Here is a 57671-nt window from a genome sequence, read left to right on the forward strand (position 1 = left end):
TTGCCGCCTTCGCCGACGGTGGTGGTGGCAGTCAGCACCACATCGACCTTGTCGATGGTGTCGTTGATCGTAGTGGTGGCGCCGTTGCCTGCAACTTCCAGTTTTTCGAAGTTGCCGCCAGTGGTCTCAGTGATCTGGACGGTCTGGGTGCTCTTGTCGATGAACACGTCATCGGTCGGTGCAGGGACGGTCACGGTGCCGACGGTATCTCCCGCCTTGATGGTGATCGACGAGCCGTTATCCAACTTCAACGTAACGTCAGTGCCCGCTTTGTTGGAAAGCGTAGCGGTGTACGTAATCTGTCCACCTTCGTTAACTGCGCTTGGTGCAGTCAGCGTGACGGTGGTGGTGTTATCGGTGCCCGGGGTGTCAGTCACCGTCGTGGTGACTTTATCGGTCCCTGGAACCAGGTTCTCAAAGTGTTCGCCGCCGGTGACGCCTTTGATCGCAGTGGTGACAGTTTGATCGCCTTTGTAGACGTCATCTGGCGCCAAGACCGAAACAGTGCCGCTCGACTGATTCACACCGATAGTGATGGACTGGCCGTTATCCAGGGTGACAGTCAATGGATTGGTGATGTTAGTCACCGGCACGCCGTTTTTATCCACAAGGCTGGCGGTGTAGACGATGTTGCCGCCTTCGCCGACAGTGGTGGTGGCGGTCAGCACCACATCGACCTTGTCGATGGTGTCGTTGATCGTGGTGGTCGCACCGTTGCCTGCCACTTCCAGTTTTTCGAAGTTGCCGCCAGTGGTCTCAGTGATCTGGACGGTCTGGGTGCTCTTGTCGATGAACACGTCATCGGTAGGGGCCGGTACGGTCACGGTGCCGACAGTGTCGCCAGCTTTGATGGTGATCGACGAGCCGTTATCCAACTTCAAGGTGACGTCGGTGCCCGCCTTGTTGGAAAGCGTAGCGGTGTAAGTGATCTGGCCACCTTCGTTAACGGCGCTTGGTGCAGTCAGCGTGACGGTGGTGGTGTTGTCGGTGCCCGGAGTATCGGTGACGGTGGTGTTCACCGCAGCAGTACCCGGTACCAGATTTTCGAAATGCTCGCCGCCAGTCACGCCTTTGATCGCCGTGGTGACGGTCTGGTCGCCCTTGTAGACGTCATCAGGTGCAACAACCGAAACGCTGGCGCTCGATTCGTTAACACCGATGGTGATGGTTTTGCCGTTATCCAGGGTGACGGTAAGCGGATTGGTGATGTTAGTCACCGGCGCACCGTTTTTATCCACAAGGCTGGCGGTGTAGACGATGTTGCCGCCTTCGCCCACGGTGGTGGTGGCGGTCAGAACCACATCGACCTTATCGATGGTGTCGTTGATCGTGGTGGTGGCGCCGTTGCCTGCAACTTCTAACTTCTCAAAGTTGCCGCCAGCGGTCTCAGTGATCTTGACCGTCTGGGTGCTCTTGTCGATGAACACGTCATCGGTAGGCGCAGGGACGGTCACGGTGCCGACGGTGTCGCCAGCTTTGATGGTGATGCTCGAACCGTTGTCGAGTTTCAGCGTTACATCAGTGCCCGCTTTATTGGAGAGCGTAGCGGTATAGGTGATCTGGCCACCTTCGTTAACTGCGCTTGGTGCAGTCAGCGTGACGGTGGTGATGTTATCGGTGCCCGGGGTGTCAGTCACCGTCGTGATGACTTTATCGGTCCCTGGAACCAGATTCTCAAAGTGTTCGCCGCCGGTGACGCCTTTGATCGCAGTGGTGACAGTTTGATCGCCTTTGTAGACGTCATCCGGCGCCAAGACCGAAACAGTGCCGCTCGACTGATTCACACCGATAGTGATGGACTGGCCGTTATCCAGGGTGACAGTCAATGGATTGGTGATGTTAGTCACCGGCGCGCCGTTTTTATCCACAAGACTGGCGGTGTAAACGATATTGCCGCCTTCGCCCACGGTGGTGGTTGCACTCAGGACCACATCGACCTTGTCGATGGTGTCGTTGATCGTGGTGGTGGCGCCGTTGCCTGCAACTTCCAACTTCTCGAAGTTGCCGCCAGAAGCGTCAGTGATCTTGACGGTCTGCGTGCTCTTGTCGATGAACACGTCATCGGTAGGGGCCGGTACGGTCACGGTGCCGACAGTGTCGCCAGCTTTGATGGTGATCGACGAGCCGTTATCCAACTTCAAAGTGACGTCAGTACCGGCCTTGTTGCTCAAGGTGGCGGTGTAGGTGATCTGGCCGCCTTCGTTGACGGCGCTTGGTGCAGTCAGCGTGACCGTCGTGATGTTGTCGGTGCCCGGAGTATCCGTAACGGTGGTGTTCACCGCGGCAGTACCCGGTACCAGATTTTCGAAGTGCTCGCCGCCAGTCACGCCTTTGATAGCGGTGGTGACGGTTTGATCGCCTTTGTACACATCATCCGGAGCAATAACCGAAACGCTAGCACTCGATTCGTTAACCCCGATGGTGATGGTTTTGCCGTTATCCAAGGTGACGGTGAGCGGGTTGGTGATGTTGGTTACCGGCGTACCGTTTTTATCCACAAGGCTGGCGGTGTAGACGATATTGCCGCCTTCGCCCACGGTGGTGGTGGCGGTCAGCACCACATCGACCTTGTCGATGGTGTCGTTGATCGTGGTGGTAGCGCCGTTGCCTGCAACTTCTAACTTCTCGAAGTTGCCGCCAGTGGTCTCAGTGATCTTGACCGTCTGGGTGCTCTTATCGATGAACACATCATCGGTCGGTGCAGGGACAGTTACCGTACCGACAGTGTCACCGGCTTTGATGGTGATGCTCGAACCGTTGTCGAGTTTGAGGGTTACGTCAGTGCCTGCTTTGTTGGAAAGCGTAGCGGTATAGGTGATCTGGCCGCCTTCGTTAACGGCACTCGGAGCAGTCAACGTGACAGTCGTGGTGTTATCGGTGCCCAGGGTGTCAGTCACCGTCGTGGTGACTTTATCGGTCCCTGGAACCAGGTTCTCAAAGTGCTCGCCGCCTGTGACACCTTTGATAGCGGTGGTGACGGTTTGATCGCCCTTGTACACATCATCTGGAGCTACAACCGAGATAGAGCTGCTGGACTGGTTCACCCCGATGGTAATGGTCTGGCCGTTATCCAGGGTGACAGTCAATGGATTGGTGATGTTGGTTACCGGCGCACCATTCTTATCCACAAGGCTGGCGGTGTAGACGATGTTGCCGCCTTCGCCCACGGTGGTGGTGGCAGTCAGCACCACATCGACCTTGTCGATGGTGTCGTTGATCGTGGTGGGGGCGCCATTGCCGGCAACTTCCAGTTTTTCGAAGTTGCCGCCAGTAGTCTCGGTGATCTGGACGGTCTGGGTGCTCTTGTCGATGAACACGTCATCGGTTGGGGCCGGTACGGTCACGGTGCCGACGGTGTCCCCAGCCTTGATGGTGATGCTCGAACCGTTGTCCAGCTTCAAGGTGACGTCGGTGCCCGCCTTGTTGGAAAGCGTAGCGGTGTAAGTGATCTGGCCACCTTCGTTAACTGCGCTTGGTGCAGTCAGCGTGACCGTCGTGGTGTTGTCGGTGCCCGGAGTATCCGTAACGGTGGTGTTCACCGCAGCAGTACCCGGCACCAGATTCTCGAAGTGCTCGCCGCCAGCCACGCCTTTGATAGCAGTGGTGACGGTTTGATCGCCTTTGTACACATCATCCGGTGCCACAACCGAGATAGAACCGCTGGATTGGTTCACGCCAATGGTAATGGTCTGGCCGTTATCCAAAGTGACCGTTAACGGATTGGTGATGTTAGTCACCGGCGCACCATTCTTATCCACAAGGCTGGCGGTGTAGACGATATTGCCGCCTTCGCCCACGGTGGTGGTTGCACTCAGAACCACATCGACCTTATCGATGGTGTCGTTGATCGTGGTGGTAGCGCCGTTGCCTACAACTTCTAACTTCTCAAAGTTGCCGCCAGTGGTCTCAGTGATCTTGACCGTCTGGGTGCTCTTGTCGATGAACACGTCATCGGTCGGCGCCGGAACAGTCACAGTGCCGACGGTATCGCCAGCCTTGATGGTGATCGACGAGCCATTATCCAACTTCAACGTAACGTCAGTGCCCGCTTTATTGGAAAGCGTAGCGGTATACGTAACCTGTCCACCCTCGTTCGCCTCGGTCGGTGCCGTCAGCGTCACAGTGGTGGTGTCGATCGAATCAGTAACCGTAGTGACCGCCGGTGTGGTACTCGGCACCAGGCTTTCAAAATTGCCGCCGGTCGCGCCGGTGATGGTCGTGCTGATGGTGCTGCCATTGACGTAGACGTCATTGGGCGGCGTGTCCACGACCACGCTGCCGACGGACTCGCCCGCCTTGATAGTGATCACCGAGCCATTGCTCAAGGTGACAGTTACAGGCGTCTGCGCCGGGTTGGTCAAGGTCGCGGTGTAGGTGATCTGCCCGCCTTCGGTCACGGTTTCGCCAGCGGTCAGCGTGACGGTAGTGGCGTCGACCGAATCGGTGATGGTGGTGACCGCCGGCGTGGTGCTCGGCACCAGGTTTTCGAAATTGCCGCCGGTTGCACCGGTAATGGTGGTGCTGACAGTCGAACCATTGTTGTAGGCGTCGTTCGCTGCAGTATCGACAACAACGTTGCCCGCCGACTCGCCGGCCTTGATGGTAATCACCGAGCCATTGCTCAAGGTGACGGTCACAGGCGTCTGCGCCGGGTTGGTCAGGGTGGCGGTGTAGGTGATCTGGCCGCCTTCAGTGACGTTGCCGTCGGCTGTCAGGGTAACGGTGGTGGTATCGACCGAATCGGTAATGGTGGTGACCGCCGGCGTGGTGCTCGGCACCAGGTTCTCAAAGTTGCCGCCTGTTGCGCCCGTGATGGTGGTGCTGACGGTAGAACCATTGTTGTAGACGTCGTTCGCCGCAGTATCGACCACCACGGTGCCCGTTGACTCGCCCGCCTTGATGGTAATCACCGAGCCATTGCTCAAGGTCACGGTGACAGGCGTTTGTGCCGGATTGGTCAGGGTGGCGGTGTAGGTGATCTGCCCACCTTCGGTCACGGTTTCGCCAGCGGTCAGCGTGACGGTGGTGGTATCGACCGAATCGGTAATGGTGGTGATCGCAGGCGTGGTGCTCGGCACCAGGTTTTCGAAATTACCGCCAGTTGCCCCGGTGATGGTGGTGCTGACAGTCGAACCGTTGTTGTAGACGTCGTTCGCCGGGGTGTCGACCACCACGGTGCCCGTAGACTCGCCCGCCTTGATGGTAATCACCGAGCCATTGCTCAAGGTCACGGTGACAGGCGTCTGCGCCGGGTTGGTCAAGGTTGCGGTGTAGGTGATCTGCCCACCTTCGGTCACCGTATCGCCTGCGGTCAGCGTCACGGTGGTGGTGTCGATGGTGTCGGTGATCTGTGTCACGGCCGGGTTAGGGTCGAGGGTCAACACCAGGTTGCCGCCGCCGGTGGTACCGGTAACGCTGACGCTGATCTGGCTTGGATCGATGTAGGGGCTGTCGTTAGGGGCCAGGGGCACATTGACGGTGCCGGTCAGTTGGCCGGACGGAATGGTAATCACCGCGCCATTGGACAAGGTCACAGTCAGGTCGCTGGTGGAGGGCCGCGTAACGGTAGCGGTATAGGTCAGCACACCGCCGGCTTCGGTGATGGTGGGGGTTGCGCTCAGGGACAGGGTCGCGGGCTGCAGCGTCAAGCCGGAATCAGCAGTGCCTGGTGCGCCGGCCAACGCGTTGAGTGTCGAGGTGCCCTGGCCGAGAGGGCCGGTTGGGAAGCCAATGGTCGGGTCGACACGGCCGGCGGTAGCGTCCAGCACCACGAAGCTGTGGCCACCCCCCGCGGCGCCATTACCGGCAGCCGCTGCACCTGCGGCCGTGGCTTCCAGCTCGGTGGTCGGGTCGGCACCGGCGGCGATGGCTTGTTGCAGCTCGGCAACCGATGGCGCGGCCTGCTCAGCGGCAGCAGCCAGATTGGCGGTGGAGTCCGGCATATCGGCGCTCCACTGGGTGTCCCGGCCCAGGTCCAGGATGCGGCCGTTGGCCAGTTCCAGGCTCACCGCGCCCGATATGCCCGTGTCGATCTGGTCGCCTGCAAACAGGCGATCACCTTCTATGAGGACGCGACGTGTTCCTTCCGGAGAAATAACGAAAACTTGACCAACAATGCTTTTGACGATGGCAACAACACTGCTCATTAAAATTTTCTCCGGAGGTCCGTTTCGACAAATTCCATTTCGCAGCGCGCTATTAGCACTGCCAATTGGGGGGGCGTAGTCTACAAATGTATTGACGTCAAATATTTGGCTAGATTTTTTAACGATCTAGTTTGTGCCAAACTATTGACCTTATGGTCGCCATCCTAAACAATCGCTCCCGTAATGTCACATTGATATTTAAGCGGCGAACCGTCCTACATGTGTGAAGCAGTTCCGTTTTTTGAACTTTCCGACGTACGGTCATTACGGTAGCCATTATCCGACGCAGCGGTGCTAATCGCTGTGATTTGAGACAAGAAGTCCTGGGGAAATTTTTAAATGCGCCTGCACCTGTTCAAGGCAATTCCGTTCGTTCTCGCCGCCAGTTTCGTACAAGCCCAGACGCTGCCCCAAGCCATGCAACAGGCCTTGGATGTGCACCCGGAAATCCAGGCAGGTGTAAACAGCCGTATCGCCGCCGATTACCAATTGCGCGCCGCCCAAGGTGGCTACCTGCCGCGAGTCGACCTGAACGCCGGTTATGGCCGCCAAGGGACCGACAACGCCACTACCCGCGCCAACAATCCCAGCGGCAACCACTGGGACACGCTCAACCGCGGTGAATCCAGCCTGCGCCTGCAGCAAATGATTTTTGACGGTTTCGCCACCTCCAGCGAAGTCGGGCGTCAACAAGCCAACGTTAATTCCCGTGCCTATTCCTTGCTGGGTACTTCCGAGCGTACAGCGTTGACCGTTGCCCAGGTCTACCTCGAAGTGTTGACCCGCCGTGAGTTCGTGCGCCTGGCCGAAGACAACCTGCGCAATCACGAACGCATCTACGACCAGATCAAGCTGCGCACCGACCGCGGCGTCGGCAACGGTGCCGACCAGGACCAGGCCGAAGCGCGCCTGGCCCAGGCCCGCAACAACCTGATCACCGAGCAGACCAATCTGGCAGACGCGCAAACCAACTACCTCAGCGCCGTCGGCCAGATGCCCGACCAGCTCGAGCGCCCGGCGCCGTTCTTGGCCATGCTGCCGGCGGACCTGAATGAAGCCCGTCGCCAGATGCTCGACAACAGCCCGGTCCTGCGTTCGGCCGAGTCGGATATCTCCGCCGCCGAGAAACAGTACGAAGCCGCCAAATCCAGCTTCTACCCGCGCTTTGACGCTGAGCTTGGCACCAACGCCGACAACAACGTCTCCGGTGACCCGAACCACAGCAACGGCTGGGAAGCCATGGTGCGCATGCGCTTCAACCTGTTTGCCGGTGGCAGCAACAAAGCCGACCTGCAATCGAAGTCCTACCAGGCCAACCAGGCGCTGGACATTCGCAACAACGCCTTGCGCCAACTCAATGAAGAGCTAGGCTTGGCTTGGAACGCCCTGAACAACGCCAACGCGCAATTGCCGGTCGCCCAGCAGTACGTGGATCACAGCACCCGCGTACGCACGTCCTACCAGCAACAGTTCAGCCTTGGTCAACGTACCCTGCTGGATTTGCTCGACAGCGAAAATGAATTGTTCACCGCTTCCCGCCGCCTGGAAGAAATCAAGAACATTCAGTTATTTACTCAGTACCGAATCAAGGCGACCATGGGCGAATTGCTCAAGAGCCAGGGAGTGGTTGCACCAATGGCCTCCGTCGTGCAGAACGACGTGAAACCTAAAGTCCAACTGCCTGGGATGAATTGAGCCACCCCAATAGCCCCATCTGTTAGTCGAGAGTGCACCGCGTGGAACCTGAAGTCAGTCGAGTTCATCTCAGTCATGATCCACGCGCACTGCACGACGACCCGTTACTCGACGGGTTGTTGGCGCTCTGCGCCCTGCATCAAAAACCGGCCAGTGCGGCCATGCTCACCACCGGCCTGCCGCTGCCTTCGCAACGGTTGAGTGCCGAGCTGCTGCCGCGTGCCGCTGCGCGGGCCGGGCTGCAGGGCCGGCTGCTGCAACGCAAGCTGGATCAGATCCCGACCATCGCATTACCGGCACTGTTGTTGCTCAAGGACGGTCGCAGTACCGTGCTGGTCGGCTGGCAGGGCGAAGATGAAGCGCGGATCCTGCTCAGTGAAAGCGACGGCGGTGAAGTGCTGATCAAGCGCGAAGCATTGGCCGACGACTACATCGGCAAAGTCTTCTTTGCACAGCCGCAACACAAATTCGACGTCAATCACGGCAGCCTGATTCCGCGGGCGCGGTCGTGGTTCCGTGACACCCTCATGCGTTCGCGCTGGCTCTACACCGACGCCATCGCCGCCAGCTTCCTGATCAACATCATTGCCATGGCCGCGCCGCTGTTCGTGATGAACGTGTACGACCGCGTCGTGCCGAACCAGGCCACCGCCACCCTGTGGGTGCTGGCCGTGGGCATCTGCGGCGCGTACCTGTTCGACCTGGTTCTCAAGAGTCTGCGCAGCTTGTGCCTGGACCTGGCCGGCAAGAAAACCGACCTGGTCATATCGGCCACGCTGTTCGAACGCATCGTCGGCATGTCCATGAAGTACCGCCCGGCACGGGTCGGCAGCTTCGCCCAGAATATCCATGAGTTTCAAAGCCTGCGCGACTTCCTCGCGTCGCTGACCCTCACCAGCCTGATCGACCTGCCGTTCACCTTGCTGATCTTCCTGGTGATAGCCATCCTCGGCGGCCATCTGGTGTGGGTGCCGGTGCTGGCGTTCCCGCTTGCCCTGGGCATCGGCTATGCCCTGCAAAAGCCCTTGGTGGCAACCATGGAACGCACCATGGCCCTGGCCGCCGAGCGCCAATCGAGCCTGATCGAGACCCTCGCCGGGCTCGACGCGGTCAAGGTCAACAATGCCGAAAGCGAGCGCCAATACGGCTGGGAACAGACCATCGGCACCCTGAGCCGGCTTGAGCTGCGGGTGAAGTTGCTGTCGGGTCTGTCGATGAACATGACCCTGCTGATACAGCAATTGGCCGGCGTGATCATGATCGTGTTCGGCGTGTACCAGATCATCGACGGCAACCTCAGCATGGGTGGCCTGATTGCCTGCTACATGCTCAGTGGCCGCGCCCTGAGCCCGCTGGCCTCGCTATCGGGCCTGCTGACGCGCTACCAGCAAGCCAAGGTCACCATGACATCGGTGGACCAGATGATGGAGCTGCCCCAGGAGCGCAATTTCGACGAGCGCCCCATGAGCCGCCGTACCCTGCAGGGCGCCATCGAGTGCCGGGGCCTGAATTTCACCTACCCGAACCAACAGAACCCGGCGCTGAAAAACATCAACCTGGTGATCAAGCCCGGGGAAAAAATCGGCATCATCGGCCGCAGCGGCTCGGGCAAAAGCTCCCTGGCCAAATTGATCGTCGGCCTGTACCAGCCCGACTCCGGCGCGTTGCTGGTAGACGGCGTGGACGTACGCCAGATCGACGTCAGCGAGCTGCGCCACAACATTGGCTACGTTGCCCAGGACATCCAATTGCTCGCCGGCACCTTGCGCGACAACCTGATATCCGGGGCACGCTACGTCGAGGACGAAATGGTCCTGCAAGCCGCCGAACTGGCCGGCGTGCACGAATTCGCCCGCCTGCACCCCCAAGGTTACGAGCTGCAAGTCGGCGAGCGCGGGCAGAACCTGTCCGGAGGCCAGCGCCAGAACGTCGCCCTGGCCCGAGCGCTGCTGCTCAACCCGCCCATGCTGCTGCTGGATGAACCCACCAGCGCCATGGACAACACCGGTGAAGAACGCTTGAAGCAACGCCTGCAAGCCGTGGTGCAAAACAAGACCGTGGTTCTGGTCACGCACCGCGCCTCACTGCTCTCCCTGGTGGACCGCCTGCTGGTGGTCGACCGTGGGCAGATTCTCGCGGACGGCCCGAAAGCCGTGGTCATGGAAGCGTTGAAAAAGGGGCAGATCAGTGTTGCTTAACTCCATCAAGAGTGCGGTCGGTCGCTATTTCAAAGGTTCCGACTCGCTGCAGGGCCAGCCCCTGCCCGAGGTCAACAAAGCCCTGATCGAAGATGCGCCGCGGGTCATCCGCCTGACCATCTGGGCAATCATCGGGTTCTTCGTGTTCCTGGTGGTGTGGGCAGGGTTTTCCCAGATCGACGAAGTGACCCGTGGCGACGGCAAGGCGATTCCGTCGTCCAAGTTGCAGAAAATCCAGAACCTGGAAGGCGGTATCGTCGCCGAGCTGTACGTCAAGGAAGGCCAGATCGTCGAAGCCGGTGCGCCATTGATCCGCCTCGACGATACGCGGTTCGTCTCCAATGCCGGGGAAACCGAAGCCCTGCGCCTGGCCATGCAACTGCGAGTGGAGCGCCTCAGTGCACAGGTGGACGATCGCCCGCTGAACATCCCTGACGACGTGCTCAAGGCCGCGCCGAGCCAGGCTGCCAACGAGCGCTCCCTGTATGAAAGCCGGCGCCAGCAATTGAAAGACGAAGTCGGCGGCTTGCAGGAGCAACTGGTACAGCGCCAGCAAGAGCTGCGCGAGTTCACCTCCAAGCAGGGCCAGTACCGCAGCCAGTTGTCCCTGCAACGCCAGGAAATCAACATGTCCGAGCCGCTGGTGGCCCAGGGCGCGGTGTCGCCGGTAGAAGTGCTGCGCCTCAAGCGCGCCGAAATGGAAACCCGCGGCCAGTTGGACGCCACCACCCTGGCGATCCCCCGCGCCGAGTCGGCGATCAAGGAAGTGCAGCGCAAGATCGACGAAACCCGTGGCAAATTCCGCAGTGAAGCCCTGACCCAGCTCAACGAAGCCCGTACTGAACTGAACAAGGCTGAATCCACCGGCCGCGCTCTGGAAGACCGCGTCAGCCGTACCCTGGTCACCTCGCCGGTGCGCGGGATCGTCAAGCAGCTGTTGGTCAATACCGTCGGTGGCGTCATCCAGCCAGGCAGCGACATGGTCGAAATCGTGCCGTTGGACGACACCTTGCTGGTGGAAGCCAAGATCCGTCCGCAAGACATCGCCTTCCTGCACCCAGGGCAGGAAGCGGTGGTCAAGTTCACTGCCTATGACTACACCATTTACGGTGGCCTCAAGGCCAAGCTCGAACGCATCGGTGCCGACACCATCACCGATGAAGACAAGAAAACCACCTATTACATGATCACCCTGCGCACCGACCGCAGCCATCTGGGCACCGATGAGAAGCCGCTGCTGATCATCCCGGGCATGGTCGCCTCGGTGGACATTATCACTGGTAAGAAAAGCATCCTCAGCTACCTGCTCAAGCCAATCATCAAGGCACGGGCCGAGGCGTTGCACGAGCGTTGATCTTCAGCGCCTGTACCGACCTCATCGCAGGCAAGCCAGCTCCCACATTTGAATGTGTTCACAAATCCAAAATGTGGGAGGGGGCTTGCCCCCGATGAGGCCGTCAGCATCACTCGACAGCTCAAACCAAACGCCATATCGATATGCATCAACGGTATTTAAACTTCCATTCTCATACCTATAAATTCACCCCCTGTCCGCCGGGAGTGAATTCAATGTCCGCCACCACCGCCCAAACCTTCGACATCCACCCCTTCCCCGGCAGTGTAGGCGTCGAGATCATCGGCCTGGACTTATCCCGCCCAGTCAACGAGCAGGACTTCGCCCGCATCCATCGCGCACACTTGGACCACCACGTCATCGTGTTCCGCGACCAGCGCATCACCCCCGCACAACAGATCGCCTTCAGCCGCCGTTTCGGCGTGCTGCAGATCCACGTACTCAAACAGTTCCTGCTGGCCAACCACCCGGAAATCCTGATCGTCTCCAACATCATCGAGAACGGCCAACCCCTCGGCCTGGGCGATGCAGGCAAGTTCTGGCACTCGGACCTGTCCTATAAGGAACTGCCCAGCCTGGGCTCGATGCTCCACGCCCAGGAACTACCCGTCGAAGGTGGCGACACCCTGTTCGCCGACATGCACAAAGCCTGGGAGCAACTGCCCGAGCACCTGCGCAACGCCGTGCAAGGGCGCAGTGCCGCGCACTCCTACACGGCGCGCTACAGCGAAACCAAATTTGAAGGCAACTGGCGCCCGACCCTGACCCCCGAACAAATCGCCCAGGTCGCAGAAGTGGTGCACCCCATCGTGCGCACCCACCCGGAAAACGGCCGCGAGGCGCTGTTCGTCAGCGAAGGCTTTACCACGCGCATCGTCGGCCTGCCAGATGATGAAAGCCGCGACCTGCTGGCCCAGCTCTACGCCCACAGCGTGCTGCCGGACAATATCTACCGCCACCAGTGGCAGCCCCACGATCTGGTGTTCTGGGACAACCGCTCGCTGATCCACCTGGCCGCTGGTTGCCCAAGCCACCTGCGCCGCAAGTTGTACCGCACCACTATCCAGGGGGATGCGCCTTTCTGAACCGGTAAAGCCTGTTAGGATTGCGCCCAGTTCACTCCCAATCGAACACGAGTGCTTGGCATGCAACTACCGGACATGAACCTGCTCGTCGCCCTCGACGCCTTGCTCGACGAGGGCAGTGTGGTCGGCGCTGCGCGGCGAATGAACCTCAGCCCGGCGGCTATGAGCCGCACCCTCACGCGTATCCGCGAAGCGGTAGGTGACCCGATTCTGGTACGTGCCGGCCGCGGCCTGGTGCCGACGCCCAAGGCCCTGGAGTTGCAAGGCCAGGTGCGCACCGTGGTGGAGCAGGCGGCGTTGCTGTTTCGCTCGGCGGACCAAGTGGACTTGAGCACCTTGCGCCGTCGCTTCAGCGTACGCGCCAATGACTTCTTCATCGGCGTCTATGGCGGCCGCCTGTTCGACACCATGGAGCGCGTGGCACCGCTGTGCGAGTTGCGCTTCGTGCCCGAAGGCGACACCGACGACGAAGCCCTGCGCGAAGGGCGCCTGGACCTGCGGGTGAGCAACACCATGCCGGCCAGCCCGGAAGTGAAGGTGCAGAACCTGTTCTCCACCACCTTTGTCGGCCTGGCGCGGCAAGACCACCCGCTGTTCGACGAAGAAATCACCGCCGCACGCTTTGCCAGCTATTCCCACATCAGCATTTCACGTCGTGGCATTGCTCGTGGGCCGATCGACACCGCGCTGAATGAGCAGGGCCTGGAGCGTCGTGTGGCGATGATCGCGCCAGGCTTCCACGGTGCGATGTTCATGTTGCCGGAATCCGATCTGATCATGCCGGTGCCGAAGGAAGCGCTGCTGAGCGCCAAGCGCCTGAATTTGCCACTGCGCGCATTCCCGTTGCCGATCTCCTTGCCGACCCTGGTATTGGCCCAGTCCTGGCACCCGCGCTTCGACAAGGACCCGGCGCACAAATGGCTGCGCGAAACCATGCGCGAGAGCTGTCATGCCACGTGGCTTGAAGCCCAACCGGTATAAAGCCAACGCGGTCAATGTGGGAGCTGGCTTGCCTGCGAAGGCGGCCTGTCAGTCACTAAATCTGTTACCGAACTGGCGCTATCGCAGGCAAGCCAGCTCCCACATTGGCCATGTATTGCCCATGAAATCAGCGCCCGACACAGATCAGTTGCGTCTAGCGCACTTATAACCTGCCAACAAGTAACTTTTTGTCATGAGAGTGCCTGATTAAACTGCTCAGGTATTTCTCATTCCGAGTTACCTGTTCATGACATCCCTCGCTGCCCCCACTTTCCAGGCCGCAGCGCCACCTGTTGCTCCAAGCCCGCCCGTGTTCGGCCCGCGCATCATCATCGGCCTGGTCGGCGTGCTGCTGGCGGTGCTGGTCTCCGGTCTCAACGAGATGGTCACCAAGGTCGCCCTCGCGGATATCCGCGGTGCGCTGTACATCGGCTTTGACGAAGGCACCTGGCTGGTCGCGGCCTACACGGCGACTTCCGTAGCGGCCATGGCCTTCGCGCCGTGGTGTTCGGTGACGTTTTCCCTGCGCCGTTTCACGTTGTGCGCCATCGGTTTGTTCACCGTGCTGGGTATTCTCTGCCCGTTCGCGCCGAACTACGAAAGCCTGTTGCTGCTGCGTACCGTGCAAGGCCTGGCCGGTGGTGCGCTGCCGCCGATGCTGATGACCGTGGCGCTGCGTTTCCTGCCGGCCAACGTCAAGCTGTATGGCCTGGCCGGCTACGCTCTGACCGCCACCTTCGGCCCAAGCCTGGGCACCCCGCTGGCGGCGTTGTGGACCGAATACGTGGGCTGGCAATGGGCATTCTGGCAGATCGTCGCGCCTTGCCTGCTGGCCATGGCGGCGGTGGCCTACGGCCTGCCACAAGACCCGCTGCGCCTGGAGCGCTTCAAGCAGTTCAACTGGCGTGGTTTGCTATTGGGCTTCCCGGCGATTTGCATGCTGGTGATCGGCCTGTTGCAGGGCAATCGCCTGGACTGGTTCGAGTCGGGCCTGATCACCTTCCTGTTGGGTGGCGGCACCCTGTTGCTGGTGCTGTTCATGCTCAACGAATGGTCACAGCCGCTGCCATTTTTCAATTTGCAGATGCTCGGATTGCGCAACCTGGCCTTCGCCCTGATCGTGTTGGCAGGCGTGCTGATGGTGCTGACCTCGGTGATCATCATCCCGTCCAGCTTTCTCGCCCAGGTCCAGGGTTACAGGCCGCTGCAAATCGCGCCAGTGATGCTGCTGATGGCGCTGCCGCAGTTGATCGCGTTGCCACTGGTGGCGGCGCTGTGCAACCTGCGCTGGGTCGATTGCCGCTGGGTGCTGGGCATTGGCCTGAGCATGTTGGTGTTGTGCTGCATCGGCAGCTCACACCTGACCTCGGCGTGGATCCGTGACGACTTTTATGGCTGGTACCTGCTGCAGATTTTCGGTCAGCCGATGGCCGTATTGCCGCTGCTGATGCTGTCTACCGGCAGCATCCAACCCATCGAAGGGCCGTTCGCCTCGGCCTGGTTCAACACCGTCAAGGGCCTGGCCGCCGTGGTCGCCACCGCCGTGCTGGACACGCTGACCACTCAGCGTCAGCACTTCCACTCGACCATGCTGGTAGACCGTCTGGGCAATTCGCCCCTGGCCGACGCCGACGCGTCGGGCCTCGCCCACCGCTTGCACGAGCAGACCGTGGTGCTGACCTCTTCGGATCTCTATGTCGTCATGGCCGGTGTCGCGGTGACGTTGATTCTGCTGATTTTCTGGATGCCCACGCGGATCCATCCGCCTCGCGCTCCGACCTGACCACAAGGACTTTCCATGAAACGCAAAGACAAAATTGCCGTCTCCGTTATTGCTGTATTTACCGTCGGCGTGTTGGTTTACCTGGTTGCGCCGGGCGTGCTGGGCAGCAAGCACCAGACCACCAATGACGCCTTCGTCGCCGCCGACTTCACCCTGGTGGCGCCGCGGGTGGCAGGTTTCATCAAGGAAGTGCTGGTAGAAGACAACCAGCGCGTCAAGGCCGGCCAGCTGTTGGCGGTGATCGATGACCGCGACTTCCGCGCCGCCGCCCAGGCTGCCGACGCCGATACCCTGGTAGCCCAGGCCCAACTGAAAAACGCCAGCGCGACCCTGGAGCGCCAAAGCTCGGTGATCGCCCAGGCCCAGGCCACCGTGGCTGCTGATCGCGCCGAAGTGGCCTTCGCCGAACATGAGCTGAATCGCTACAACCACCTCGCCGGCGTCGGCGCGGGCACGGTGCAGAACGCCCAGCAAGCCAAGACCCGCATCGACCAGGCCACCGCGCGGCTGGCCAAATCCACCGCAGTGCTGGCCGCCGAACGCAAGCAGGTGGAAATCCTCACCGCCCAGCGAGACGCTGCCGAAGGCGGCCTCAAGCGTGCCCAGGCGGCGTTGGAAATGGCCAGTTATCAGTTGTCCTACACACGCATTGTCGCGCCGGTCGATGGCATGGTCGGCGAGCGTGCAGTGCGGGTCGGCGCCTATGTGACGCCGGGCAGCAAGATCCTCGCGGTCGTGCCCCTGGCCCAAGCCTATGTGGTGGCCAATTTCCAGGAGACCCAACTGTCCCATATGCATGCCGGCCAGGCAGTGCGGGTCAGCGTCGACAGCCTTGACGGCGAGCTGCTCAAGGGCCACCTGGAAAGCCTGGCGCCGGCCACGGGCGTGACCTTTGCGTCGGTCAAGCCGGACAACGCCACCGGCAACTTCACCAAGGTGGTGCAGCGTATCCCGGTGAAGATCGTCCTCGAGCCGAACCAGCCCCTGACCGAGCGCCTGCGTGTTGGCATGTCGGTGGAAGCCAGCGTTGATACGCGGCCCGTCACGCAACAACGTGAGGTGGCCCAGCAATGAGACACCTCGCCTGGCTCACGCTGAGCCTTATCAGTCTGAGCGCCTGCACTGTCGGCCCGGATTTCCAGCGGCCCAATGCCCCGCCCATCAGCCAGTGGAGCGAGCCCCAGGGTCGCCAAGCCGCAAGCCGCGCCGTCAGCGACCCTTTGCAGGAGCGCTGGTGGGACGTGTTCCAGGACGCGCAGCTCTCAGCCCTGACACGCCGCGCCCTCAGCGACAACCTCGACCTGAAGCTGGCCAGCAGCCGTCTGCAACAAAGTCGCGCCATCCGCCAGGTGACGACGGCCGAGCGCTACCCCAATGTCGATGCGGGCGGCGGTTACCAGCGCAAACGCAACAGTGGCAGAGGCTTGAACGACCCTTCCGGCGAGAACGGCCGCGCAGCCTTCAACCAATGGGACATGGGCTTCTCGGCCGCCTGGGAGCTGGACTTCTGGGGCCGCGTAAAGCGCGAAACCGAGGCTGCCGACGCTACCCTTGAGGTCGCCGAAAACGACCGCCGCGCCGTGTTGTTGTCGGTACTGGCCGAGACTGCCCAGGACTACATCCAGCTGCGCGGCGTGCAGAACACCCGTGCCGTTACCGAGCAAAACCTCGACGTGGCCCGTCACAGCCTCAAGCTCTCGCAACTGCGCCTGGCTGATGGCGTAGCAACCGACTTGGACGTGGCCGAAGCCGCCGCCCAGGTAGCGGCCATCGAAGCGCGCCTGCCGGATCTGCAGCAGCGTCAGGACCAGTTGATCAACGCCCTGAGCCTGCTGATGGGCGAGCCGCCCCAGGCCCTGCACGCACAGCTGTCCAAGGACGCCCCTGTGCCGCAAACCCAGCGTCAGGTCGCCATTGGCCTGCCCTCGGAACTCGCCGAACGCCGTCCCGACATCCGCCAGGCAGAAGCGCGCCTGCACGCCGCCACTGCCAGCATCGGCGTGGCCAAGGGCGACTTCTACCCGCGCATCACCCTGTCCGGCAGCCTCGGCTCCCAAGCCATGCAGCTGTCGGACTTCGGCTCCTGGGGCTCCCGCGCATTTGCCCTCGGCCCGCAATTGAGCTTGCCGCTGTTCAACGGTGGGCGCCTGCAAGGCATGGTGGATTTGCGCCAAGCCCAACAACAGGAGGCCGCCGTGGCCTACCAGCAAACCGTGCTGCGTGCCTGGCATGAAATCGACGACCAGTTGACCCGCTACAACGCCAGCCAACTGCGCCGTGACAGCCTGGCTGAAGCCGTGCGCCAGAACCAGATCGCCCTCTCCACCGCGCAACACCAGTACGTCGAAGGCGTGGCGGATTTCGTCAACGTACTCACCGTGCAGAGCGCATTGTTGGCGACGCAGGAGCAGTGGGTAGAAAGCTCCACCGCCGTGTCACTGGCCATGGTCGGGCTGTACAAAGCGCTGGGAGGAGGGTGGGAGTCGGTGTACCCGTTGCAAGTCGCTCAGTGACGATTGTGTGAAGTCGAGCGTAGGAATGTTCCTGTTTTCGAGATGGGGGCACTAGCCAGGAACATGAGCATTAATCTTGCGGGACTGCCCTCAAGAGTCGTCCTTATGTTCATATCTGAAAACCCCTATGCAGCACCCCAAGCTGATCTCAAAACTCCGTCAACTGGCGCATCGACCTTTTTTATCGTCGCACCACGCAAGTTGGTATTGATGGTGCTGCTGTCCCAAGGCTTCTATACGTTTTACTGGTTATACAAACATTGGAGTGCTTATCGCGCCGCAACGGGGGGCCGTGTACTGCCGCTTGTTCGAGCCTTTTTTTCGATCTTTTTTCTTTATGCGCTGGTGATGAAAATCAAGCAGGCGCTTGATCTGAAAGACCCGGCTTATCGGTGGTGGCCTCGCTGCTTTGTGCTTGGCTGGATAATCTGCGCCTTCCTGCCTTTTACCTATGTGTGGTTCGTCTCGTCGCTTACCGCATTGAAGGTGGGCCTGTGCTTTGCAATCGCGCAGGTCGCGATGAGCGTGCAGATTCAGCATGCGGTGAACCACTTGGAAAATGATTCGACAGGCCAAGCCAACCACCGTCTAACGTGGGCCAACGGTATTTGGATCTGCATCGGCGTGTCTTTCTGGGTGATTGCGATCAGCTCCGCGCTCGGCCTGGGGGCGTTCGTTGTGGAGCAGTGATAAAAGCGACCTTGAGCAACGACCTGAGCGCCTCGCCGCTCAAGCGCAAAGGCGTGAAACTGGCGATGAACTTGCGAGCCTCACCCACTGTAGGAGCGAGCTTGCTCGCGAAGAACGTATCGGCGGCGCGGGCTATCTGATAGCGCTGCATTATCGTTCACGTCTTTCGCGAGCAAGCTCGCTCCTTGTTGATATTCAGCCTTCACGGGTTTTGCAAGAACACCACATACCCTCGAAACCACTCACTTCCCTGTAAATACCCCGGCGCCTGCCACTCGCCTCCCTGAATCAAGCCGACCTTGAACGGCATCCCCAGCCGATTCATCCGCGGCAAATACGCGGCATGGTCTGGGATGCTGTGCCGCCCCTGATACGTCTGCACCACCACTTCATCCACCACGCCCTTGAGCTGGGCGATGGCGGCCGGGTCGGCGTTGCTGCTCCAGTCCATCAGCCCGGTGATGCTCAGGCGCAGGTCGGCGGGCAGGCGTTGGCGCAGGTCACGCAGGAAGTCGGCGTATTCGTGCAGGTATTGGGTGCGAGCATCGAAGTCGATCTGGATACCGATCACCGGGTTGCCGGCGTCACGCCAGCGTTGCACCTGGCCCAGCACTTGGGTGTAGACCCGTTCCGGCCAGTGCAGGGTGTGGGCGCGGTACACCACCCAGACTTGGCCTTGGCTAATGCGCGGCACGCTCATGCCCTGGGCGATCAGTTGTACGCCGCGCTGGGGAGCGCGGCGGGTGGAGTTGATCTGGCCTTGCAGGATATACAGGGTTTTTGCCTGCTTGATCACCGGCTGGGGCGTGACGCCACTCCACAACCAGAAGGCGTCGTAGTCGCCAGCGTTAACTGCGCCAAAGGCCGGGCTTGCCAGCAACAGCAAGCCTAGCCACAGCGGCTTCACCAGTAGTACTGCAGCGATTTGCCCCACTGGGTATCGGCAAAACCGGACTTGAGTTGGCGGAACCAGGCTTTGCGCACCGCCGGCGCCACGTCTTCGCCGCCGCAGCTGTTGTAGCCGGCCGGCGCGTAGCAATTGATGGCGCGGAACAACGCATAAGCCTTGTCGGTTTTCGGCGCCTTGGCGTTGGCGATCACCTGTTTGTAGCCGTCCAGGCGCGAGAAGGTTTCACCCTTGAAGTCCGAGGCGGTACTGCCCAGGCTGCCGGCGGCCCGCGGTTGTTCCAACGGCATGCCGTCCAAGCCGTTGCGCAGGATGAATTCACCGAAGCAGTTCAAGGCGTGCGGGTTTTTGGCCTCGTCCTGCAAGGTCGCGGCGGTTTGCGCGATGCTTGGGCAGGCGTAGCCGGATTCGGCTTTGTCACCGTTCCACTGGAACAGCTTCAAGCTCTGACCGCTGGTGTAGGTGTAGCCCAGGCTGGTGCCGAGCTTGTCGTCAGCGAGCGAGGCTTGCTTGAGATCATCGGCAAAGGTGGCGTACTGGCCGCGCAGCAGGTCTTTGTAGAGCAGCACGAATTGCGCACTCTGGCGCTCGATCGGGTCGCTGGCCTTGGCGATCTGCTGGCGCAGCAGGTCGGGGCCGGCGACGTTGCGCAGCAGGATGTAGCGCACCTGCTTGGCACTGATCGGCGAGTCGGCGGCGAACACCTTGGCCAGTTGGCCGCTGCGCTCGTAGTTCATCGCCAGGGCCAGCTCCAGCTGGTCACGCTGCAGCGGTTGCTTGGCCAGGGGCAGCAGTTGCAGCCACAGGGCTTCGGCGCCTTGCCAGTCTTGCTTGGCTTCCAGGGCCAGGGCGCGCAGGGTCTGCTGGCTGAAGGCGAAATAGTCGAGGCTCGACGGCACGCTGTCGGGCAGATGCTTCAAGGCGTCGTCGGGCTGATGCTCGACGTACAGGGCATACGCCGCTTGCAGGTAGTCGAACAAGGCCGGCTCGTTGGCAAAAGTGCTCTTTTGCTTGTCGAGGTCTTCTCGGCTCAGGAGCGGCGGCGTATGAGCACGCATCGCCATCAGGTCACTGACCACCTGCAGCATCGGGCTGTTGGCCGACTTGTTGCCGACCATCAGCAACTTCAGGTCGGCTTCTTCCACCAGTTCGTCGACGCTCACATTACGCTGGGCGTCGGTGGCTTCGGTGAGTTGCCAGGTGAAGTCTTCTGCGAGCTTGGCGTCGTCGTTTGCCAGCCAGTGCACGCGGCGCAACAGGCCGCGGGCGGACGCAACGTAATCGCCCTGTGGAAAATGTTTCAGGTAACTGAGAAAACCTTCCTCGGCATCGCTCAAAGCCGATTTATCCACATGCTCGCGTTGCGGCATGCCGTATTCGTCGAAGGCTTCGGCCTGGGCCTGATTCAGTGAAGTACGCGCAGTCATGTACAGCGCCGTTTCCTTCAGCCACGGCACATCGCTGGTGGAGGCGGCGGCGAACCCGCGCTCGGCGTAATCGAAACGCCCGCTGTAGAAATCGCCGGCGGCCTGCAAATAGGTACGGAACAACTGGGCGTTGGCCGACGGGGTCAGCTGCGCGTCCACTACCTGGCGGCTCCAGTCACAGGTGGTCAGCAACTGCAGGCGTGCTTTTACCAACAGGTCGCGCTCGGCGGGCGGCATCTGGGCTTTGATCACCTGGCTGATAAACGCCGTGGCGCTGTCATCGTCATTGCTGCGGCAACGGCTGCCTTCGCCATTCAGGAAGGCTTCGCCTGCGGTCTTGTACTCCTCGCGCTTGATGCCCAGGGGCTGGAGCAGCGTGTCGAGTTCAGCCGTGCGCGAATCGTCAGCTTTGTTATCCGGCTCCTCATTCGTGGCTGGAACCGGCACCAGGCGATACACCGGGAATGGCACCGGGCCGAACCCTTGGGCCAAATCGTCTTCGCCCAAGGCATTGGGAGCCAGTGGCGCGGCTTTTTTGTCGGCCAGCAACAGGCGCAGGTTGACCCGGCTGTCATTGCCCGGGCTCAGGAACGGTACGTTGTTGCAAGGGGCCAGGCTGTCACGCGAGACACGCCAGTCGGGGTAGCAGGAATCGTCGGAGCTGGCCTGGGCCTGCTGGGAAATACCCGCCAGCAGGGCCAGCGCCAGGGGAGATAGAAAGCCGATGCGCATGAGGTGACCTTGATCCTGGATCCTTGGAGGACGCCAATCATAACGTGTTCCTACTCAGGCTTCGGTGAAGCCCTACACAAATTGCTGATTTGTCTGATGGGCGTAGTGGCAATTTAGTCCCGCTGCCCTAGACTGCGGTCATCTCAGGGAGAAGTACGCGCATGACGCACCTACGTAAGTGGCTATTAAGTTTTTCCTGTGTGCTGAGCGTGGCGACCGTGGCCATGGCCGACGATCCGCTGTTGGATCAACCCTCCACAACGAGCGCCGCGAGTACCGAGAGCGAAGCCCGTGGTGTATTGCGTGCCCGCGACCAGGCGATGTTGGCCAGCGAGTTGTCCGGGCGCATCGTCGACCTGCCGTTCAGTGAAGGCGAGTCGTTCAAGAAAGGTGACACCCTGGCGCGTTTCGATTGTTCGGCCTACCAGGCCCAACTCAATGCGGCCTCAGCCGCCAGCCGTGGTGCCGGTGAAGAGCTGGCCCATAACAAACAATTGGCCGCGCTGAATTCCGTCGGGCGTTTCGAAGTGGCTCGCGCCGAAGCCAAACTCACCGAAACCCAGGCCCAGTCCCAGGTCTATCAGGTCCAGGTCAGGCGCTGCAGCGTGCTGGCGCCGTATGACGGCCAGGTGGTGCAGCGCAAGGTTCAGCGTTATGAAAGCGTTTCGGCCGGTGCGCCGCTGTTGGAAATCGTCGACAACCGCAGCCTGGAAATTCACTTGCTGGTGCCGTCGCGCTGGATGGGCAAACTCAAGCCCGGCCAGACCTTCAGCTTCACCCCGGATGAAACCGGCCAGGCGTTCAGCGCCACCGTCAAGCGTCTCGGCGCCCGCATCGATGAAGGTAGCCAGACGCTCCTGCTGGTCGCCAGCGTGACCAATGCCACCGGGTTGATGGCGGGCATGAGCGGTACTGCCCACTTCGCGCAACTGCAATGAACGCGCCGATGCCGGGCAATACCGAGCGGGTATTCGCCCAGTTTCTGGGGCTTGAACACCAGACCCGTGCCGCCCGAACCACCGAGCAGCTGGCCTACAGCCTGGTCAACGACGGCCAGCCGTTGTTCGGCTATCGCCATGCGGCGCTGCTGATCGCCGGCAAAGTGCGGGCGGTGACGGCGGTGAGCAGTGTCGACCCGAATGCGCCGTTTGTGGCCTTTGTCGAACAGGCCGTGGTGCAGCTGCACAAGCAGGCGCTGGGCCAGGTCGCGCAGGTGGTACCGGCTGAACAATTGAGCGACCAGGTGCAGGCCGACTGGCAAAGCCTGTCCGCCGGCCATGTGTTCTGGCTGCCCTTGATTGACCCGCATGCTCGCGTGTTCGGTGGTGTGTGGCTGGCGCGGGACACCCCATGGAACCCGGCCGAACAGGTGTTGCTGGCGCAGTGGGGCGATACCTGCAGCCATGCCTGGCTTGCCCTGCAACCGCGCCAGCCTTGGCGGCTGCGCCTGACGCGCAAGCGCCGGGTGCTGATGGCGGTTGCGCTGTTGCTCTTGCTGCTGGTCCCGGTGCGCCAATCGGTATTGGCGCCGGCAGAAGTGGTACCGCTGGCCGGGCAGGTGGTGGCAGCGCCATTGGACGGGGTGATCGCCGAATTTCTGGTCAAACCCAACCAAGTCGTCAACACCGGCGACCTGTTGCTGCGCTTTGAAAGCACCACGCTCACCGCGCAGGCCGACGTGGCCGCACGCGCTCTGGGCGTGGCCGAAGCGGAACTCAAGGCAAACGCCCAACGCGCCTTTGCCGATGCCGAATCCAGTTCGCGTATCGACCTGCTGGCCGCGCGGGTCGAGCAAAAACGCGCCGAACGTGACTATGCCCGCGAGTTGCTCAAGCGCAGCGAAGTGCGCGCCGAACGCGACGGTATCGCGGTATTCGCCGACGCCGAACGCTGGACCGGCAAACCGGTGCAGACCGGCGAGCGGCTGTTGCAGATCGCCGACCCGGCCCAGGCCGAGTTGCGCATTGAATTGGCGGTGGGCGATGCGATTGCGCTGGAGCCGAACGCCCAGGTCGCACTGTTCCTCGACAGCGACCCGTTGCAGCGCCATCTCGCCACCCTGCAACGCGCCGCCTACGAGGCCCAGCCCACGGCGGGCGGGCAACTGGCCTATCGCCTGGATGCGCAGTTCGATGACGCGCCGCCGCGTATCGGCCTGCGCGGTACTGCGAAGATCTTTGGCGAACGCGCGCCGCTGGCCCTGTACCTGTTGCGCCGACCGCTGGCGGGCCTACGCCAGAGTGTGGGCCTGTGACGAGCCTGCCCAGGCTGCGCGAAGACCTGCAACTGTCCAGCGCCGGCGCCGCCCTGGATGGTTCGCCGCGCTGGACCCTGGCCGATCCGGTGCGCGGGCGCTATTTCAAGCTCGGCGCGAGCGCCATTCGCCTATTGCGCTACTGGGCCTTGGGCGACCCGGAAAAAGTCCTGCAAGCCGCCAACCGTGAGCCGGGCCTGCCCTTGGGGGACCGCGAGGTGGACGAGCTGCTGAGTTTTCTGCGCGCCCACGACCTGATCGCCGCCCTCGACCCCGAACAACGGGCCAGCTACCTGCATAAAGCCGCCGCGCAAAAACAAAGCCTGGGCACAGTCCTGCTGCACCAATACCTGTTTTTCCGCATCCCGCTGTGGCGCCCGGACCCTTTTCTCAACCGGACATGGCCGTGGCTGGCGCGCTTCGGGCCGGGTCTGCTGCGCTATGGCTTGCCGATTATCCTGATGCTGGGCGTGTTTCTGGTCGCACGGGACTGGCAGCGTTTCGTGGCGACCTTCCCGCATCTGTTCAGCCTTGGGGGCGCCCTGGCCTTTGGTGCCGCGTTGTTTTTCGCCAAGCTGTGCCATGAGTTCGGCCATGCGTTCATGGCCAAGCGCGCCGGCTGCCGGGTACAGAGCATGGGCGTGGCGTTCATGGTGATGCTGCCGATGTTCTACACCGATGTGAGCGACGCCTGGCGCGTCAATGATCGTCGCTCCCGCCTGATGATCGGCGCGGGCGGGGTGATGGCCGAATTGCTGCTCGCCTGCGTCGCGCTGCTGGCCTGGTCACTGTTGCCGGACGGTCCCGCCCGCACGGCGGCGTTCATGTTGGCCAGTGCTACGTGGCTGACCACCTTGGCGATCAACCTCAACCCGTTCATGCGCTTTGATGGTTACTTTTTGATCAGTGACTGGTGGGGTGTCGATAACCTGCAAGGCCGCGCCTTTGCCTTGTGCCGCTGGCGCCTGCGTGAGTGGCTGTTCGGCTACGGCGAATCGGCGCCGGAACCCTGGTCGCCGATGATGCAGCGGCGCCTGCTGTGGTGGGGCTACCTCGCATGGTTGTGGCGGGCGGCGTTGTTCCTGGGGATCGCCTTGGCGGTGTACCACCTGTTTTTCAAACTACTCGGGATTTTCCTGATGCTGGTGGAGTTGGTGTGGTTCATCTTCCTGCCGGTCTTTAAGGAATGGCGCCAATGGTGGAGCCGGCGCAGCCAGGCCCATGCACCCAGGGTGCTGCTGACCGGCCTGGGGTTGCTGTTGCTCCTGCTGGCGCTGGTGGTGCCATGGCGCAGCGCCGTGGAACTGCCGACGATGCTCGAGGCAGGACGCGCCAGTGCGCTGCATGCGCCGGTGGCGGCGCGGGTCAAGGCGCTCAAGGTGGTGGATGGGCAAGTAGTGATGCCGGGCCAGGTGCTGGTCGAACTGGAGTCACCGGACCTGGACGCCCGGCAGAGCATCGTGCGCCGCGAAGTCGACATTCTGCAGTTGCAGATGCGTCGCCAGGCCGGGCGCAGCGAAACGGCGGCGGACGCCGGCATCAATGACAAGCGATTGTCCCAGGCCCTGGCTGAATACCGAGGCTTGGCCGCCCAGCGCGAACGCCTGTTGTTACGCGCGCCCCATGCCGGAACCGTGCGCGATGTGTTGCCGCAACTGAGCACAGGCCGCTGGCTGTCGCCCAAAGACGCGCTGGCGCAAGTGGTCGAGGATGGCGCGCGCCTGCGCGGTTACCTGGCAGAGGCCGAGTTGTGGCGCGTACAGCCAGGGGCGACCGGGCGGTTTATCGCCGATGACCCGATGCACGCCGCCATTGCGGTGGAGCTGACGGACATCGATGCCAATGGCGTGGCGTATCTGGACCAGGAGGCACTGACGTCCGATCACCACGGGCCGATCGCCGTGCGCCGCGATGAAAACCAGCGTCCGGCACCGGTCCAGGCGCAATACGGCGCGCGCTTCAAGAGTGTGCAACCGATTCCTACGCCCCATCAGCCGTTGCGCGGGGTGGTGGTGTTGCAAGGGCGCAGCGAATCGGTGCTGGGCGTGGCCTGGCGACGAGCAGCCGCCCTGGGCGTGCGGGAAAGCGGTTTTTGACAGGAGTTGAACACGATGCTGAACAAGGAGGGCGCTTTGGCGCAGGGCTTGGTGGTACGCCCGTCGCGCAGCACCGACGGGCCGTTTTTACAGGGGCTTTACCGCTCGGCGCGCGCCGATCTGCAATGGATCGATGGCGAGCAGGCACTGGTGGAGGAGGTGATCGCCCAGCAGTACCAGGTCCAGGAGGCGGGCCTGGACGCGCATTTTCCCGGAGCGCTGCATTATGTGGTCGAGAAACTGGGGACGCCCATCGGCGCACTGAGCGCTGACTTCGGGCCCAACGAGATCCGCGTGCTGTACCTGGCGTTCATCCCGGCCGCCCGCGGCCAGGGTTTTGGCCGCGCGGTGTTGCAAGGTGTGCAGCAAGCCGCGAGCCAGGTGTTTTGCCCGGTGGCCACGGTGGTATGGGCGAGCAACCCCCACGCGCGCCGGCATTACCTGGCGCTGGGGTTTCGAGTTGAGGAACAGACCCCCGCCGCGCAGCGGCTGGTGTGGTACCCGTCTCAGTTGAACACGATGCAGAAATAACCGCGTTCGGCATCACGACCCATGGCGGGCTCGCGGGACACGAACACCTGCTCCAGACACGCCTCCGGCAGCGGCAGGCGGCATAGACCGTCCACGAAATCGGTAGGGCCGAGGCTGCTGAGCAGTACGCTGAAAGCCCCGCGTGGGCTTTGGGGCAAGGTCGCGTGGGGCGCCTCGCGCACACGTTCGATCTGAATCGGCAGCGCCGAGCCATCCGGCAGGTAAAGCGTGCTGCTGCCTGCCAGCAACGGGCGAAAATGTTCAGGGGTGACCAGGTTCAGCATAAGCGTGGCTCCGCTTCAGAAGTGCCGAGGCGCTTAAGCCCCGGTCAAGGGATGGCATCAGTCGCGTGTCGGAAAGAGCCCGTTCAGGGCAATGCTGAAGTTGATGACCAGAAAGGGGTTCATGCTGCCCATGGGCAGGCCTTGTCCTGCGGGGTCAATGGTGCCGGTCAACGTCGTGCTCACGCCTTTGAGCGGGACCGGGCTGGTGCCCTGTTGGTCTGAGTAGATGCTGGCGCTGCCTGGTCCGGTGCCGGAAGCACCGATAAACGAGTTGGTGGCGGTGGGGGTGTTGACCGGGTTGCTGGCGGCGTTGGTCAATTGCACCGAGGTACTGGCGGTGAGTGTCGCAATGCCATGGGTGTGTGCCGGCAGGTTGGCCAATGTGGCGGTGACGCTTTCGGTGCCGGAGACTTCGCCAATGACCCGCGGCGTCAAGCCAGGGCCATTGCCTTGGCCGACGGGCAGGCGGCCCTGCAGGTTGGGCAGCATGAACGTCGTCGATCCGGTGCCGCCGTAGGTGATGCCGAGCAGGGCGAACAGCGCCTGGTATTGGCTGACGGAGAGGGTCTGGCCGGCGCACAAGGCCCAGTCCCGAGGGGCGAAATTAAACGCGAAGGGTTGAATAGTGCCAATGAATACTTCCATGGATCGTTCATCCTTGTAGAGTCTCTATGGGGGCGACCCTCGAAGGGCGTCACCGCAGAGCGTAGACGCAGGTTTGGCGAACTGCCCGGACCTTGTGAAACAGCAAACGCAGACGGCCCGTTTGACCTGGAGTGGCGCGTGTTTGCGCATGTACGTTGTCGAGGAATTTGAGGTGCGACGGTCTGTGGTGGAACAAGACGAAAAGGCAAGCGCCGTGGCCGCGCTCTACGGTGCCTGGGCAGGTGCCGGTTGGCTCGGCCGTTTGTGGTGGTTGCCGATCCTCGGGGTGGCCATGGCCCTGCGTTTTTATGGCCTGACCACTGCCGCGGTCTGGGGCGACGAAGGCTCCAGCCTGCTGCTGAGCGAGTACGCCTTGGACGACCTTTGGTTTCACGCCGCCCATGACGTGCACCCGCCGCTTTATTTTTTCATGCTGCGCGGCTGGATCGAGTTGTTTGGCGACGGGATCTGGTCGATCCGCAGTATGAGCGCGATCCCCGGGGTGGCGGTGGTGGGTTTGGGTATCTGGCTCACCCGGCAGCTGTCGACTCGACGTGCGGCAGTCCTGGCAGGCGTATTACTGGCGCTGATGCCCACGGCGGTGCGCTACAGCCAGGAAGTGCGCATGTACGCCCTGTTGGGGGTGTGGCTGCTGGGCGCCACGCTGGCGCTGGTGTACTGGGTGCGCCAACCCGGGCGCACGCGCTATCTGGCAACGTATGTGCTGTTGATGTGCGCGGGGTTCTACACCCATTACTTCACCGCCCTTGGCGTACTGGTGCACTGGACCTGGCTGGGCCTGTTGTGCATGTCGCAACCAGCGGGCCAACGCTTGATCACACGCCGTGGCTGGTGGCTGGCTAACGTCGCCATTGTGCTGCTTTACCTGCCCTGGCTGCCGAACCTGCTGGACCTGGTGCAGCACGTCGACCAACTCAGGGTTGGCGGCGATATTGGTTGGGAAGAGCCGGTCGGCCTGCTCTCCGTGCCGTCGATGATCTGGCAGTTCATGCTCCAGGACGAAGGCCCGGACATCTGGCGGCCGCTGTTCTGGCTGTTCCCGTTCCTGTGGGTGGCCGTGGTGGGCATGACCGCCTGGCGCGATCGCAAGCCTGATCGCCCGAGCGCACTGTTGGCGCTGTTCTTCCTGTTGCCGCTGTTGCTGGTGTACGGCGTGTCGTTTATCTCACCGGTGTTTATCGAGCGTTACCTCACCGTATACGCCCTGGCCTTGCCGATGTCGGTGGCGGTGGCCATCGATCGGTTGCCCTCACGCCTGAGATTGCTGGGCGCGGCGCTGTTCGTGCTGTTCGTCGGTGTGGAAGTGCTGGGATTGAAAAACAATTTCAACGTGGATGAGCATGACCAGTTCAACGTGCCGGTGGAGTTCGTCAATCGCAATTACCAGGAAGACGACCGCATCGTCCTCAGCGACATGATGTGGTACCTGAGCTACGTGTATTACGACCAGACCGACGCGCAATTGCAGCTCTACACGCCGCCCAAACCCGATGGCACGCCAACCCGGCCGAATGCCTACGGCTTTGGCACGCTGGTGGACCAGGACGGCGGGCGCATCTATCTCGACCGCTTGGCGGATTTGCCCACCGATACCCGGCGTGTCTGGCTGATCAGCAGCAGCGAAGCACCGGACGATTTTGCGCCATTGCCCGAGGGCTGGCGGTTGATCAGCCAGCAAGACGGTGGCGGTGCGAGGGCGCGTCTCTACGTGCTTTGCCACGGGCTAGAGCCATCGCAGCGTACAGGCTGCGACTAAGATCAGTTTGGCATTAGCGGCATATCAAAATAGTGGCAAATGACCCGCCCGTTGACTGCAATCACCAGCTACGCTTGCACCACACATGGATGTATGTCCTACAAAAATGGTGAAAGGATGCAGTATCACTTTATTTCCGGATTGCCGCGTTCCGGTTCGACGTTGCTTTCTGCGATTCTCCTGCAGAATCCGCGTTTTCACGCCGGCATGAGCAGCCCGGTCAGCCCCTTGTTTAACGGAGTGCTGGCGCAATGCAGCGCGGGTAGCGAGTTCGGCTCTGTGATCGACGCCCACACCCGCCGCCGTCTGCTGCGCGGATTATTCGACGCCTATTACGCCGACAAGGCTTCCACCCCGGTGGTATTCGACACCAACCGCCAGTGGTGCGCGCGCATGCCCGCGCTGCATGACCTGTTCCCCCAGGCCAAAGTGATCGCCTGTGTGCGCAACGTGGCCTGGGTGCTGGACAGCCTTGAACGCCTGTACCGCGCCAACCCGTTCGAGAACACCAAACTGTTCAACGACGATGACGAGCGCAACACCGTCTATAGCCGTTGCGAAACCCTGGCCCAACGCAATCGCCTGGTGGGCTTTGCCTGGACCGCGCTCAAAGAGGCGTATTACGGCGAGAACGCCGAATCGTTGCTGGTAGTTGATTACGACTTGTTGAGCCAAGCCCCGGAGCGGGTGATGCGGTTGGTGTACGACTTTATCGGCGAGCCCTGGTTCGAACATGACTTCAACCACCTGACCTACGACGCGCCGCTCTTCGACCAGGCCCTGGGTCTGGCCGGCCTGCACAAGGTCAAGCCCAAGGTGGCGCCGCAGCCACGGCGAACGCTGTTGCCGCCGGACTTGTTCGAGAAGTATGCCGCGTTGTCGTTCTGGCGCGATGGGTCTGCCAGTGCGGCCAATGTCATCCGTATGAAAACCGACGCCGCAGTCAGCTGACGGCGACCTGTCTTTTTTGCGTGTCCAAGCCTTTCGAGTCCAGGTGATCTTCATGTGGTGGAGCAAGAGTAAAGCGCGGGTAACCGAGGGCGCACACGCCCTGGCATCGCCAATGATCATGTTCCTGGAGCCGCGAATGCTGTTCGACGGCGCGGTGGCGGCAACCGTGGCCGATGCCGCGCAGCCCGATGCCCAGCCCACGGTCGAGGCGGCCAAACCCCCCACGGCAGATCAGCCGGCGGACACCCACGCGCCCCAGGGCCAGGTCGATGCAACCCAGGCGGCGGTGCCAGGCAAGAGCGTGTTGTTCGTCGACTCTCGGGTCAAGGAATCGGCCAGCCTGCTCGAAGGCGTCGCGCCCGGTACCCAGGTGGTGCAACTGGAGGCCAGCAAGGACGGTTTGCAGCAGATCGCCGATTACCTGGACACTCACCAGGGCGTCAGCTCGGTGCAAATCATTGCCCACGGTAATGCCGGCGATCTGTGGCTGGGCAACAGTTACCTGTCGGCGGATAACGTCCAGGCCCGCAGCGAAGTGCTGGCGAGGATCGGCCAGGACATGAATGTCGGCGGCGATATCCTCATCTATGGCTGCTACACCGCCGAAGGCGAGCGAGGCTTGAGCCTGGTCGATTCATTGGCGCAGTTGACCGGCCGCGACGTAGCGGCGTCCACTGACCGCACCGGCCTGGGCGGCGACTGGGACCTGGAAATCGCCACCGGCACTATCGAAAGTGCCAACGTGCTGTCGGCCAGCGCCATGAGCGAGTACCAATGGGGCCTGGCCACCTGGACCGCCACCAACAACCTCAATAGCGGCGTGGGTTCCCTGCGTGCAGCGCTGTCGTCTGCGCAGAACGGCGATATCGTCACGTTCAATAACACCATGACCATCGCCCTGACCCAGGTGCTGGTGGTCAACAGGAACGTCACCATCGACGGTGACCTCAATAACGACAACGTGGCCGACGTGACGCTCGATGGCCAGTACCGCACCCAGATCCTGCAAGTGACATCCGGCACCACGGCCACCCTCGATGGCCTGGTGATTACCCGGGGCATGACAGCCGGCAATGGCGGTAATGGCGGCGACGATGCGCTGGTGTCCCAGGGCGGTGGTATCTACAACGCCGGTACCTTGACCTTGAAAAACGTCACGGTGACTGCCAACGCTGCTTCCGGCGGTGGCGGCGGCGGCGGTGTCACGCCGCAATACGCCGGTGGCGGTGGCGGTGGTGGCGGTGCGATCACCGGCGGAACCGGTGGCAAGGGCGGCGATACCCTCAATTCCACGGGCGCCAATGGCACAGCGGGACAGGGCGGCGCGGGCGGCGGCTTCTTCAACATCGGCGGGCGTGGCGGCTCCACCACGGGTGGCGCCGGCGGTGCGGCGTATCCGGGTTATAGCACCGGTTCGGCCGGTGGTACGGCCAGCAGTGGCGGATTGTCCATCGGCGGTGGCGGTGGCGGTGACGGATACGACAACTTCGGTGGCGACGGCGGCGGTGCGGTGGGGGGCATCTACAACGACACCGGTGCGACCCTGCGCGTCATCGGTAATTCGGCCATTTCCAACAACGTCGGCGCGGGTGGTGGCGGCGGTGGTGGTGGGGCCGGTGGCAGCTATCTCCAGGCAGGCGGCGCGGGCGGCGTCGGGGTTGGCGCCATCTGGAACAAAGGCTCGATCCTGATCACCGCCGCCAACTTCGCGGCGCTGGCCGGCAACATTGGCGGCAGTGGCGTAGGGGGGACGAGTGCGGGCACGGCGGGTGTTTCGCCGGCTTCGGTTTCCAACGTCTATGGCGATGGCGGCACCATCAACACCAACTATGTGCCGGACGAGACGCCACCCACCTCGACGGTCGTAGTGGCCATTACCAACCTCAACTCCGGTGGTACCTCGACCGTCACCATCACCTTCTCCGAAGCCGTGACCGGCCTCACCGCAGCCGACCTGACGGTGCAGAACGGCACCGTCGGCACCTTAACCAGTGGCGACGGCGGCATCACCTGGACCGGTACGTTGACGGCGGCCAGCAACATCGCCGACACCACCAACATCATCACCCTGAACAATACCGGTGTTGCCGACCTGGCCGGTAATGCCGGCGTGGGCACCACCGCCTCCAACAACTACATCGTCAACGATACCGTAGTGCCCACGGCGTCCATCGTGGTCAGCGACACCGCCCTGAGGATCGGCGAAACGAGCGTTGTGACCATCACCTTCAGCGAAGCCGTGAGCGGTTTCACCAGCGCCGACCTGACCGTCGCCAACGGCTCGATCAGCGGCCTGAGCACCAGCGACGGGGGCATCACCTGGACGGCCACGTTGACGCCGGATGCGACGGTTACCGATACCTCCAATCTGATTGTCCTGAACAACACCGGCGTGGCGGACCTCAACGGCAACGCTGGCGTGGGCACGACCAACTCCAACAACTACGCCATCGACACGCAACGCCCCACCGCCACCCTCGTAGTGGCCGACACCTCGCTGCGCATCGGCGAAACGAGCGTTGTGACCATCACCTTCACCGAGGCGGTGAGTGGTTTCACCCTGGCCGACCTGACCGCTGCCAATGGCAGCTTGAGCGCCCTGAGCAGCAGCGACGGTGGCATCACCTGGACGGCGACGCTCACCCCGACTGCCAGCATTAATGACACCACCAACCTGATAACCTTGACCAACAGCGGCATTGCCGATCTCTCCGGCAACGTCGGCAGCGGCACCACCGACTCGAACAACTACGCCGTCGATACCCTGCGCCCGACCGCTACCATCGTGGTGGCCGATGCCGCACTGAACATCGGTGAAACGTCCCTGGTGACCATCACCTTCAGCGAGGCCGTCACCGGTTTCACCCTGGCCGATATGACCGTTGCCAACGGTTCCTTGAGCGGGCTGAGCAGCAGCGACGGCGGTATTACCTGGACCGCCACGCTCACGCCGAGCGCCAGCACCAGCGATGCCACCAACCTGCTCGTCCTGGCCAACACCGGTGTGGCGGATGCGGCCGGTAACGCCGGCAGCGGCACCACCAGTTCCAACAACTATGCGGTCGACACCCAGCGCCCCACCGCCAGCATCGTGGTGGCCGACACTGCGTTGAGCGTCGGTGAAACCTCGCTGGTTACCCTCACTTTCAACGAAGCGGTCACAGGGTTTACCGTCGCCGATCTGACGGTCGCCAACGGTACGGTCACCGGCCTGAGCAGTGGCGACGGCGGCATCACCTGGACCGGGACGCTCACGCCCAGCGCCAGTCTCAGCGACACCAGCAACCTCATCACCCTGGACAACACCGGCGTGACTGACGCAGCGGGCAACGCCGGCAGCGGCACCACCGACTCCAACAACTACGCCATCGACACTGCGCGACCCACCGCCACCCTCGTGGTCGCCGACACGGCCATTGCCGTTGGCGAAACATCGGTGGTGACAATCACCTTCAGCGAGGCGGTGACCGGTTTCACCCTGGCCGACCTGAGCGTCACCAATGGCAGCCTGAGTGGCCTGAGCACCAGCGACAACATCACCTACACCGCAACGTTCACGCCTTCGGCGGGCGTCAGCGATGCCACTAACCTGATCACCCTCACTAACACCGGGATCGTCGACGGGGCAGGCAATACCGGCAGCGGCACCACCGATTCCAACAATTATGCCGTCGACACGCAGCGCCCGACCGCGACCATCGTGGTGGCTGACAACGCGCTGAGCGTTGGCGAAACCTCGCTGGTGACCGTTACGTTTTCCGAGGCGGTCAGCGGATTCGACAATTCGGACCTGAGCGTGGCCAACGGTACGCTGAGTGCGGTCAGCAGCGTCGACGGTGGCGTCACCTGGACCGCCACATTCACGCCGGCCCTCGGGGTCAGCGACCTGTCCAATGTGATCACGCTGAACAACGCCGGTATCAGTGATGCGGCAGGCAACACCGGTACCGGCACCACCGATTCCAACAACTACCAGGTCGACACCAACGTGCCGACGGCGACCCTTGTGATTGCCGATACCACGTTGAGCATCGGCGAGACGTCGTTGGTCACTGTGACTTTCAACTCGGCGGTCAGCGGTTTCGACAATTCAGACCTGACCGTCGTCAACGGCACACTCAGCACCATGAGCAGTACCGACGGCGGCGTCACCTGGACGGCCACGTTCACGCCAAGCGCCAATATTTCCGACACCAGCAACCTGATCACCCTGGACAATACCGGCTTGATCAACGGCGCCGGCAACGCAGGCGTGGGCATCACCGATTCGAACAACTACGCCGTCGATACCCTGCGCCCGACCGCCACCATCGTGATGGCCGATACCGCGCTGAACATCGGTGAAACGTCCCTGGTCACCATCACTTTCAGCGAGGCCGTGACGGCGTTCACCAGCGCTGACCTGACCGTCGCCAACGGCGTGATTTCGGGGCTGAGCAGCAGCGACGGTGGCATCACCTGGACCGCCACCTTCACGCCGACCGATGGCGTCACCGACAGCAGCAACGTCATCACGCTCAACACCGGCGGCATCGTTGACCTGGCCGGCAACGCCAACGTTGGCACCACTGATTCCAATAACTACACCCTCGACACCCAGCGTCCAACCGCAACGATTGTGCTGGCCGATGCCAACCTGAGTGTCGGCGAGACCTCGGTGGTGACCATCACCTTCAGCGAGGCCGTTACCGGGTTGACCAACGATGACCTCAGCGTTGCCAACGGCACCCTGAGCGCGGTCAGCAGCAGCGACGGCGGCCTGACCTGGACCGCCGTTTTCACTCCTGTTCTGGGTGTGCGGGACACGACCAACCTGATCACCCTGGACAACACCGGCGTGAGCGACGCGGCGGGCAATACCGGAACCGGTACCAGCAACTCCGCCAACTACAGCGTTGATACGCAGGTGCCGACGGCCACCATTGTGGTCGCCGATACAGCGCTGAACATCGGCGAAACCAGCCAGGTGACCATCACCTTCAACGAAGCGGTGAGCGGTTTCGACAACAGCGACCTGAGCGTCAGCAACGGCACGCTGAGCAATGTGACTTCCGCCGACGGCGGCGTCACCTGGACGGCCACGTTCACGCCAAGCGCCAATATTTCCGACACCAGCAACCTGATCACCCTGGACAATACCGGCTTGATCAACGGCGCCGGCAACGCAGGCGTGGGCATCACCGATTCGAACAACTACGCCGTCGACACGGTGCGCCCAATCGCGACGATCTCCGTGGCCGACAATAACCTGGGCGTCGGGCAGACCACCACGGTGACCATCGGCTTCAGTGAAGCGGTCAGCGGTTTCGACCTGTCAGACTTGAGCGTGGCCAATGCTGTGTTGTCCAACCTGGCCAGCAGCGATGGCGGTAAAACCTGGACCGCCACCTTGACGCCCACGGCGGCCATCAGCGACGCCACCAACCTGATCGTCCTGGACGCCAGCCTGGTGCATGATGCAGCGGGTAACGTCGGCAGCGGCATCGTGATCTCCAACAACTTTGCGCTCGATGGAGAGCGGCCGACCGCAACCATCAGCATCGCCAACCCCACGTTGACGGTCGGGCAGAGCACGACGGTGACGTTCACCTTCAGTGAAAAGGTCAGCGGTTTCGAACTCGATGACCTCAGCGTGGCTAACGGCACCTTGTCCAACCTGGCTACCAACGATGGCGGCAAGACCTGGACCGCGACCCTGACACCGGCAGCGAATATCAACGATCCGAGCAACTTCATCACATTGGATTCCAGCCTGGTGGTGGACCTGGCGGGCAACGCCGGCAGCGGTTTTGCCAACTCCAACAATTTTGCGATCAATACGATCGCGCTGACGGGCGACCCCCTGTTCCGTGTCACTACGCCGACGACGCCTCAGGACGCGCCGAACCCGCCGCTGCAGCCGAGCATCTTCGGCCGTCCGGGTGGCGATCTGGGTTCGCCCATCGGTTTCCCGCCGCTGTTCGAACAACGTGAGATGGGTGGGGGCTTGCCGCCCATCGGCAGCATTTTCATCAACAACGGTGCCTCGTCGCCCAGCTTTATCGCCCAGGTGTTCAGTACCGACGGCAGCGGGGACGGCAGTGGCCGGGGGTTCCTTGGTTTCGGCGGTGGCGATGGCGGGGTGTTCGGCTCAAGCACGTTGTCGGGCCTGTTCAACCGCGACACCGGCGGCAGCGACACAGGTTTCAAAGCGTTCGACAGCACGTCGATCAAGGGCCGCGGCGATGCGGCCCAAGGCCTGCGTGGCGTCTTTGGCGCACCGACCCTTGGTCAGCAATTGCAACAGATCAACGATAGCGAACGTCGCCAGGTGATCGAAATGGCACACGCACTGCAACAAGTCGGCATCAGCGAAATGCAGGCTTGAACATACTTAGGCGCAGGAACAGGGGTAGTACAAGGATGAATACACGTCATAAGTTGTTCGGCGCCAGCTTGCTGGCGCTGGCGATCAGCGGTTGCGCGGTCACCAGTGAGCCGATTGAACGCAGTGTCAGCGAGCAACGCGCCCGCAATGATCTGCACGGCATGTACACGGGGCAGGAGCCCCTCAGCGGCCCGCTTACCTTGCACCAGGCCATGGCCCGCGCCGTGAAATACAACCTCGAGGGACGCCTGAAGATGATGGAAGAAGCCCTGGCCAAGCGCCAGTCGGATCTCTCCAGCTTCGACATGCTGCCGCGCATGGCACTGTCGGCCGGCTATGCCGGGCGCAGTAACACCAACGCTTCCAGCAGCCAGAGCGTGCTCAGCGGCAACCAGTCCCTGGAACCGTCGACGTCCCAGGACCGCAATCGTCGCGTGGCGGACTTGACCATGGTCTGGAACGTCCTCGACTTCGGCGTCAGCTACATCAGTGCCAAACAGCAAGGCGACCAGCGCCTGATCATCCAGGAGCGTCGACGCAAGGTCATCAACACCATTGTCCAGGACGTGCGCTCGGCCTATTGGCGAGCGGTGGCGGCCGAGCGTCTGTTGACCCAGATCGACAACCTGATGGTGCGGGTCGACCAGGCCCAGGCCGACAGCCAGAACATGAGCGAACAGCGCATTGGCGATCCGGTCCAGGCCCTTGGATACCAGCGCTCGCTGATCGAAGCCACGCGCCAGTTGCAGGAGCAGCGCCGCGCCTTGTCCCTGGCCAAGACCGAACTGGCGACCCTGATCAACCTGCCCATGGGCACCGACCTGAAACTGGCCACTCCGGACGATTACGTGGTGCCCCAGCTCAAGGTCAACCTGGCGAGCCTGGAACAGGAAGCCCTGGCCAATCGGCCCGAACTGCGCGAGCAGGACTATCAGACCCGCATCAGCGCCGCCGAAACCCGCAAAGCCATGCTGCGCCTGCTGCCCGGCCTGGAGTTCTCCGCCGGTGGCCACTACGACAGCAACTCGTTCCTGGTGGACAACCGCTGGGCCGACTATGGCGCCAAAATCACCTGGAACCTGTTCAACGTGATCTCCGCTCCTGCCGCCATCGACGTGGCCAAGGCCGGTGAAGAAGTCGCCACCGCCCGGCGCCAGGCCATGTCTATCGCGGTGCTGGCCCAGGTCTACGTGGCTAACGCCAACTTTCAGGACGCTGTGCGCCAGTTCAAGACCAACGAACAACTGGCCAACATCGATGGGCAAATTCTCACCCAACTGCGCAACCGTCACGCGGCGGCGGGCCTGGGCGAACTCGACCTGATCCAGGGCGAACTCAACACCCTGCAGGCCGACTTGCGCCGCGACCTGGCCTACGCTGATCTGCGCAACGCCTACGGCCAGATCTTCGCCAGCGCCGGGCTCGACCCGCTGCCCGAGCAGTTGGACTCCGACCGCGTGCAAAACATCGCCAGCGCCCTGGCCAGCCGTGAATCGGCCTGGGCCGCCGGCAACATCACCGCGCCGGTGCCGCATGCCGTTGCCCCGTAACCTGGTGGCGCCGACGGCGAGCATCACCCGTGGTCAACGCGAGGCGCGCAATGGTCATCGTGCCGTGGCGATCCTGCTCACTGGCTTGCCCGCCTCCGGCAAGTCGACCCTGGCTCAGGGGCTGCAGGCTGCCCTGTTCGAACAAGGTCGGCAAAGCATCGTGCTCGACGGCGATGCCTTGCGCGTCGGGCTCAACAAAGACCTGGGCTTTGCCGACAGCGACCGCCTCGAAAACATCCGCCGCGCCAGCGAACTGGCGGCGCTGCTGGTGGACAACGGGCAGATCGTGATCCTGGCGATGATTGCGCCACAGGTGCAATTGCGGGCAGTGTTTGCCCAGCGGCTGGGCGCCGACTACCGCGAGGTGTGGTGCAGCGCGTCCCTGCAGGTGTGCGAAGGCCGCGATCCCAAAGGTCATTACGCCCGTGCCCGACGTGGTGAGTTGCCAGGGTTTACCGGCATTGGTTCGCCCTATGAGCCGCCGCCGGATGCGGCGTTGGTGCTGGACACGGGCATTTTGTCGGTGCAGCAGTGCGTCGAGCGGCTGCTGGCCTGGCTGGCGCCTCGGCTAGACGTCGGGAAATCGTCTTCTTAGGCGCCCGCGATGGACGCGACCCTCATCCCTGACTATCTACTTGAGCGCGCCTCGCTGCGAATTCAGCTTCCAGATCTTCATTGGAAACCTCTCGGCCTGCGCGGATGGATGCACGTGAAGCATCAACTTTGCGTTGTAGGAATTCATCGTACTCTCGCGAGTGCTGCTGGGCCTGAACGAATTCACGCATCATTTCTCGTACAATTTGCGATGCGGGACGATGGGAGGCTTCGCATTCAGCCATGAACTGATCGCGAAGCTCTGGCTCAAGCTTCATTGTAAAAACGGCTAATTTTGACATCAGCAAATCCTCAGGCTTTGTATGCACGAAGTATATACATCGTCATTACCGGATGGCGTTTGGAAAAAGGTAGAGGCGACTGACGGTCTATGGCGGCTGTGTGCGGGAGATCTTCGGATCTGCCGGGTTTCACAGATAACCGGTTCGCCAACCTGCGTACAGCTGCCACCCTTTCTCGTATGGCGACGGGAGCAGGAGGTTCAAGTCCTTATCTGTGAGGTTTTATCGATGGACCAATACAAGCCGCTTCAAACCAACCCCACCAGCGTTCCCGTCCTAGCCTTCAAACGCTTAGATGGGCAGGCTGAACAACAGATCTGGAGCCAACGCTGATCTAGTGTGGGAGCGGGCTTGCCCGCGAAGGCGGCGTGTCAGTCACTGAATATTCAACTGAACCACCGCTTTCGCAAGCAAGCCAGCTCCCACATTTTGTTTGTCGTATGGCGAACATCGCGATTTGCTGATACCCACCCTACAACCCGCTTTACTCAACCCGCATCCCACCACTCATCCGTGAAATTGTTTCAAAACTTGACGATGACTCGTCCCTCCACCATATTAATAGTTAGCAAACTAACTGTATGCGAACTATCCAGTGCCTCAATCCCTCGAACAACTCCAGATGAACCTCAGCAGCAGCATGGTGGTGGGCGCCCGTAACTGGCGCAAAATCTGCCAGACCACGCTGGTGAGCTATGGCATCTCCGAAGCCTGCGCCGTGCCGTTGTTGATGATCGGCCGCCTGGGCGACGGTGTGCACCAGGTCAAGGTGGCCCAGGCCTCCGGCATGGAGAGCCCGTCGCTGGTGCGCCTGCTCGACCGGCTGTGCAGCGACGGCTATGTGTGCCGCACCGAAGACATCCACGACCGCCGTGCCAAGGCCCTGAGCCTTACCGAGCGTGGCCGTGAGCTGGTGCAGGCGGTGGAGGCGCAACTGGTGCGCCTGCGTAACGAAGTCCTGGCGGACATCGCCACCCCGGATCTGGAAGCCGCACTGCGGGTGCTGCGGGCTTTCGAGGCGGCCGAGGCTGTGTCGTCTTGAACGGATTTTTTACCGGCTTTCCGCCTGCCCGCGACTGGTTCTATGGCGTGCGTACCTTCGCCGCGTCGATGATCGCGCTGTACATCGCCATGCTGATGCAAATGCCGCGTCCGTATTGGGCGATGGCCACGGTGTATATCGTCTCCAGCCCGTTTGTCGGCCCCACCAGTTCCAAAGCGCTGTACCGCGCCATCGGCACCTTCATGGGTGCGGCGGCGGCGGTGCTGTTCGTGCCGATGTTCGTGCAGTCGCCCTACCTGTTGGTGGTGGTGATCGCGTTGTGGACGGGCACCTTGCTGTTCCTCTCCATGCACCTGCGTACCGCGAATAACTATGCGCTGATGCTGGCCGGCTACACCTTGCCGCTGATCGCCCTGCCGGTGGTGGATAACCCCCTGGCGGTGTGGGACGTGGCCGAGGCGCGTACCGAAGAAATCTTCCTTGGCATCGCGGTCGCGGCGGTGGTGGGGGCGATGTTCTGGCCGCGGCGCCTGATGCCGGTGTTCGATGGCTCGGTGGCCAAGTGGTTCAGCGACGCCCAGGTCTACAGCCAGCGCTTTCTCACCCGCCAGGTCGACCCTGAAGCCGTCAGCAACCTGCGCGGTGGCATGGTTGCCACCTTCAATACCCTCGAGTTGATGATCGGCCAGTTGCCCCACGAAGGCGCACGCCCGCAGACGGTACGCAACACCAAGGAACTGCGCGGGCGCATGATTCACCTGTTGCCGGTGGTCGATGCGCTGGATGACGCGGTGTACGCCATCGAGCATCGCGCCCCGGAGTTTCTTGACCGGCTCACACCCTTGCTGGAAGCCGCCAACGCCTGGCTGCAAAGCACCACCGAAACGGCGCCCCTGGAACGCTGGCGCGAGCTGCGCGACAAGGTTGACGCCGCGCAACCCCAGGGCGAAGCGCTGGATGACCGCCACACGCTGCTGTTCTCCAACGCCCTGTACCGCCTGGGCGAATGGATCGACCTGTGGCAGGACTGCCGCAGCCTGCAAGCCGCCATCCAATGCGAAAGCCAGGACACCTGGCGCGCCGTCTACCGCCACTGGCGCCTGGGCCGGCTCACGCCATTCCTCGACCGTGGCCTGATGTTCTACTCGGCGTTTTCCACCGTCACCGCGATCATCGTCGCCTCGGTGCTGTGGATTCTGCTGGGCTGGACCGATGGCGGCAGCGCCGTGATCCTGGCCGCCGTCGCTTGCAGCTTCTTCGCCTCGATGGACGACCCGGCGCCGCAGATCTACCGGTTCTTTTTCTGGACCGCCATGTCGGTGCTGTTCGCCAGTCTGTACCTGTTCCTGGTGCTGCCCAACCTGCACGATTTCCCCATGCTGGTGCTGGCTTTTGCCGTGCCGTTTATCTGCATCGGCACGCTTACCGTGCAGCCAAGGTTCTACCTGGGCATGCTGCTGACGCTGGTGAACACCTCGTCGTTCATCAGCATCCAGGGCGCCTATGACGCCGACTTCCTCAACTTCGCCAACGTCAACCTGGCCGGGCCGGTGGGCCTGCTGTTCGCGTTTGTGTGGACCTTGATCGCCCGGCCCTTCGGCGCCGAACTGGCGGCCAAGCGCCTGACCCGTTTCAGCTGGCGTGACATCGTTGGCCTGACCGAGCCCGCAACCCTGAACGAACACCGGCACATGGCCGCGCAAATGCTCGACCGCCTGATGCAGCACCTGCCGCGCCTGGCCCTCACCGGCCAGGACACCGGCAGCGCCCTGCGCGATCTGCGCGTAGCACTGAACCTGCTCGACCTGCTGGCCTACTCGCCGCGTATCCTCGGCGTGCCAAGGGTGTTGCTCAACCAAGTGGTGGAAGGCGTGGGCGGTTACTTCAAGGCATGCCTCAAGGCCGGTGAACGCTTACCCGCGCCCAGCGGTCTGCTGATGACCCTGGACCGCACGCGCCGCGCTCTCAACGGCCAGGGCCGGCAAGACGAAGACGACACCCGCCTGCACCTGCTGCATGCCTTGGCCGGCCTGCGCCTGGCGCTGTTGCCCGGCGTGGAATTCATTGGCGGCACGGAAATGGAAGCGCCGCTACCCGATGGAGCGCCTTTATGATCGGTGATCTGGATATCAGCGGGGTGTTCCTGCCCACGCTGCTGGTGCTGATGGGCATTACCTATGTGTTGTTTCTGGTGGTGCACGGGTTGTTGACGCGCATGCACTTCTATCGCCTGGTCTGGCACCGGGCATTGTTCAATGTGGGGCTATACGCGCTGTTGCTGGGCGCGGTGGACTCACTCAGTCGATATTTGATGACATGAAAAAACCTTTTTTGACCATCGGCCGTGTCGTCCTGACGCTGTTGATCGTGAGCTTCGCGGTCGTCGTTGTGTGGCGCATGGTCATGTACTACATGTTTGCGCCCTGGACCCGTGACGGCCACATCCGCGCCGACATCGTGCAGATCGCCCCGGACGTGTCCGGGCTGATCCAGCGCGTCGACGTGCGCGACAACCAATTGGTGACCAAGGGCCAGGTGCTCTTCGCCGTCGACCAGGACCGCTTCAAGCTGGCCCTGCGCCAAGCCCAGGCCGCCGTGGCCGACCGCCAGGAAACCCTGGCCCAGGCCCAGCGCGAGTACAGGCGTAACCGTGGCCTCGGAAACCTGGTGCCCAGCGAGCAACTGGAAGAAAGCCAGTCCCGCGTCGCCCGCGCCCAGTCGGCCCTGGCCGAAGCCCAGGTGACGGTGGACTCCGCCCAACTCAACCTCGACCGCTCGGTGATCCGCAGCCCCGTGGACGGCTACGTCAACGACCGCGCACCGCGCACCCAGGAATTCGTCACCGCCGGGCGCCCGGTGCTGTCGGTAGTGGACAGCAATTCCTTCCACATTGACGGCTACTTCGAAGAGACCAAGCTCGACGGCATCCACGTCGGCATGGGCGTGGATATCCGCGTGATCGGCGACAACGCTCGTCTGCACGGGCATGTGCAGAGCATCGTCGCCGGTATCGAAGACCGCGACCGCAGCAGCGGCTCCAACCTGTTGCCCAACGTCAACCCGGCGTTCAGCTGGGTGCGCCTGGCCCAGCGGATCCCGGTGCGCATCGCCTTTGACGAGGTGCCGGCGGACTTTCGCATGATTGCCGGGCGCACGGCGACGGTGTCGATCATCGACGACAAAGTTAAAGACGGGGACAAACCATGAAGCGGCTTCTGGCAACCGCTTCCCTGGGGTTGTTGCTGTCGGCCTGCCAAGTGGTAGGCCCGGATTACAAATTGCCGGACCAGGCTGCGGTCAACCGTGGCGACCTGCAAGGGCCAATCATGGGCGAGGGCAGCAAAGTGGTCTCGGCGCCGGTGCCGGCCGATTGGTGGAAGCTGTACAACGACCCACGCCTGGACCAACTGGTGCAGCAGGCCATGGCCTCCAATACCGACCTGCGCGTGGCCGCCGCCAACCTGCAGCGTTCGCGTTACCAGGTGCAGCAAGCCGAATCCGCTGGCGGCTGGAGTGCCGGCGCCAAGGCCGAGGCCCAGCGTTTGCAGGAGTCTGGCGAAGCGTTCCTGCTGCCGGATAAAGTCCCGGTGGGCAATATCGGCAGCGTCGGCATCACCACCTCCTATCAATTCGACCTGTTCGGCACCTTGCAGCGCGGCATCGAAAGCGCCAAGGCCAGTGCCGACGCAACCCAGGCCGCTGCCGATATCGCCCGCATCACCCTGGTGGCCGATGTGGTGCGTTCCTACACCCAGGTGTGCGCCGCCAATGAAGAGCTGGCAATTGCCAACCAGTCCCTCGATCTGCAAGCCCAGAGCACCAAACTGACCCAGCGCCTGCGCGATGCCGGGCGCGGCGATGAAACTCAGGTGACGCGTTCGCAAACCCAATACAAATCCCTGCGTGCCGAGATGCCGCGCTACGAAGCCTCGCGCCAGGCCGGGCTGTTCCGATTGTCGATGCTGCTGGCCAAACCGGTGAACCAGCTGCCGGCCGGCACTGACACCTGCGCCGAGCTGCCGCACATCGCCCAACTGCTGCCGGTAGGCGACGGCGCCACATTACTCAAGCGCCGCCCCGACGTGCGCCAAGCCGAACGCCAACTGGCCGCCGCCACCGCGCGCATCGGCGTGGCTACCGGCGCGCTGTACCCGGATATCAGCATCGGCGCCACGGTAGGCACCGTGGGCCTGCTGGAAAACCTCGGCACCCCGGCCACCAACCGCTGGGGCTTTGGCCCGATGATCAGTTGGACCCTACCGACCAACGGTGCCCGCGCACGTATCCATGAAGCCGAAGCCGCGACCCAGGGCGCCCTGGCCCACTTCGACGGCGTGGTGCTCAACGCCATCCGCGAAACCCAAACCGGTCTGGCGCAATACACCGCCGTGTTGCAGCGCCGCGACGCCCTGGCCGAAGCCGAACAATCGGCGCGCCAGGCAGCGGACCAGACCCACCGCTTCTTCCAGGCCGGCCGCGAATCGTTCCTGGCCGACCTGCAAGCCACGCGTACCTACACCGAGATGCGTGCGCAACTGGCGGCGGCCAACACCCAGGTTGCCATGAGCCAGATCGATCTGTTCCTGGCCTTGGGCGGCGGTTGGGAAAGCGGACGAACGCAAGGTACAAAACCCGGCAAACCGTGAGGTGATTGCTATGCTTTGTCAGGGGAGGCGCCGTGACGCTTCACCCGACAAAGTTTGCGTTTGCTCATGGGGATTCCAATAATGAAAAACCCTTATGCTCCCGCTTTCTGGTGCGTGCTCTTCGCACTGGTCCTGTTATCGGCCGCGTATTTCTATGGCGTCATGCTTGCCCATCAACTCGACAAGGCCATGGTGTTCCTCGACAGCGCCTGCCTGGTGATCGGCACCTTGTCCATCGGCGTCGTTGCCTGGGCCTCCTACCAAAATCAACGGGTGAAGAAAAAGCTCCTCGAACAAGGCAAGACCCGCGTCGCGATCTGGGACACCAAGGTCGCCCTGCGCCGGGTCGAAACCGTATTCGACCGCTATTTCTGGGGCAGCTACTGGCAGCCTGGGCGCACCTTCCAGGAAGTCATGGGCGACCTCACCGGCACCCCGCTGGAAAAAAGCCTCGAAGTCCTGAAAAAACAATGTGTGCTGCTGGATCGACAGGTAGACGATGGTAGGCACTGGCTGAATAACGCGCGGGAATTGTCCGACGTGGCCACGCAAATGGCCCGTGAGCGCTATCAGCTGGATTTCTGCGACCCCAAGGCCGACACCCCCGGCAATGCCGTGATACACCGCGAATTCGAGGTGCTGGTGTACACCTGGACCGCACGGTTGAAGAGTTTTGATCACCAGTTGGATGAAATCGAGCTGGAGTACTCCTGAACCATGGCTGAACTGATCCCTCTGAAAGGTTGGGCCGTTTGCGCCCGCCAGTGCTAATCTTCCCCCGTTTTCGGCGGGCTTGAGCCAACCCCTTCGGGGTTCAAGGAAGACAGCCCACTTCTCACAGGATTTGATCAGGTCACTTCATGAATAAGCCAGCCGTTGTTTTCTTGGGTTTTGTTGTCGCCATCGGCGCCGTCAGTGCGGGCGGTGCCTGGTACACCGGCAAGCAACTGGAGCCGGTTCTGCAGACCGCGATCCAGAACGCCAACAAAGAGCTGCAGACCTCCATGGCTGGCGTCGACGGCACCCTGGCCCTGGAGCTGGTGTCCCTGGACCGTGGCGTGTTCAGCAGCACCGCGCACTATCGCCTCAAGGGCCAGGGCAGCGTTTTCGGTGAAGACAACCCGAATCCCGAGTTGCTGTTCGTCGACCACATCGAGCACGGCCCGCTGCCATTCTCGCGGCTGGTGACCCTCAAATGGCTGCCGGTCATGGCCACCAGTCACTACGAACTGGAAAAGAACCCCACCACGGAAAAATGGTTCGCCGCCAGCAAAGACGTGTCGCCGCTCAAAGGCGTGGCGAATATCGGCTATAGCCGCTCGGTCAACGGCAACATCGAACTGCTGCCCCTGGAGTTCAAGGACGACACCTCCTCGGTGAGCTTCTCCGGCGCCAACCTGGACTTCGACAGCAGCGCCGAAGGCCAGAAGGTCAAGGCCGACGGTTTCATGAACAGCCTCAAGGTCGCCGCGGTGGATGCCAACGGCGCACCGTTCGAAGCCGAACTGGCTGGCTTGACCGTGGCCAGCAACCTGGAGAAATCCAGCTTCGGTTTCTACACCGGCCAGAACACCGTGGAGCTGACCAACACCAAGCTCACCTTCGGCCCGCAAAAAGCCGTGCTGACCCTCAAGGGCTTCGAGCAGAAAGACTCCACCCAAGCCAAGGACAACAACCTGGCCGGTCGCGTCGACTACAAGATCGACGAGATCGGCTACCAGGGTAAGCCTGTCGGTTCGGCCGCCATGGCCGTGAGCATGAAGAACGTCGATATCCCGGCGATGCTGGTGCTGACCAAGCTCTACCAGGACAAGATGCAACCGGTGCAAGCCGCGGCCGCCGCCGGCCAACCGGTGCCGGAACTGCAATTGACCGAAGCCGAGCAGACCCTGGCCGAAGCCAACGTCAACCAGGTGCTGGCCGCCAAGCCGCAACTGGCCGTGGAAAACCTGTCGTTGAAAACCACCCACGGCGAAAGCAAATTCAACCTGGTGGTCGACCTGGCCAAGCCAACGTCCATGGAACTGCCGCCGGTTGAACTGGGCAAGCAAATGGTCGCGCTGCTGGATGCCAACCTGACCCTGTCCAAGCCGATGATCAGCGACGTGGCGGCCCTGCAAGCCCAGGTCGGTGGCGTGACTGACCCGAAGGCCATCGAGCAGCAATCGCAGATGGCGGCCGAGATGGTCAGCAGCATGGCGGTCGGTACCCAAATGGCGACCCTGGTGGGCACCGATGTGGTTTCCAAGCTGCACTACGCCAACAACGAAGTGACCTTTAACGGCCAGAAGATGACTGTTGAGCAGTTCATCAGCTTTGTGATGTCCAAAGTCGGTGCGGTCAGCGGCGCCCAATAAATCGCAAATGCAGTAAAAAATGTGGGTGCGGGCTTGCTCGCGAAGGCGGAGTGTCAGTCGATGATTTACGAACTGACAGACTGCTTTCGCGAGCAAGCCCGCTCCCACACTTGTTTTTGCGCCTGGCAAAAAATCGCGATCGTACAATTCTGAACAATTGTTCGAAATTGCGCTTCCCCCTACTTCCCTAAGAGATAGTTCCTCCAGGAAAGCTAGGTCGGGTCCCGAGACGCCGACACCCTGATGCGTTTCGCTCAGGATCACCTATCGTTAGGGCTTTCCGTGTGTAAGGAAGCTCACGATATGCTGCGAAACCTCCCCTACAGTGCTTCAGGCCGGTTGCGTCTGCTTATCGGGGCCGCCCTGTGCAGCCAATTGCTGGTTCCTGGCCTTGCGTTTGCCGATCCCGCCTACGATGCCCTGATCATCCAGGCCCGCAACGGTCACTTCACGCCCGCCTTGACCCAGTTGCGCCAGCTGTCCGCCGAACGCCAGACCCCAGGCCAGGTCAGCGACCACCTGGTGATCGCCGGCTGGGCCGGGCAAGACGCCGAAGTACTGAAGGTGTTCGAGGCACAAGGCAAGTACCGCAACCTCACCACCCAGGCGCTCGCCACGGTGGCGCGCACCTATCGTAATCAAAAGCAGTGGGCCCAGGCCGAGGCGGTCTATCGCCAGGCGTTGCTGCGTGAACCGAATAACGTCGACCTGCAACTGGGCCAGGCCCTGACCCAGGCCGATGGCGGTAAAGCCAACGAGGCGGTGCAACGCCTGCGTGCGATGGTGGCGGCCCAACCCAATGACCCGAACCGCCGCATGGCCCTGGGTTATGCGCTGACACGCGCCGGCTTGAATTACGACGCCTTGTTCGAGTTCGACCAAGCCTTTATCCGTGCCGGCGACAAGCCGGAAGTGGCCCGTGAATACATCGTCGCCCTGCAAAAAGCCCGCATGCCGGAGCCTGCCCTGCGCCTGTCGGCCAAGCGCCCAGGCCTGGTGGATGCAGTGACCCAGCGCCGCCTGGAAGGCGACCTTGCCGCTGAGCGCGTGCGCATGGCCGAGTTCGCCACGCGCACTGAGAAGGAGCGCTATGTCATCGCTGATCGCGCTCTGCAGGATTACGACAAATTGATCAGCCGCTGGGGCCCGGACGCCACTGCCCACGACGATGTGGTGGGCTGGCGCATTGACCGCCTGGGTGCGCTCAAGGCGCGGGCGCGCACGGCTGAGGTGATCCGCGAGTACGAAACCCTCACGGCCGAGGGCGTGCAGTTGCCGACCTATGCCGTGCGCTGGGTGGCCGCGTCCTACCTCGATCAGCGCCTGCCGGAAAAAGCCGCGCCGCTGTACCGCCAGGCGCTGACCGCAGCAGACGCCGACGTTGGCGATCACGTCAAAGACAGCACGGCCCTGTTCTACGCCCTGTTGGAAAACGACCAAGTGGATGAGGCGCGTGCGGTCGCCACGCAGCTGGCCCGCACCGAGAAACCTCGGGTCGAACTCAAGGGCCTGCCCATTGGCAACCCCAACGACGAGTGGATGGACGCCCAGCAATTGGCAGCCCAGGCCGGCACCTATGGGGCTGACCTGGATGCCAGCGAACAAACCCTGGAAGACCTCGGCAGCAAAGCCCCCGGCAGCATCGGTGTGCGCCTGGCACAGGCGGAAATGTACCGGGCCCGTGAATGGCCAAGGCGCGCTGAAGACTCCCTCAAGGAGACTGAAAACCAGAGCCCCCGCGACATCGGTGTGGAAATGTCCCAAGGCTTCACGGCGCTGGACCTGCAGGAATGGCGGCAACTGGATCTGCTCACCGATGACGTCGTCGCCCGTGCCCCGGACAACCGCCAGGTACAGCGCCTCAAGCGCCTGCGCGATGTCCACGACATGGCCGAAGTGCGGGTGGAAGCCTACACCGGTAAAAGCTTCGGTGGCGGCAATAACCAAGAAGCCGGCGCGGTGTCGGGTAGCCGCGACTGGGGCATAGAAAGTGTGATCTACACCCCGCCCATCGACGAAGACTGGCGCGTGTTTGCCGGCGTCGGCTACGGCACTGCCGATTTTGCCGAAGGCACCGGTCATCACCGCTGGCAGCGTGTGGGTGTGGAGCGGCGCACCCGCGACATGACCATCGAAGCCGAGGTGTCCAACCATTCCTATGGCGATGGCTCAAAGCAAGGCGCGAGCGTGTCGATCGCCCGCGACATCAACGACCACTGGCAGTACGGCGGCAGCCTTGGCTACCTGCTCAACACCACGCCATTGCGGGCGTTGAATGATGGGGTCACGGCCAACGGCGGCAGCGGTTTTATCCGCTGGCGTGCGAATGAAAGCCGCGAGTGGAAACTGACTGTCAGCCCGTCCCATTTCAGCGACGGCAACGACCGCGTCGAAGCCTTGCTCACGGGCCGCGAAGGCATCTATAGCTCGCCGAAAGTACAAGTGGAGCTGGGCCTGGACGTCGGTGCCAGCCGCAACAGCAAGGAAGACACGATCTACTTCAACCCCAAGTCCGACTTCAGCGTGTTGCCCACCGTCAACGTCAACCATGTGCTGTATCACCGCTACGAGACCCAGTGGAGTCAGCAGTTCCAGGTTGGCGCAGGCACCTATAGCCAGAAGGATTACTCCACCGGTGGCATTGGCTTGATTGGCTACGGCCAACGCTTTCGCTGGAATGACGTGCTGGAAGCCGGCGCCAACCTGAGCCTGGTCAGCCGACCTTACGACGGCGAGCGCGAACGTGATCTGCGCCTGCTCCTCGACCTCACTTACCGTTTCTAGAAGAGCCTGACCATGACCCTCCTCAGCCGTTGCTTTCTGGTCCTGGGTGTAATGCTGGCCGCCGCCTGCGCCCAGCAACCCGCGCCATTCGTTCCACCTGCCGAGCGGCCGATACTGGCCAGCGAAGCGCCGTGGCCGAAGAACCATTTCCTGGGCATTGCCTACCACGACGTCTCGGACAACGACCCCGACCAGGCCGTGGTGGCGGTGCGTACCGAACGTTTGATCGAGCAACTGGCCTGGCTGCGGGAGAACGGCTACCAGGCGGTCAGCGTCGACCAGGTGCTCGCTGCGCGCCGGGGCGGGCCGCCACTGCCGCCCAAGGCCGTGATGCTCAGCTTCGATGACGGTTACTCAAGCTTCTACACCCGCGTAATGCCGATTCTGCGGGCCTACAACTGGCCGGCCGTGCTGGCGCCGGTGGGCAGTTGGATCGATACGCCGCTGAACCAGCCGGTGGACTTCGCCGGTACACCACGGGCACGGGGCGACTTCCTGACCTGGCAGCAGATCCGCGAACTGTCCCAGTCGGGCCTGGTGGAAATCGCCGCCCATACCGACGCCAACCACAAAGGCATCCTCGCCAACCCCCAGGGCAACCTGGAGCCAGCCGCCACTACGCGTCGCTATGACCCGGCGACCCGTCGCTACGAAACCGAAGCACAGTTCCAGGCGCGGATGCGCACGGACGTCGCGGCCATCTCCAACAAGATCCGTACCGTCACCGGCAAGGCGCCGCGGGTGTGGGTGTGGCCTTACGGCGCGGCTGACGGCACCACCCTCGCCGTGGTGGGTGAGCACGGCTATGAGATGGCGCTGACCCTCGACGACGGCCTGGATGATTCGAACAAGCTGATGAACAGCCCGCGCTTCCTGGTGGCCTCCGACCCGGATGGTGAACACTTCGCCAGCAGCATGGTCGCGGTGCAGACCAAGGCACCGCTGCGCGTGCTGCACGTGGACCTTGATCATGTCTATGACCCCGACCCGGTCCAGCAGGCGCACAATCTCGACGTACTGGTGCAGCGCGTGGTGGATATGGGCGCTGTCACCGTGTTCCTGCAAGCCTACGCCGACCCCAAGGGCGATGGCCTGGTGCATTCGCTGTACTTCCCAAACCGCCACCTGCCGATGCGTGCCGACCTGTTCAACCGTGTCTCCTGGCAGCTGCATACCCGTGCCCACGCCAGCGTGTTTGCGTGGATGCCGGTACTCAGTTTCGCCCTCGACTCCAAGCTGCCACGCGTCACCCGTTGGGACCCACAAACCGGCAAGGTCGGCACCGATCCGGATCAATACCAGCGCCTGTCACCCTTCGATCCAAAAGTGCGACAGATGATTGGCGAGATCTATGAAGACCTGGCGCGCACCAGCAACAGTGCCATCGACGGCGTGCTCTACCACGACGATGCGCTGCTCAGCGACTTTGAAGACGCCAGCCCCGCTGCACTCAAGGCCTACGCCGCACAGGGCCTGCCGGACAACATCGCCGCGCTGCGTGCCGACCCTGCGCTGATGCAGCGTTGGACGCGCTTCAAGAGCCGCTACCTGATCGACTTCACCAACGAGTTGACCGTCAAGGTCCGCGCCATTCGCGGCCCGCAGATACTCACTGCGCGCAATATCTTTGCCGAGCCGATGCTCAACCCTGGCAGCGAAACCTGGTTCGCGCAGAACCTTGATGATTTCCTCCAGACCTACGACTGGACGGCGCCCATGGCTATGCCGCTGATGGAAGGCCAGTCGCTCAAAGACTCCAATGCCTGGCTGGAAAAACTGGTAGCCACGGTCAAGGCGCGCCCCGGCGCCCTGGATAAAACCGTCTTCGAGCTGCAAGCCAAAGACTGGCGCACCAAAGCCGCACCGGATATCAGCGCTACGCAATTGGCGCAATGGATGGGTGTACTCAAACGCCAGGGCGTCACCAGTTTCGGCTATTACCCGGACAACTTCCTGGAGAACTCCCCGGACTTGAAGACCATACGTCCGGCCCTTTCCAACCAGTGGAACCCTTAGATCATGATCGACAGAATCCTGGCTATATTCGTGTTGGCACTGGTGTTGGGCTTGCCCCTGGGCCTGATCTTCCTGGTGACCGGGCAGTTCCTGATGGACTTCGTGTTCTTCTACCCGCTGTTCATGTCGGCGCTGTGGATCGCCGGCGGGTTGTACTTCTGGCTGCACTGGGAGCGTCACTGGCCGTGGGAAGCAGACACGCCCGCGCCGACCCTGGCCGGCGAGCCGCTGATCTCGATCATCATTCCTTGCTACAACGAGGGCGATAACGTCGCCGACACCATGGCGGCCGCATTGGCCCAGGTGTACCCAAATATCGAAGTGATCGCCGTCAACGACGGCTCCAGCGACAACACTGCCGCGGTGCTTGATGCCCTGGCGCTGCAACACCCACGCCTGCGCGTGCTGCACCTGGCGCAGAACCAGGGCAAGGCCGTAGCCCTGCGCATGGGCGCCGTGGCTGCGCGCAGCGAATACCTGGTGTGCATCGATGGCGATGCCTTGCTCGACAAAAACGCGGCGGCCTACATGGTCGCGCCGATGCTCGACAACCCGCGCCTGGGCGCCGTCACCGGCAACCCACGTATCCGTACGCGCTCAACCCTGATCGGTCGGGTGCAGGTGGGCGAGTTCTCCTCGATCATCGGCTTGATCAAGCGCACCCAAAGGGTGTTCGGACGAATCTTCACGGTCTCGGGTGTGGTGGTGGCGTTTCGCAAGAAGGCGCTGGACCGCATCGACTACTGGAGCACCGACATGATCACCGAAGACATCGATGTCAGTTGGAAGCTGCAACTGGATCACTGGTCGATCTTCTACGAGCCGCGTGCACTGTGCTGGATCCTCATGCCCGAGACCGTCGGCGGCCTGTGGAAGCAGCGGCTGCGCTGGGCCCAGGGCGGTGCCGAAGTATTGTTCAAGAACATCCGTGGCATCTGGCAATGGCGCCATCGCTACCTGTGGCCGCTGCTGTTCGAATACTGCCTGTCCACCGGTTGGGCGTTCACCTTCCTGCTCTCGGTGGTCTTCTGGGCCATGGGTAAATTCGTCACCCTGCCGGCGGCGATTACCGTGGACTCCCTGGTGCCGCCCGCGTTTACCGGCCTGGTGCTGGCGATGGTGTGCCTGCTGCAGTTTGCGGTGAGTATCCTGATCGACCGGCGCTACGAAAAAGACCTGTGGAAAACCCTGTTCTGGACCGTGTGGTACCCGATGGTGTTCTGGCTGGTGAGCCTGTTCACCACGCTGGTGAGCTTTCCCAAGGTGTTGTTCAACCAGCATCAGAAGCGCGCACGCTGGGTCAGCCCGGATCGCGGTATCAAACCTGCACAAGAGGAGGCGTGAGCATGAAACTGGTCAGAACTCGCCAAAGCCCTGTGATGTGGATCATCGATGTGTTGCTGACCTTGCTGGCCTGGGGCGGGCTGGTCTGGCTGCTGGCACGTGGCATCGGCGCCATGCTCGAAACCCATGGCGGCCCGCGCATCGAAGCGCCGATCTTTGCCGCGCTCAACACCCTGCAGATCTACCTGTGGATCGCCTTGTTCAATGCCTTGATCCTGATCGGCTGGGCGCGCTATCAACAGCGCCGCGGCCGCCAGTTTGCCCAGCGCCGCGCCGAGGCCAATGCCCTGAGCGACAAGCACCTGAGTGAAAGCTTCAACCTGGGCGATGGCCACCTGGAGCAGTTTCGCAAACCCGGCGTGCTGGTGATCCACAATAACGAGGAGGGCGGTGTGGAAAACGTGAAGTCCCACGTCTCCCGCGACGTCGAGTGCCGCGGCCTGGCCCTGGTGCCAGGCGCAGAAAAAGACAAGGGTATAGGCTGATATCCTCAATGCTGCGAGTACCCAATGTGGGAGGGGGCAAGCCCCCTCCCACATTGGTTATGTCCCACCTTATAGATGGCAACCCTAACGTCGAAATTCCGATAAATGGGATCCAATTCACAAAACCCTCGCGAACTTTTCTCCCTTCCTCGGTACTAACCTATCTCGACAAAACTTGATGGCTAAATAATGGCTATCAAAAATTCATTCGTCGAATCGCCATCAAAACGGTCGCCACTTGTCGGAATAATCACTCCATGTGCCCGGCCAAGACTCTTTTGATAAAAATTTATTATTAGTAATTAACGGGTTAACAGATTAGCTAGTCGGAAGTTCCAACTTCGCCAGTTTCTAGGCGAGCTGGAAGTTCGATGTTAGTTTGCCGGCCCTTGATTTTCGATGGATCGAACATGTCCTCACTATTGCCACGGACTCGGTTTCTTGTATGTGCCTTGCTCACTTGCCTGAGCCTGAACAGCGCATCCGCCGCCCCCACGCCTGGTGACCAGGACCTGATCCGCGACCGGCAGAACCGCTTGCTTGAAGAGCAACAGCGGCGTCTGCAGGAACTCCAGGACCTGCCCGGTAAAACGCAAAAGCCCCAAGCCCCGGCAACGCCCGCCGACAGCCGCTGCTTCCCGATCAAAGACATTGAGCTCAAAGGCGCCGACAGCCTGCCGGCCTCCGACCGCGAGCGCCTGCTCAAGCCCTATATCGGCCAGTGCCTGGGCGTGTCCCAGCTCAACGAATTGCTCAAGGCCATCACCGACTACTACCTCGGCAAAGGCCGCGTCACCAGCCGCGCCTACCTGCCGCAACAAGACCTCTCCAGCGGCCACCTGCAAGTGCTGGTGGTCGAAGGCAAGCTCGAAGCCCTGCGCAGCGTCGAAGGCAGCACGGTGACCGAGCGCGAACTGACCATGGCTTTTCCTGGCAAGGTCGGCGAAGCACTGAACCTGCGCGAGATCGAGCAACTGGTGGACCAGCTCAACCGCCTGCCGTCCAAACAGGCGCAGATGGAACTGACCCCCGGCAAGCAAGTCGGCGGCAGCGACGTTGTAGTCAAGAACACCGCGCAAAAGCCTTGGCGCGCCAGCCTGTCGCGCAATAACGACGGGCAGAAAAGCACCGGCGAACAGCAATGGGGCGCGGGCCTGGAGTGGGACAGCCCGCTGGGCCTCGGCGACCAACTGATGTTGCGTGGCGGCCACGATGCCATCAGTGACCACCAGAAAACCTCGAAGAACACCATGCTCTACTACAACGTGCCGTGGGGCTGGTGGAACTTCAGCTACACCTACAGCGAGAGCGACTACCGCACCTTTGGCATGACCGACAGCACCAAATTCAAGTTCAATGGCGACAACGAGAACCACCAGCTGCGCGCCGAGCGGGTGATCCACCGCGACGACGTGAGCAAGACTTCGGTGAACGTCGGTCTGGCCCATCTGCGTACCAACAACTACGTGCTCGATGCGCGCACCGCATCCAGCAGCAACCGCCTCAGCGAACTGCAACTGGGCATCAACCACGGGCGGCGTATCGGCAGTGCCTTTGTCAACCTCGACCTCGGCATGCAGAACGGTATCGGCTTGTTCGACGCCCAGTCTCAGGAAGAGCGTGATTCCATCGGCCGGCGCCAGCCCAATTCGCGCTACCGCAAATACACCGCCACCGTCAGCTACCTGCAACCCTTCAGCCTGTGGGGCGAGTCGTTCAGCTTCAGCAGCCTGGCCACAGGGCAACGCAGCGAAGACCCGCTGTTCTCGCCCCAACGCATGAGCCTCGGCGGCTCCGCCTCGGTGCGCGGCTTCAAGGACCAACTGCTGACCGGCGACAGCGGCGGCTACTGGCGCAACGAAGTGCGCTGGGCGCGCCCGGTGACCCTCGACTGGATGCGCCCGGCCTTCTTCGAATACGGCGCCAGCGTCGGCTATGACCAGGGCGTGATCCGCAACGACCGTTACAACGACAACGTCCATGGCCGGGTGTCCAGCAACTCCCTGGAGCTGTTCGCCCGCGGCAAAAACGTCAGCACCAGCGTGACCTTTGCCCACTCGCTGGAAAGACCCGGTGTAGTCACCGAGCGCGAAGCGCCGATCTACTTCCGCATGGATTTCTTCCTGTAATTCAACGCCGCGCTGCAACGAGAAACTGACAATGGATGTTCGCCAATTTGCCTTCCTGGCCCGCCAACCTTCTGCTGCCCTGAAGCCGCGCAACTCGTTCTTCGGCCTGCCCAAGCGCGGGCTGGTGCTGATCCTGGCCAATGCGCTGTTCTGGCAGCCGCTACTGGCCCAGGCCGAAGGCATCGTGGTCAGTGCGCCGGGCACCACCGTGGGTGCGGCGGGCAATGGCGTGCCCGTGGTGAACATCGCCACGCCCAACGGCGCGGGCTTGTCCCATAACCAGTTCAAGGACTACAACGTCGGCCCCAACGGCGTGATCCTCAACAACGCCAACGGCGCTTTGGTCAACACACAGCTGGGCGGCTATATCGTTGGCAACCCCAACCTCAAGGGTGGCGCGGCCAGCGTCATCCTCAACGAAGTCAACGGCGGTAGCCGCAGCCAGTTGCGCGGCTATACCGAAGTGGCGGGGCAGTCGGTCAAGGTCATCGTAGCCAACCCGTACGGCATCACCTGCAGCGGTTGCGGCTTTATCAACACCCCCAACGTCACCCTGACCACCGGTAAACCGGTGATCGACCAGAATGGCCAGTTGCAGCGCTACCATGTCGATGGCGGCGCCGTGACCATCGACGGTGAGGGTTTGAACGCCAGCAACGTCGAACGCTTCGACATCATCACCCGCTCGGCCAAGATCAACGCACAGATCAATGCCCGCGAACTCAACGTGATCGCCGGGCGTAACGACGTCGATGCGCAAACCCTGAAAACCACCCACCGCGCCGACGACGGCAGCGCCAAGCCGGAGCTGGCGATTGACTCCTCGGCCCTGGGCGGCATGTATGCCGGCGCGATCAAACTGGTAGGCACCGAAGCCGGCGTGGGCGTGAAGCTCGACGGCACCCTGGCGGCCAGTGGCGGCGATATTCAGCTCGATGCCAATGGGCGCTTGAGCATGGCGCAGACGGTGGCCACCGGTAACGTCAAGGTCACTGCGCAAAACGTCGACCTCACCGACAAGGTCTACGCCAACGGCAACTTGCAGGTCACCAGCGCCCAAGCCTTGGTCAACCAGAAAAGCGTGGCTGCCGGCCAACGCATCGAACTCAACGCGGCCACGCTGACTAACGCCGGCATCATCGAAGCCGGCGTTGCCCCCGACAACAGCCGCAACACCACCGGCGATCTGGTGGTGAATGCGCAGACCGTCAACACCAGCGGCAACCTGCTGGCCAGCCGCGCACTGGCGATCACCGCCGCGCAGGCGCTGACCAACCAGGGCGCGATCATCCAGGCCAAGACCGTCGAGGTCAGCAGCGCCAAACTGACCAACCAGGGGGCCACCGCACGCTTGTTCGGCGAACAAAGCCTGGCGATCAGCTCACCAGCCATCGTCAACCTCGGCGGCCTGATCCGCTTCGGCGAAGGCCAGGCCGCCACGCTCAACAGCGCGTCCCTGGACAACCGCCAGGGCCGTATCGAAATGGCTGGTGGCAGCCTGGTGCTGACCAGCGCCGACCTGAACAACAGCGGCGGCCAAATCATCGCCAACGACCTGACGGTCAACGCCGGCCAGCTCAATAACCAGAACGGCGTGCTGGTGGCCAAGACCGCCACCGTCAATGCCAGCGACCTCGATAACAGCCTCAAGGGCCTGATCCAGGCCGACGGCGGCGCGCTCAACCTCACCGTCACTAACGGCTTCAACAACACCCAGGGCTTCGCCCAGGCCAGTACCGACCTTAACGTCACTGCCGGCACCCTCAGCAGCAATGCAGGCGGCGTGCTGAGCGCCGACACCGGCAAGCTGAGCCTTACCGCCGCCCAACAGCTCAACAACGCCCAGGGCCGCTTACAGGCCGGGCAGGGCAATATCGAACTGCACGCCGCGAACCTGGATAACCAGAGCGGCGTGATCGTCGGCAAGCAACTGCTGCTCGACGTCGCCGATGGTGACATCGACAACCGCGCCGGGCGCGTAGTGGGTGACCAACTCGACGTTCGCGCCTCCGGCCTCGACAACCGCAACGCCGGCCTGCTGGCCG

The 57671-nt window shown here is 62.2% G+C and carries 37 protein-coding genes (1 of these 37 running past the window's edge); 31 read left to right on the forward strand and 6 right to left on the reverse strand.

What is annotated here, in order from left to right; all coding sequences use genetic code 11:
* The coding region (locus tag TU73_RS00005) for a retention module-containing protein (RefSeq protein ID WP_156421183.1) at positions 1-6146 on the reverse strand (6146 nt) is incomplete at its 3' end.
* 339 nt (positions 6147-6485) lie between these two features.
* On the opposite strand from TU73_RS00005, the gene TU73_RS00010 reads away from it, so the two are divergent.
* From TU73_RS00010 to TU73_RS00050, 9 genes are all read left to right on the forward strand, one after another.
* Entirely contained in the window at positions 6486-7841 is a 1356-nt protein-coding gene (locus tag TU73_RS00010) for a TolC family outer membrane protein (protein WP_057010433.1), read from the forward strand.
* Between the two features lie 41 nt (positions 7842-7882).
* A complete protein-coding gene (locus TU73_RS00015; protein WP_057010851.1) occupies positions 7883-10039 on the forward strand; it encodes a type I secretion system permease/ATPase in 2157 nt (718 codons plus the stop codon).
* On the forward strand, positions 10029-11393 hold the full coding sequence (locus tag TU73_RS00020) for an HlyD family type I secretion periplasmic adaptor subunit (RefSeq protein ID WP_057010434.1): 1365 nt from the start codon (positions 10029-10031) through the stop codon (positions 11391-11393). The genes TU73_RS00015 and TU73_RS00020 overlap by 11 nt, the downstream gene beginning before the upstream one ends.
* A gap of 215 nt (positions 11394-11608) precedes the next feature.
* Positions 11609-12478 carry a TauD/TfdA dioxygenase family protein gene (locus TU73_RS00025; protein ID WP_057010435.1) on the forward strand — a complete coding sequence of 290 codons (870 nt, stop codon included), beginning with the start codon at positions 11609-11611 and terminating at the stop codon, positions 12476-12478.
* Positions 12479-12538: 60 nt separating this feature from the next.
* A complete protein-coding gene (locus tag TU73_RS00030; RefSeq protein WP_057010436.1) occupies positions 12539-13459 on the forward strand; it encodes a LysR family transcriptional regulator in 921 nt (306 codons plus the stop codon).
* Positions 13460-13706: 247 nt separating this feature from the next.
* Complete coding sequence (locus TU73_RS00035; protein WP_057010437.1) at positions 13707-15242, forward strand: MFS transporter; 1536 nt, start codon at positions 13707-13709, stop codon at positions 15240-15242.
* 15 nt (positions 15243-15257) lie between these two features.
* Positions 15258-16316 carry an HlyD family secretion protein gene (locus tag TU73_RS00040; RefSeq protein ID WP_057010438.1) on the forward strand — a complete coding sequence of 353 codons (1059 nt, stop codon included), beginning with the start codon at positions 15258-15260 and terminating at the stop codon, positions 16314-16316.
* Positions 16313-17755 carry an efflux transporter outer membrane subunit gene (locus TU73_RS00045; RefSeq protein WP_057010439.1) on the forward strand — a complete coding sequence of 481 codons (1443 nt, stop codon included), beginning with the start codon at positions 16313-16315 and terminating at the stop codon, positions 17753-17755. The genes TU73_RS00040 and TU73_RS00045 overlap by 4 nt, the downstream gene beginning before the upstream one ends.
* 105 nt (positions 17756-17860) lie before the next feature.
* Positions 17861-18445, forward strand: a complete 585-nt coding sequence (locus tag TU73_RS00050; protein ID WP_057010440.1) for a hypothetical protein — start codon at positions 17861-17863, stop codon at positions 18443-18445.
* Between the two features lie 202 nt (positions 18446-18647).
* On the opposite strand, the gene TU73_RS00055 is transcribed toward TU73_RS00050, so the two are convergent.
* Positions 18648-19352, reverse strand: coding sequence for a DUF3142 domain-containing protein (locus TU73_RS00055; RefSeq protein ID WP_057010441.1), 705 nt, complete (start codon positions 19350-19352; stop codon positions 18648-18650).
* A complete protein-coding gene (locus TU73_RS00060) occupies positions 19349-21511 on the reverse strand; it encodes a PA5441 family protein (protein WP_057010442.1) in 2163 nt (720 codons plus the stop codon). Before TU73_RS00060 ends, TU73_RS00055 begins: the two co-directional genes overlap by 4 nt.
* Before the next feature lie 161 nt (positions 21512-21672).
* On the opposite strand from TU73_RS00060, the gene TU73_RS00065 reads away from it, so the two are divergent.
* The 4 genes from TU73_RS00065 to TU73_RS00080 are packed head-to-tail and all read left to right on the forward strand — an operon-like array spanning position 21673 to position 26392.
* Positions 21673-22449, forward strand: coding sequence for an efflux RND transporter periplasmic adaptor subunit (locus TU73_RS00065; protein WP_057010443.1), 777 nt, complete (start codon positions 21673-21675; stop codon positions 22447-22449).
* Complete coding sequence (locus tag TU73_RS00070) at positions 22446-23765, forward strand: efflux RND transporter periplasmic adaptor subunit (protein ID WP_057010444.1); 1320 nt, start codon at positions 22446-22448, stop codon at positions 23763-23765. Before TU73_RS00065 ends, TU73_RS00070 begins: the two co-directional genes overlap by 4 nt.
* The gene (locus tag TU73_RS00075) at positions 23762-25861 is read left to right on the forward strand and encodes a site-2 protease family protein (RefSeq protein ID WP_057010445.1); all 2100 of its coding nucleotides are present in this window, start codon (positions 23762-23764) and stop codon (positions 25859-25861) included. Before TU73_RS00070 ends, TU73_RS00075 begins: the two co-directional genes overlap by 4 nt.
* Positions 25862-25876: 15 nt before the next feature.
* Positions 25877-26392, forward strand: a complete 516-nt coding sequence (locus TU73_RS00080; RefSeq protein WP_057010446.1) for a GNAT family N-acetyltransferase — start codon at positions 25877-25879, stop codon at positions 26390-26392.
* On the opposite strand, the gene TU73_RS00085 is transcribed toward TU73_RS00080, so the two are convergent.
* Together TU73_RS00085 and TU73_RS00090 are read right to left on the reverse strand one after the other, a co-directional pair.
* Positions 26368-26676, reverse strand: a complete 309-nt coding sequence (locus TU73_RS00085; protein ID WP_057010447.1) for a hypothetical protein — start codon at positions 26674-26676, stop codon at positions 26368-26370. The genes TU73_RS00080 and TU73_RS00085 overlap by 25 nt on opposite strands.
* A gap of 57 nt (positions 26677-26733) precedes the next feature.
* Positions 26734-27321: a phage tail protein gene (locus TU73_RS00090; RefSeq protein ID WP_057010448.1), complete on the reverse strand. Its 588-nt coding sequence runs from the start codon at positions 27319-27321 to the stop codon at positions 26734-26736.
* 172 nt (positions 27322-27493) lie between these two features.
* Between TU73_RS00090 and TU73_RS00095 the strand changes: the two genes are divergently transcribed.
* The 5 genes from TU73_RS00095 to cysC all read left to right on the forward strand — a co-directional run bounded on the left by TU73_RS00095 (position 27494) and on the right by cysC (position 38561).
* The gene (locus tag TU73_RS00095; RefSeq protein ID WP_057010852.1) at positions 27494-29098 is read left to right on the forward strand and encodes a glycosyltransferase family 39 protein; all 1605 of its coding nucleotides are present in this window, start codon (positions 27494-27496) and stop codon (positions 29096-29098) included.
* Between the two features lie 117 nt (positions 29099-29215).
* Complete coding sequence (locus TU73_RS00100; RefSeq protein ID WP_057010449.1) at positions 29216-30049, forward strand: sulfotransferase family protein; 834 nt, start codon at positions 29216-29218, stop codon at positions 30047-30049.
* Positions 30050-30101: 52 nt separating this feature from the next.
* Positions 30102-36416, forward strand: a complete 6315-nt coding sequence (locus tag TU73_RS00105; RefSeq protein WP_057010450.1) for an Ig-like domain-containing protein — start codon at positions 30102-30104, stop codon at positions 36414-36416.
* A gap of 35 nt (positions 36417-36451) precedes the next feature.
* On the forward strand, positions 36452-37966 hold the full coding sequence (locus TU73_RS00110) for a TolC family protein (RefSeq protein ID WP_057010451.1): 1515 nt from the start codon (positions 36452-36454) through the stop codon (positions 37964-37966).
* Positions 37950-38561: an adenylyl-sulfate kinase gene (gene cysC / locus TU73_RS00115; protein ID WP_057010452.1), complete on the forward strand. Its 612-nt coding sequence runs from the start codon at positions 37950-37952 to the stop codon at positions 38559-38561. Before TU73_RS00110 ends, cysC begins: the two co-directional genes overlap by 17 nt.
* Before the next feature lie 22 nt (positions 38562-38583).
* On the opposite strand, the gene TU73_RS00120 is transcribed toward cysC, so the two are convergent.
* Positions 38584-38862, reverse strand: coding sequence for an antitoxin (locus TU73_RS00120; protein WP_032878500.1), 279 nt, complete (start codon positions 38860-38862; stop codon positions 38584-38586).
* Positions 38863-39484: 622 nt separating this feature from the next.
* On the opposite strand from TU73_RS00120, the gene TU73_RS00125 reads away from it, so the two are divergent.
* The 13 genes from TU73_RS00125 to TU73_RS00185 form a co-directional block, all read left to right on the forward strand.
* Positions 39485-39904 (forward strand): MarR family winged helix-turn-helix transcriptional regulator, encoded by a 420-nt coding sequence (locus TU73_RS00125; RefSeq protein WP_043049175.1) that lies wholly within the window; start codon positions 39485-39487, stop codon positions 39902-39904.
* Positions 39901-41979, forward strand: a complete 2079-nt coding sequence (locus TU73_RS00130) for an FUSC family protein (protein ID WP_057010453.1) — start codon at positions 39901-39903, stop codon at positions 41977-41979. The genes TU73_RS00125 and TU73_RS00130 overlap by 4 nt, the downstream gene beginning before the upstream one ends.
* The gene (locus TU73_RS00135; protein ID WP_003187469.1) at positions 41976-42185 is read left to right on the forward strand and encodes a DUF1656 domain-containing protein; all 210 of its coding nucleotides are present in this window, start codon (positions 41976-41978) and stop codon (positions 42183-42185) included. Before TU73_RS00130 ends, TU73_RS00135 begins: the two co-directional genes overlap by 4 nt.
* A complete protein-coding gene (locus TU73_RS00140; protein WP_057010454.1) occupies positions 42182-43072 on the forward strand; it encodes an efflux RND transporter periplasmic adaptor subunit in 891 nt (296 codons plus the stop codon). The genes TU73_RS00135 and TU73_RS00140 overlap by 4 nt, the downstream gene beginning before the upstream one ends.
* On the forward strand, positions 43069-44511 hold the full coding sequence (locus tag TU73_RS00145) for an efflux transporter outer membrane subunit (protein ID WP_057010455.1): 1443 nt from the start codon (positions 43069-43071) through the stop codon (positions 44509-44511). The genes TU73_RS00140 and TU73_RS00145 overlap by 4 nt, the downstream gene beginning before the upstream one ends.
* Positions 44512-44592: 81 nt before the next feature.
* Positions 44593-45225, forward strand: a complete 633-nt coding sequence (locus TU73_RS00150) for a hypothetical protein (RefSeq protein WP_057010456.1) — start codon at positions 44593-44595, stop codon at positions 45223-45225.
* A gap of 146 nt (positions 45226-45371) precedes the next feature.
* Positions 45372-46868, forward strand: coding sequence for a YdgA family protein (locus TU73_RS00155; protein ID WP_057010457.1), 1497 nt, complete (start codon positions 45372-45374; stop codon positions 46866-46868).
* Positions 46869-47171: 303 nt separating this feature from the next.
* Positions 47172-49652: a poly-beta-1,6 N-acetyl-D-glucosamine export porin PgaA gene (gene pgaA / locus TU73_RS00160; RefSeq protein WP_057010458.1), complete on the forward strand. Its 2481-nt coding sequence runs from the start codon at positions 47172-47174 to the stop codon at positions 49650-49652.
* Positions 49653-49664: 12 nt separating this feature from the next.
* Complete coding sequence (gene pgaB, locus TU73_RS00165; protein WP_057010459.1) at positions 49665-51668, forward strand: poly-beta-1,6-N-acetyl-D-glucosamine N-deacetylase PgaB; 2004 nt, start codon at positions 49665-49667, stop codon at positions 51666-51668.
* Positions 51669-51671: 3 nt separating this feature from the next.
* On the forward strand, positions 51672-53012 hold the full coding sequence (gene pgaC / locus TU73_RS00170) for a poly-beta-1,6-N-acetyl-D-glucosamine synthase (RefSeq protein WP_057010460.1): 1341 nt from the start codon (positions 51672-51674) through the stop codon (positions 53010-53012).
* A gap of 2 nt (positions 53013-53014) precedes the next feature.
* Positions 53015-53497, forward strand: a complete 483-nt coding sequence (gene pgaD, locus TU73_RS00175) for a poly-beta-1,6-N-acetyl-D-glucosamine biosynthesis protein PgaD (protein ID WP_057010461.1) — start codon at positions 53015-53017, stop codon at positions 53495-53497.
* Between the two features lie 410 nt (positions 53498-53907).
* Complete coding sequence (locus TU73_RS00180; protein WP_057010462.1) at positions 53908-55626, forward strand: ShlB/FhaC/HecB family hemolysin secretion/activation protein; 1719 nt, start codon at positions 53908-53910, stop codon at positions 55624-55626.
* 31 nt (positions 55627-55657) lie between these two features.
* Positions 55658-57671 carry the start of a two-partner secretion domain-containing protein gene (locus tag TU73_RS00185; RefSeq protein ID WP_231984757.1) on the forward strand. Its footprint extends 6254 nt past the window's final position, so 2014 of the gene's 8268 nt are visible here — the first part of the coding sequence; its start codon is at positions 55658-55660; its stop codon lies beyond the right edge, outside the window.

The organism is Pseudomonas libanensis (assembly GCF_001439685.1).
Classification (GTDB): domain Bacteria; phylum Pseudomonadota; class Gammaproteobacteria; order Pseudomonadales; family Pseudomonadaceae; genus Aquipseudomonas; species Aquipseudomonas libanensis.

What these genes read in the sequence shown, in the direction of transcription:
- pgaB (WP_057010459.1), top strand. Translation starts at nt 49,665, where the DNA reads ATGACCCTCCTCAGCCGTTGCTTTCTGGTCCTGGGTGTAATGCTGGCC.
- TU73_RS00155 (WP_057010457.1), top strand. Translation starts at nt 45,372, where the DNA reads ATGAATAAGCCAGCCGTTGTTTTCTTGGGTTTTGTTGTCGCCATCGGC.
- TU73_RS00145 (WP_057010455.1), top strand. Translation starts at nt 43,069, where the DNA reads ATGAAGCGGCTTCTGGCAACCGCTTCCCTGGGGTTGTTGCTGTCGGCC.
- TU73_RS00135 (WP_003187469.1), top strand. Translation starts at nt 41,976, where the DNA reads ATGATCGGTGATCTGGATATCAGCGGGGTGTTCCTGCCCACGCTGCTG.
- TU73_RS00110 (WP_057010451.1), top strand. Translation starts at nt 36,452, where the DNA reads ATGAATACACGTCATAAGTTGTTCGGCGCCAGCTTGCTGGCGCTGGCG.
- TU73_RS00150 (WP_057010456.1), top strand. Translation starts at nt 44,593, where the DNA reads ATGAAAAACCCTTATGCTCCCGCTTTCTGGTGCGTGCTCTTCGCACTG.
- TU73_RS00125 (WP_043049175.1), top strand. Translation starts at nt 39,485, where the DNA reads ATGAACCTCAGCAGCAGCATGGTGGTGGGCGCCCGTAACTGGCGCAAA.
- TU73_RS00040 (WP_057010438.1), top strand. Translation starts at nt 15,258, where the DNA reads ATGAAACGCAAAGACAAAATTGCCGTCTCCGTTATTGCTGTATTTACC.
- TU73_RS00085 (WP_057010447.1), bottom strand. Translation starts at nt 26,676, where the DNA reads ATGCTGAACCTGGTCACCCCTGAACATTTTCGCCCGTTGCTGGCAGGC.
- TU73_RS00035 (WP_057010437.1), top strand. Translation starts at nt 13,707, where the DNA reads ATGACATCCCTCGCTGCCCCCACTTTCCAGGCCGCAGCGCCACCTGTT.
- pgaD (WP_057010461.1), top strand. Translation starts at nt 53,015, where the DNA reads ATGAAACTGGTCAGAACTCGCCAAAGCCCTGTGATGTGGATCATCGAT.
- TU73_RS00070 (WP_057010444.1), top strand. Translation starts at nt 22,446, where the DNA reads ATGAACGCGCCGATGCCGGGCAATACCGAGCGGGTATTCGCCCAGTTT.
- cysC (WP_057010452.1), top strand. Translation starts at nt 37,950, where the DNA reads ATGCCGTTGCCCCGTAACCTGGTGGCGCCGACGGCGAGCATCACCCGT.
- TU73_RS00050 (WP_057010440.1), top strand. Translation starts at nt 17,861, where the DNA reads ATGTTCATATCTGAAAACCCCTATGCAGCACCCCAAGCTGATCTCAAA.
- TU73_RS00090 (WP_057010448.1), bottom strand. Translation starts at nt 27,321, where the DNA reads ATGGAAGTATTCATTGGCACTATTCAACCCTTCGCGTTTAATTTCGCC.
- TU73_RS00065 (WP_057010443.1), top strand. Translation starts at nt 21,673, where the DNA reads ATGACGCACCTACGTAAGTGGCTATTAAGTTTTTCCTGTGTGCTGAGC.
- TU73_RS00140 (WP_057010454.1), top strand. Translation starts at nt 42,182, where the DNA reads ATGAAAAAACCTTTTTTGACCATCGGCCGTGTCGTCCTGACGCTGTTG.
- TU73_RS00060 (WP_057010442.1), bottom strand. Translation starts at nt 21,511, where the DNA reads ATGCGCATCGGCTTTCTATCTCCCCTGGCGCTGGCCCTGCTGGCGGGT.
- TU73_RS00120 (WP_032878500.1), bottom strand. Translation starts at nt 38,862, where the DNA reads ATGTCAAAATTAGCCGTTTTTACAATGAAGCTTGAGCCAGAGCTTCGC.
- TU73_RS00025 (WP_057010435.1), top strand. Translation starts at nt 11,609, where the DNA reads ATGTCCGCCACCACCGCCCAAACCTTCGACATCCACCCCTTCCCCGGC.
- TU73_RS00080 (WP_057010446.1), top strand. Translation starts at nt 25,877, where the DNA reads ATGCTGAACAAGGAGGGCGCTTTGGCGCAGGGCTTGGTGGTACGCCCG.
- TU73_RS00010 (WP_057010433.1), top strand. Translation starts at nt 6,486, where the DNA reads ATGCGCCTGCACCTGTTCAAGGCAATTCCGTTCGTTCTCGCCGCCAGT.
- pgaC (WP_057010460.1), top strand. Translation starts at nt 51,672, where the DNA reads ATGATCGACAGAATCCTGGCTATATTCGTGTTGGCACTGGTGTTGGGC.
- TU73_RS00100 (WP_057010449.1), top strand. Translation starts at nt 29,216, where the DNA reads ATGCAGTATCACTTTATTTCCGGATTGCCGCGTTCCGGTTCGACGTTG.
- TU73_RS00105 (WP_057010450.1), top strand. Translation starts at nt 30,102, where the DNA reads ATGTGGTGGAGCAAGAGTAAAGCGCGGGTAACCGAGGGCGCACACGCC.
- TU73_RS00045 (WP_057010439.1), top strand. Translation starts at nt 16,313, where the DNA reads ATGAGACACCTCGCCTGGCTCACGCTGAGCCTTATCAGTCTGAGCGCC.
- pgaA (WP_057010458.1), top strand. Translation starts at nt 47,172, where the DNA reads ATGCTGCGAAACCTCCCCTACAGTGCTTCAGGCCGGTTGCGTCTGCTT.
- TU73_RS00030 (WP_057010436.1), top strand. Translation starts at nt 12,539, where the DNA reads ATGCAACTACCGGACATGAACCTGCTCGTCGCCCTCGACGCCTTGCTC.
- TU73_RS00180 (WP_057010462.1), top strand. Translation starts at nt 53,908, where the DNA reads ATGTCCTCACTATTGCCACGGACTCGGTTTCTTGTATGTGCCTTGCTC.